This is a genomic window from Formosimonas limnophila, assembly GCF_014652675.1.
GTDB classification, from domain to species: Bacteria; Pseudomonadota; Gammaproteobacteria; order Burkholderiales; family Burkholderiaceae; genus Hydromonas; species Hydromonas limnophila.
On the sequence record NZ_BMZG01000003.1, the window covers coordinates 1 to 56714 of the forward strand.

Below are 56714 nucleotides of genomic sequence, written 5' to 3' on the forward strand. Positions count from 1 at the left end.
ACAACTTGTTCCGACCGCATTCAGCACTGGGCGGCATACCGCCAGCATTGTTTGCAAAAGCTTTTTTAACACAATATGCCGCTTGAAGTTTCTAACTTAAACTGAATACACTTGCGGGAGGACGTCAGCCAAAACAATAACTCAGATCAGGAAGAAAAACGAGGGTATCGCTCAGTAAAGAATCATTTTTAAAAAACTTGTCTACAGCTCTTAGTGATGCGCGGCGAAAAATATTCGATTCTTTAACAAGCCACGGTTTTTTAGAGCAGCATCAATAGAAAATCAAGTCGTCACAGTCTATAATGCAAATTCTGCAACTATTCTTAAGCAGAAAATCTGATTGCCTTATATAATTTTTCAGCCCTAATAACGGATGATTTTTATGAAAATAGCTGTGATTATCCCCGCATACAACGAGTCCGTGACGATTCAAGCTGTTTTGCAAGAGTTTTATGACGAACTACCGATGGCCCAACTAGTGGTCATCAACAATAACTCTTCTGATGATACTGCAGAATTGGCTTGCAAAAAAATAGCCGAACTTAATGCTGCAGGGCAAGTAATTACTGAAATTAGACAAGGTAAGGCAATGGCTGTCAGGCGTGCTTTTAAAGAAATTGAGGCAGATGTATATGTGATGGTTGATGCAGACTGTACATATCCAGCACGCCATGTCCATGCATTAATTTCGCCAATTATCAATGGCACGGCAGACATGGTAGTCGGCGATCGTCACTCTGAGGGGCACTACGCTAAAGAGAATAAGCGCTCCTTTCATGGTTTTGGTAATAATCTAGTTAAATTGTTGGTTAATAGATTATTTAATTCGAAACTTAACGATATTATGAGCGGTTATCGTGCTTTTAGTCGGGAGTTTGTTAAAAACTACCCAATTATGGTAGATGGTTTTCAGATTGAAACTGAAGTGACGTTACATGCATTGGATAAGCGTTTTGCAATTTCTGAGGTGAATATTGACTACAAAGATAGACCTGAAGGTAGCTTTTCTAAATTAAATACTTTTTCTGATGGTTTCCGTGTGCTCGCAACAATTTTTCAAATTTTCCGGCATTATAAACCCTTTGTATTCTTTAGTTTTTTATCTTTTCTTTTTGTTGTGGCGAGTTTAATGGCTTCTATTCCTGTGTTTGAAGATTGGCTGAAGTATCAGCATATTTATCATGTGCCATTGGCCATTTTATCTGCAGGTTTGGGTATAGTAGCAATGCTATTGGTAGGTGTTGGTTTGATATTAGATGCAATTAGTCACCACCAAAAGTTTGATTTTGAGCATAAGCTTATCAATGATTAAGTGGCTGTGGAATTCTCAATTTGCTATGTTTGCCTGTGTGGGTGCCGTTGGTTTTGTGGTTGACTACGTCGTCTTTTATTCGCTCTCTCTTTATGTTTCATATGTTCATGTAGTGCGGATTGTGGCATTTGGTGTGGCTTGTTTAGTGACGTGGTGGCTAAATGCCCGATTTACGTTTAAACAAAACAATACGTCAGTTAAAATTGTTACCTTACCTACGTATTTTCTAGCACAGTCTTTGGGCATGTTGATTAACTTTTCGACATTTTCAACACTTTTGTTTCTTATAAAAGTAAATGAGACGTCTATTTTTATTTCATTTATTGTCGGTTCACTTGTTGCAATGCTCTTTAATTTTTTCTTTGCCAAACATATTGCGTTTAAAAAAGTGATTAAAAATGACCACTTATTTTGAGCTTGTTAGCTTTTGACTCTTTCGAACACTACAAATTTACTTTAATCAAACTAACTGTAAATAACGCGGTTAAATCTTACACCTAAGGCCATCAACAAATTGGATTGCCATGATAATCAACATAATCAATACAACTATTTTTATCAGTATCAATCTCATTTTTTTGACTATTTTTTTATTTAGCTGTTATGGGTTGGGAATAATCATTTCAAAAAGAAGTTCTGTTTTATTTGGATTTGATGATATTTTTGCTCGTTGCTTAACAATTTCGTTAGGGATGGGTATTTTTATTGTGATTTGTCAATTATTAAGCATTTTGGGGTTGTTCAATGTACATTATCTTTTGCTGGTGATTTTTTTTGGATTGCTTATATGTGTCTTTTCATCGAAAGATAAGGCGAGTCATTTGTTAGCATCAATTGCAAAGCTCCTTCGTCAATTAAAAAGAGATGGTTTAATATTGAGCATTATCGTTTTGATGTTCGTACTATTGTTTATTAGCAGCCAATTCCCACCTTATAGATGGGATGAGGTCATGTACCACTTACCACATGCTAAAGAGTGGGCAAAGACTGGCTCGCTCACTATTAACCCTTGGATACGCTACCCGTATTTTCCATATAATTTTAACTTATTGTACGCGGCCAGCCTTGTTTTTGACAATGATATTCTGCCTCATCTCATTCATGCAAGTGCAGCAGGATTAACTATTATCGGCATTTATCGCTTAGGTTTTGCTTTCTTTGATAAATACACCGCACTTTTAGCAACTCTAATTTTTATATTTTCACTTAATAGACTTTACGCGAATGCTTATGTTGAGCTTGGCTTAACTATGTTCATTTTTTTTGGCTTTGTTTCTGTCTATTTTGGTTATCGGAAAAACCATATCATACTTATGTATATTGGTGCTTTTTTAATCGGTATTGCAGTAGGAATAAAATATCAAGCCGTGATTTATTTGCCGCTTCTAGCATTTCTATTTTTTGCATCCAAACTTTACACTAGACCTAAGCAGTTGATTTTTTGTGTACTTTTGTTTTCATTGCCTTGCGCTTATTGGTATGTACGCAACTACATTTTGGCAGGCAATCCTATTGAACCCTTAGCAGGATCCATTTTTGGTTATCACTCTTGGAACGCTACAGACATGGAAAATCAAATGGCTGACATTAGAAAGGTTACTGGATGGCCTAATGTTGCTTTGTGGCCAGCGTTGTTATTTTTAGTATTCTGCTCTAAACCGTTACAGGTTCCCATTAAAGCCATGAGTATATTTTGCATTTATGCCTGTGTAAGCTGGTATTTTACGTCACACTATGCTCGATATTTGATCCCAGCATTCCCTTTTTTGAGTATATTCTCAGCAAACTCCATATACAGTTTGTTGAAAAACAGCCGTCAACGCTTGAATATCAGGTACCAATTATGGTTAGATAACAAAGCAGAAAAAATAAAACAACTGACATCAGTTGTTATTTTATTGATGACATTGTTGTATTGTGGTCATCTTTTAAAAAACATACCTGGAACACAACAAGCACGTGATAGTTTTTTAAAAAATCGTATACATTCATATGAGATAGGTCTTTTCTTAAAAAAGCATCCTGAATATAGGTCAGTACAAATAGGTTTAGAGTCAGATGTGTATTATTTGCCACGGGGTACACTCGGAGAAGTATTTGGTCCATATCGCTACCAAGATTTTTTAAAACTCAGTACTCCAGAGCTTTCTAATAAAATAAAAGCATTACATGCAAACTCATTAATTTTATCGAACAAAAGAAACAGCCAATCAATTACTTCTCGATCTGATTTTAAAGATTATTTTAAGTTACTTTTAGATACGGGAGATGCTCAGCTGTATTTAGTTAAATGATGTCGACGTCCTCATGCAAGTAGAACGAACTTAGATAATGTGTATTAATCGTACATTGGCTCTTGGGGGGCAGGGGCGGCCTACCAGCTGAAAATGTAATATGAGTCAAACACATACCCTAATCATAGGCGCAGGCGCAGCAGGCATGATGGCTGCTGCTGTTGCTGGGCAGCGCGGCGCGTCAGTTTTGTTGATTGACCATTCATCTAAAATCGGTGAAAAAATCCGCATTTCGGGCGGTGGGCGCTGTAATTTCACGAATGTCGCGCTCGATGGTGGTGATGCGTCGAAGTATTTTATTTCACAGAATCCGCGTTTTGTGCGGCCTGCGTTGGCGCATTACACGGCCAAAGACTTCGTGCAGTTATTAAAAATGCATCGGGTGACGTTTCACGAGAAGCACAAAGGACAGTTGTTTTGCGATGATTCGGCTAATGATGTGATTGACGTGCTGCGTGCCGAGTGTGCGGCGGGCAAGGTTGAGTGGCGTACAAATTGCGCGGTGAAAAACATTCGATTGCTTAATGAAGACAGCGGCGCGCGCTTTGAGGTGGACACATCGACGGCGGGTGTGTGGCGTTGTCAGAACCTTATCATCGCGACGGGCGGTTTGAGCGTTCCTGCGATTGGCGCGACGGGTTTTGGCTATGAAGTGGCTAGGCAGTTTGGGCATACGGTGACTGAATTATCGCCGGGGTTGGTGCCTTTGACGTTTGGAAACTGGGCGCAGGACGGCTGGAATGCTTTGGCTGGCGTGGCGTTGCCTGTGCGCGTGAGTGCGGGCGAGGGCAAAAAAGCCATGGCGTTTGATGAGGATTTTCTGATTAGCCACAAGGGTTTGACAGGGCCTGCGATTTTGCAGATTTCTAATTACTGGCAGCAAGGCGAGTCGATTCGTGTGAATTTGTGTCCCGACGTGGATTTAGAAAAAGCTTTACGCCAAGGCAAAGTGGGCAGTCGCATGCAGCTCGATACTGCACTGACGCAGCTCGCCCCAAATTTACCCAAGCGATTGCTTCAGCACAGCTTCGAGCAAGCAGCGTTCGCGCCGTATGCAAAGCACAAGTGGGCGGATGTCTCGGATAAAGTGTTGCGTGAATTGGCCGCGAGTTTAAATGCATGGACACTCAAACCGAGCGGCACAGAAGGTTATAAAAAAGCAGAAGTGACGCGCGGTGGCGTCGCAGTCAAAGAAATCAATAATCAAACTATGGAATCGCGCTTACAAAAAGGTTTGTATTTCATCGGTGAAGTCATGGATGTGACGGGCTGGCTGGGTGGATATAATTTTCAGTGGGCGTGGGCGTCAGGTATGGCAGCGGGGATGGCGGTATCTGATAAACTTTAGCGTTGATTTGTACCATAGTCCTGTAAAATTTGAATCCGCAGCAGCTAAAATTGCTGCTTAAACTGTCCGTTGAAATGAGGGCTGATCAGAGGCTTGAGAGCATGTTACTCGGTAGTTGCAGCAGCAGAACAAGGAAGAGCAGCATGCCAATTTTGATGGCTAAACTGGGGGATTTTCATGGGTTTCTCCAAGGGTTAAGGGGATTGTGTGGTTTTGGTAGATGATGGATGTGTGCGGTGCATGTGGGCGTGTGAAGTGTTGGTGAAGCGTGGGGCTTTAAATCTGCTAAAAACGAACGGGCGTGTGGGTAATAGTCTGGTAATGGTTGTTTTAATCATGGCGCATCTGCCCATCCTTTGGTAAAATGCCCGTCTATATGAACCGCAGGAGACAGATGTGCGCATAACATTTTTAGACTTTGAGCAATCCATTGCGGATTTAGAAGGAAAAATTGAAGAGCTGCGCTTGGTGCAGAGCGACTCAGCCGTCGATATCTCTGAAGAAATCAGCAGATTAAAGAAAAAAAGCGACGAGTTGACCAAAGATATCTATAGTAAACTCTCGTCATGGCAAGTTTCTCAAGTCGCGCGTCACCCGCAGCGACCTTATACACAAGATTACGTGAACGAAATTTTCACCGATTTTCATGAGTTGCATGGTGACCGCTCGTATGCGGACGACTTGTCGATTGTCGGTGGCTTGGCGCGTTTTGATGGGCAAGCATGTATGGTGATTGGTCACCAAAAAGGCCGTGATACCAAAGAGCGTTCACTGCGTAACTTTGGTATGCCGCGTCCTGAGGGCTATCGTAAGGCACTGCGATTGATGAAAGTGGCGGAGAAGTTCAAGTTGCCTGTGTTTACTTTTGTCGATACGCCCGGTGCATATCCTGGGATTGGTGCTGAGGAGCGTGGTCAGTCTGAAGCGATTGGTCGCAATTTATTTGAAATGGCTAAGCTCAATGTGCCGATTATCACCACCATCATTGGTGAAGGCGGTTCTGGCGGTGCTTTGGCGATTGCGGTGGCGGACTGCGTGATGATGTTGCAATACTCAACCTACTCTGTGATTTCGCCCGAAGGTTGTGCCTCGATTTTGTGGAAAAGCGCGGACAAAGCCTCTGAAGCCGCTGAGGCTTTGGGTTTGACTGCGCCGCGCATCAAGCAGCTCGGCTTGATTGATAAAATCGTCAGTGAACCGATTGGTGGCGCACACCGCGATCCGAAACACATGGCGCAAATGCTCAAACGCTCGTTGGCCGACGCATTGATTGAAGCACAAAGCGTGTCGATTAAAGAGTTGCTCGAATTACGCATGAACCGACTCATGGATTATGGCAAATACGCTGAAAAATAATGTCGTTGAAGCAACAGACAAACGCGGTGACTGCGATGGCAGCACCGCGTTTTTACTGCGTGCTGTGGCTGATGTGATGCCTAATGGCGTTCTGGCGGTGGCGGTCAGTGGTGGTTTGGACTCAATGAGTCTTTTGCATGCCGTCGCCTGTGTGGCGCGTGAACGGAACGTTGGTGTGATGGCTTTTCATGTTCATCATGGTTTGCAAAGTGTGGCGGATGAATGGGTGGTTTTGGTGCGAGATACTTGTGCGCAGTTGGGGATTTCGTTCGACTTCCGTTATTTAAACCCGCGAGAGCGGGCTTCGGCACAAAGTATTGAGGATTGGGCGCGGCGAGGGCGTTATGAGGCATTGGCCGAGATGGCTAAAGTGCATGGCGTGTCGCAGGTTTGGTTGGCGCAGCACGAAGATGACCAAATCGAAACGTATCTCTTGCAAAAAGCGCGTGGTGCGGGGGTGCGTGGTTTGTCTGCGATGCCTGCATACTTTGAAAAACACGGGGTGTTGTGGCGACGACCTTGGCTGAACGTGACACGTGCTTGCATCTCGACTTATGCCAGTGAGGCAGGATTCGTCTATGCTCATGACCCATCAAATGACGATGTGCGTTTTGCACGCAATGCCTTACGTGCGACTTTGCGAGATATGCCCCTCACAGATGAGCAACGATTAAGTATTTTAAATGAGATTGCCCATGCCCAAGCGCAGCATGCGCATGAATCAGACTGGGCAATGGTGGTTCTAAAGAGTCAAGCTGTACCACATCGAGCGGAGATTGGCGAGCTGTCTCGTATGCGTGCATTCGATTCGTTGCGATACACGCCTGAACAAATCGCACTGCTGCTGCGCCAATGGTTTGCACAGTTGGGCTTGTCTATGCCCAGTAAAGCGTCTTTGAGCGAGCTAATCAAACAACTCACCAATACGAGAGAAGACGTCCAGATGTGCTGGCGGCATCCAGAGGATGTGGGCTTTGCCAAGTTTCAAGGCCATTGGTTGGCTGCACGGTTGTTGCCAGAAGGGCAATGGTTTTTGACGGACGAATTGGCGCAATGGGTTCAAGCGAACGGCTATGAGTTGCGTACCCGAATTGGCGGTGAGCGTGCACGGTTAAGCCTGAGCCGACCGCATAAGTCATTGAAAGACTTGTATCTCATGAGTGGTGTTGCACCGATGTTGCGGACTCAATTGCCGCTGATTTATGATGGTGAGCGACTGGTGCATGTGGTGGGGGTTGGCGATGTGAGATAAAAAATCCCGCTTAAAAAGCGGGATTTTTTATGTGAACCTCAGACAGCTTGTAAATCAATAACCGCTGCGTGAACGCTGTGGACGGCTGTTGCCACCGTTACCGCCATTGCTGGTGCGTTGCTGACCATCGTGGCTGCGTGGACGTTGGCTGCTTGGGCTGCCATCGGTTTTGCGACCATAAAAGCCGCGCTCTGCAGTTGCTGCGCCATTGTGGCTTTCGCGGCGTTGTGGGCGTTCGTTTTTAGCCCATGCAGGTGCAGCAGCATCCGCGCGGCGTGTTTGACCTGGGAAGCCATCGCGCACCGGACGTGATTCATTGGTGCGTTCGCTGTGGCTGCGTGGATTGCCGATGCCACTGCGACTGCCGGTATTGCCACCGCCATTGCCGTAGCTGCGTTGTTCGCCACGATAGCCGCCACTTGCATTGGATGGGCCGTAGCCGCGGCTTGAGCCGTTGCGATTGCCACCACGTGGCTTACTGGCGCGAGCGTAGTCTTCGGGTTTGTTTTGTGGTTCTAAACCTTCGATGACTTTCGGGATGAATTTTTGTTTGGTGTAAAACTCGACTTCACGCAAACGGCGACCATCAGAGAACTGAGCAAAGGTAATCGCTGTACCATTGCGACCCGCACGACCTGTACGACCAATGCGATGCACGTAGTCCTCGGCTTTCATTGGTAAACCGAAGTTGAATACGTGGGTGATCGTCGGAACGTCAATCCCACGAGCCGCAACGTCAGTGGCCACGAGAATTTTGGTGCGACCTTTGCGCAGGGCATCCAAACGGCGGTTACGCACGTTTTGTGGCATACCACCGTGCAGTGCTGCGGCGAGATAGCCTTGTTTTTCAAGCTCAGCGGCCAGACGTTCTGCATCGATTTGCGTGTTGGAAAAAATCACCGCTTGGTCGAGCGATTCGTCTTTGAGCCAGTGCGCGAGCAATTGGTTTTGGTGATGCGAGTTGTCAACCCAGTGCAGATGCTGGGTGATGTTGGTGTGTTTTTCGGTTGCGCTGTCGATGGTAACGCGCTGAGGATTGCTCATGAGGTCAGCTGCCAAGCGTGTTTCACGTGGGGTGAATGTGGCTGAGAACATGAGGGTTTGTTCGCGGTTGCTGCATTTGCCAGCGATGGCTTGAATTTCTTCTGAAAAACCAAAGTCAAGCATGCGATCCGCTTCATCGAGTGTGAGTAATTCAACTTGTGACAAATCAATCGCGCCTGATTGCGCTAAATCGAGCAAACGACCTGGGGTGGCGACGATGAGTTGTGCGCCATTGATGTTTTTGCGTTGAACGTAGTATGATGCGCCGCCCGTGACCGTGGCAATACGCACACCTTTAGCGCCTTTAACGAGGTTGATGGCATCGTTGGCGACTTGTTGGGCGAGTTCACGTGTGGGGCACAGAACGAGTGTCCAAGGTGCGGTCGGTGATTGCTTGATTTGCTCGGCTTTCTTTTGGAAAACGAGTTCGAGCATTGGTAGGAGGAATGCTGCAGTTTTGCCGCTGCCTGTTTGACTACTGACAATCCAGTCGCCGCCTTCGAGTGCTTTTGGCACGAGTGCTGCTTGGACTGGCGTGGCGTCAGAAAACCCGAGTTGTTCGAGCGCGACTAATAATTGGGGGTTCAACCCCATTTTAACGAATGATGTGGTCATGATGTACCTAATGGTGGATGAGCGGTTGGCTCATCGTTTAAAAAAGACAACGCGGGTTTAAAAACCTACGTGGTCATCGAGACCATCAAGCAATTGTAATGACAACACATTAAAGCGATGAAATATGACTGGCTGCATGTATCGAGCCAGTGGGAAGAAAAAAATCATTTGAAAGGGGCTGATGTTGCTTGCGCCCTGAAAAGAGTCAACGACTGATTTCTAATTATTGTTGATGGCAGACCGCGATTATAACTGGGTTTTGTCATAAATGCCCGATTTATTTCTGTGAATCAACGTAAACCGTACATAAATTGTTGTGCAATGCGGCTTTTTAACCACGGCTGTGCATTAATGACCGAAAAAGCCAAGCTGCGGACGTGTGACAAACCAAAGTCAACGGTGAAGCCCCTTGCCATGCCATCGGTGATGGCGGTGGTGAGACGGCGGTCATGTTGTCGATGGTGACTCAGACTGATTAAAGCCTGTGCGGTACTGCTGGCATTGTTAAGTCGATGGTTTAATTCGTACGCATCACGCAGCCCGAGATTGAACCCTTGCCCCGCAACGGGGTGTAGCGTTTGTGCTGCATTGCCGATGCTGCATTGATAAGGGCTGTTGTGGTGGTTTTGGCGCAAACCGAGTGCGAACGCATGGCGAGATTCTGCGTGAATGATTGACCCCGTGAGATGAGCGATTTGCTGATTGATTTGAGTGAGAAATGCCGCTTCGTCAAGGGATTGAGTATGCCGCGCTTCTTGGGTGGGTAAACACCACACCAAATTGAAGTGAAGTCCGTCGGCACTGGTGGGCAATAAAGCACAAGGGCCATTCGGTGTGAAACGTTCCCACGCCCATGCGGGTTTTGGCTTGGCCAGTTGGACATTGCTGACGATGGCGGATTGTCGATAATCACGGACGCGATGTGTTGCGTTTGGCTCAAACAAACCGCCTTCGGCGTGAACGGCATACGGCGCGTTGATGCTGTGAGTCAGTTGAGAAGCGTCAGAAAGCTGCAACTGAATGTGCTCGTTGACCTGAGTGCAGGCAAGCACCTGAATGGGGCGAACCATCTGAATCTGCGGGTGCTGAGCAACCAGTGCATTGAGCTGCGCCAACAAATCTGCATAGCGCACCACAACCCCGAGCTGCGGTACTTGTTCGATATGGCGGTGTAGTTGAGTATGCCCCCAAGCGCCTTGCTCGCTAATGTGGATGTGGTGAATTGGGGCGTGTGTGAGTCGTGATAAAGGCAATCCAAGCGACTCCAACAGAGCAACGCTGCCCTGTGATAGTGCCAAGCTGCGTTTGTCGGTGTGTGTTGGCGGGTATGGTTGTTTGTCCAAGACCAAAACAGGTGCATTGGCACGTGCACGCATGATTGCAAACGCTAAGCCAACGGGACCTGCGCCAATGATGACGGGGATGTTTTCGGTGAGCGACATGTCAACCTTTCATGAGATGCTCAATGTCTGCGACGGTGACAGGCACATCTCGAGTGGTGAGCTCGCACCCGCTGTCGGTGACTATCGCGTCGTCTTCAATGCGGATGCCAATATTCCAGTATTGTTCAGGAATGTGTTTGGCAGGGCGTATGTAAAGCCCTGGTTCAATCGTCAAGACCATACCTGATTGTAGTGTGCGCCAAATCGGTTGTTGGCTTTCGGTTTGCCCCTCGCTGTAAGCGCCCACATCATGAACGTCCAAGCCAATCCAGTGGCTGGTTCGGTGCATGTAAAACTCGCGGTAGGCGCCACTTGCAATGACGTCTTCACGTGTGCCGACCTGCTGTTTATCGAGCAGTTTCAAATCGAGCATGCCGTCAACCAATACCTCAAGTGCCGCATCGTGTGGTGCCATGAAGTTGGCACCAGCACGAGTGGCGGCGATGGCCGCATTCTGTGCGGTCAATACCACTTCGTACACAGCTTTTTGTGCAGTCGAAAAACGACCTTTCACAGGAAAGGTTCGTGTGATGTCTCCTGCATAAAAACCGTATTCTGCACCAGCGTCAATCAGGCACAGGTCGCCATCGTTCAATACCGAATGACCCGCACGATAGTGCAGCACACAGGCATTTGCACCTGCAGCGACAATGCTGCTGTAAGCGGCATGTTGTGCTCCGTCTTTGGCAAAACTGTAGAGGATTTCAGCTTCTAAATCTGTTTCACGTAAACCTGCACGGCAGGCTTGCATGGCACGCACATGGCCTTGAGCAGAAATGCGGCCTGCTGCGTGTAGCCATGCTGTTTCAGTGGCGTCTTTAACCAAGCGTGCCTCATGAATCAGTGCATCGATGTCGTGCCATTGCGTTGGTGCTGTTGCGCCACTTCGTGTAGCTGCCCGTGATTGATTTAAGGCTTGCGTAATGATGGCATCTAATGGTGTGTTTTGTGCTAGTGGGGCGAAGATGCGGGTTTGATGATTGAGTAAGGTTGGCAGGATTTGATTGAGCTGATCGATGGCATGACACGCATCCATGGCGAATACTTTTTGAGCCGCTTCAGGACCATAGCGATAACCATCCCATATTTCTCGTTCAATGTTTTTTTCACGGCAAAATAAAATACTTTGCGTTTTACTTGCTGTGACAGACAGAACCAATACAGCCTCAGGCTCACAAAAACCTGTCAAATAATAAAACGAACTCGCAGGGCGAAAATCGTGGTGTGCATCACCATTGCGCAGCGTCTCAGCTGCGGTTGGAATAATTGCCACACCGCCACCCGCTGCACTGATTTTCTTAATTAATTCATCGCGACGGTTTATAAATGGCTGAGGGTTGAATGCTTGTAGGTGTAAGGGCGTTGTGTGCATGGTTGGCTATTTCTGAGATGTGTTTAGGTTCGACATTGCAGCTCGTTTTGTACTTTTTTCGGCAGGGATAGGCAGACCAAATTGTAAGATGCCCTCAGCCAATCTTTGACCATATCATCTGATACCGTATCATCAAGGGTGATGGTGTTCCAATGTTTTTTGTTCATATGGTAGCCAGGTGTTACGGTTGTGTATTGTGCGCGTAGGTCAATTGCGAGATTGGGTTCACATTTTAGGTTCATTGATAAAGGTTCGCCTTGCCATGCCAATAAACCAAACATTTTTCCCGCTACTTTGTAAACGAGCACTTCTGGACCAAATGGCATATCCTCAATCGCTGCTGGCATGGAAAGAAAAAATGCACGCCAATCTTCGATGCCCATAGTGTTATTTTTTGTCATCACTGCGCTCCTCATCGTCAAGTATGGTGCGTCCTTGTTTATCGAGTTTGTCAAACTGATCAGAGTTGACAGCCCACCACAAACCGTAAATCACAAAAAATATCAGAATCACGCTCAATGGAATGAGCAAAAATAAAATATCCATGCGATGTTTAATCCAAAAATTTAATTGGTCGCAGCACGCGCAACGCATTGCCCACCACAATCAGTGAGCTAACTGCCATGCCAATACTTGCAGCGAGTGGTGTCACATTGTTTGTGACCGCAAGCGGTATGGCAATCGCGTTGTATAAAACGGCCCATGCGAGATTTTGCCACATCAGGCGGCGCGTGCGTTGAGTAATAACATGCATGGCGTAGACGTCGTTTAAATTACCTGATTGGACGATGAAGTCGGCCTGCATTTGTGTGAGGCTACTGCCATGTCCCATGGCGATGGCGATGTCGGCTTGTTGCAGTACGGGAGCGTCGTTGATGCCGTCCCCTGTCATGGCGACGATGTGGCCTTGCTTTTGAAGATTTTTGATGCGGACAAGCTTGTCAAGTGGCGTACTGTTGGCGTAGATGACTTCAATTCCAATGCTTTTTGCGAAAGGCTGCACCACGTCGCTTTTATCGCCGCTGATGAGAATGACGTCATTGCTTTTTTGTAGTGCTTGTATCAATGGTTTGGCGTGCAAACGTGTTTGATCAGATAAAATAAACCATGCAATCGGTGCGCCGTCATCAAGGGCGAGTAGTGCGACACTGCGTCCACTCGCTTGTGGAATGTCAGACACATCTGCACTGGCAAACTGCGGTTTTCCCAGTCGATAACGATGCCCATTAATCGTACCCGTAACACCTTGTCCCACATGCAGCACCATTTCCGAGACGTCATCGACTCGTTCGGGGATTTGCTTGGCTTGCAGTGCTTTACGCAGTGCAAGAGCTATGGGGTGCCTTGATGCGTTCTCTAATGTGGCTGCGATTTGAAGTGCTTCGTCATCACTCCAATCGTCTTGTGTGGCGGCCTCTGTGAGCACGATGCGTTCTAAGGTTTGGACATCCTCGGTCAGAGTGCCGGTTTTATCAAAAGCATAGGTGGTGACTTTGGATAGCTTTTCTAAAGCCTCTGGCTTGATGGCCAGTACATGATGTCGGGCTAATGCACTGGCTGCCGCAGTCATGACCGTCGGGATGGCCAATGCCAAAGCGCAAGGGCAGGTGATGATGAGTATTGAGATGACAACGGGTAGTACACGTGAGGCATCGACCAAATACCAATATTCGGCAGCAATTACACACACAGCGACCAGTCCGTATAAAAAGTAGCGTGATACTTGCTCTGCGACTTGCATTAGCTCAGGCTTGTGCATCGCTGATTGCTGAGCCAGTCTCTCTATAGCGTCCAATTCGCTCGCGCCACGTTCTGCTGTCACCCGTGCATAGACGCCCTGTTCGACATTGGTTGAGCCTGCCAACAGCGTGTCGCCCTCGGATTTATTGATGGGGGCGGATTCACCTGTCAACAATGCTTGTGAGCAGGCTGTGCGACCCTCAATTACCACTGAGTCTGCAGGCACGGTTTCGCCACTGGCGATGAACACCACATCACCGACGTAAAGTTCATGTGCGGGTATGAGTGCGACGCTTTTGTCCTGTGGGTAGTTACGGATTTTTTCGGCGAATCGCTGAGTGTGCGTGAGTACTTCGGTTAAGTAGGCTGAGGCTTTTGTGAGTGCTTTGAGTTGAATGTAGCGCGATAGTAACAACAGCGTGACAAACATGGTGATGGAGTCAAAGTAGACGTGCCCCGACTGTGTTAATGTCGCATAAACGCTGGCGATGAATGCGGCTATCAGCGCAAAAGACACCGGGGTGTCCATGCCCAGTCGCTTTAAGCGAAGCTCCGCCCATGCTCCTTTAAATATCGGTGTGGCGCAGAAAAACATGACGGGCAGGGTCATCACGAGATTCGCCCATTTGAGTAAACTGATGATTTGCCCATCCATTTCGTGTTCGCTGTTGGTATAAAACGGGTACATGTACATCATGCTTTGCATCAACATGAGTAGAGCGACCAGCAGGCGAAGCAGTTCACGCTTAATTTGTTTTTTTTCTGATTCTGAAGTCTGTGACTGTTGTTCTGGGTAAGCGTGATAACCGAGTTTTTCGATGCGCTCAATCAAAGATTGCGCGGATGTTCTGCTCGGATCAATTTGGATGAAAGCACGGCGCAGCGTATAGTTCGCGGAAATGCTGTGAATGCCATCAACGGTTTTTAAGTCCTGCTCAATCAAATCCGTACAGGCCACGCAGGCGACACCTGCCAAGCGCAAACGGATGTCCAGCAAACGGTTTTCAGAAAGAGTTTGGCTCATGGGTACTTATTCGTTGTTGTTGACGAGGAAATTGGATAAGCGCACAAAATCTGCTACGGACAACTCTTCGGCACGAGCGGTTGGCTTAATATCGCAAGCTTCTAACTGGACCAAACTGACAACGCCTGATAACGTGTTGCGCAGCATTTTTCGCCGTTGTGAGAAAGCTTGAGCCACCAATTTTGATAAATGGGCTTCGTCTGTTGCTTGTAGTTGAGACACAGGTCGTGGGTACATGCGCACCACAGCTGATGTGACTTTGGGTGCTGGAATAAATGCATGTGGCGGCACGTCGAATAAATGCTCCATCTCGTATCGGTATTGCAGCATGACTGATAGGCGTCCATAGGCTTTTTCAGAAGGGGCAGCCACCATGCGCTCAATGACTTCTTTTTGCAGCATAAAGACTTGCACATCGATGTTGGGTGTGAAATCAGCCAAATGAAAAAGCAGTGGGCTGGAAATGTTGTAGGGTAAATTGCCAACGACTTTGCGTGGTTTTTTTTCGGGGTCAACGCTAAGGAAGTCAAATTTCAAAGCGTCTTGGCTGTGGATGGTGAGCTGTGTGTTTGAAAATTGGTTTTGCAAACGTGTGACTAAGTCTCTATCCAGCTCCACCGCGTGCATGTGGCTGATGCGTTCGAGCAGCGGCTCAGTTAATGCTGCCAAACCTGGACCGATTTCAATCAAACAATCACCATCGCGCGGATCAATCGCGTTGACGATGTTGGCGATGACGCCGCCGTCTTGTAAAAAGTTTTGACCGAAACGCTTGCGCGCGATGTGTTGACTCATAAAGGCTTTCGTTCAAGAAACACGAGCTAAAGCGGTGTTTCTCTAAAAGTTTGTTTGAATAGTAATGCGTAAAATATGATGCTTACCCAAGCAATGGCTCGTTAGCGAGTTTTTCAAAAATTGGGCGACTTGTTTTTACATCTTTGTAGAGTTTTTCTGGCTAATCATCATGTCGTGTGCGGCTTGGATGGCCGCAAACATGCTGCCTGCATCAGCAACATATTGACCTGCCAAATCCAGTGCTGTTCCGTGATCGACTGATGTGCGAATAATGGGCAAGCCCAAAGTAATATTGATGCCATGACCGAAGCTTGCGTACTTGAGCACGGGCAAGCCTTGGTCATGATACATTGCTAAAACTGCATCGGCATCATTCAAATAGCGTGGTTGAAACAGGGTGTCGGCAGGATATGGTCCTCTTACATCATAGCCGGCTTGGACAAACGATGCCAATACAGGCACTATCACATCAATTTCCTCACGTCCCATGTGCCCACCTTCCCCCGCATGAGGGTTCAGCCCTGTGACCAACAATCTTGGTTTCGCAATACCAAATTTATGAGTCAGGTCTTTTAATATAACCTCGATGGTGGTGCGCAGAGAGCCTGCCGTGATGGCGGCGGGCACCTCGGCCAATGGTAAATGTGTGGTTGCCAGTGCCACACGCAAACCGCCACCTGCCAGCATCATGACGACTTGTTTTGTATTGGTTTGTGCGGCCAGATATTCGGTGTGTCCCATGAATTTTTCGTGCACATTGGGGGATTCATTAATGATGCTTTTTTGCACAGGCGCTGTCACCATCGCGGCATAGTCACCTCTTTGAATGCCAGCGATGGCTTCATCGAGTAGCTGCAGTACATACGGGGCATTTGCAACGTTGAGCACACCAGCTTGCACGGGTTGGTGCAGTGGCACATGGCACACACGAAATGTAGGGGCATCTAAAGGCGAGGAAGAAGGGGCAGGATTCTCTGTGAAGAACATGGTGAGCCCCATGTCAGCGGCTGTCTGGCGCAACACTGAAATATCAGAGATGAACAACAAAGGCGCGTCATCTGTATGGCCTGCCTGATGCCATTGAAGTGCTGCTCGTAAGGATACTTCTACCCCGATTCCTGCTGGCTCACCTGTAGTGATGGCGATATGAGGGGGGGCGGATATTTTGTTGTGTGTCATGCGGCTATTTTACCATCAAGCGGGTTCCTCAGCGAAAGCCATCATGGTTTTGAGATAAAAAAACCGCCATACACAAATGGCGGTTTGATGGGCATATGTCTGTTGAGACTTGTGATACGTCGTTTGTTCGTTATTTGATGACAATCGATGATTTGTTGCGTTCAAGCGTCTCTTTAATCCAAGCATCTTGCGCGCTATCAATTTTGCTTTGTTTGATGAGTTCACGAACGTATTTGCGGCGAGCAATGGCGTCAACTGGTTTGTCTTTGCGCTCGGTCACGTTGAATAGATACAGGCCGTTACTGGTTTTTACAACGTTGCCAGCGCTACCCAAAGTTTGAGTTTGCAATGCCTTGAGAATCGCAGGGTTCATGCTCTCATCTGTTAAAAAAGTCTCATAAGGCTTTTCGCTGCCTTTTCGCTCGGTCATAGCTGCTGCAACAGTGGCAAAGTCTTCGCCTTTGTTCAAACGGGCTTTAGCGGCATTGATTTTTGCTTGAGATTTTGGACCAACACCGTCAATGTATAAGTGACTGGCCACAGCGACGGGCTGGGTCTCTGGTGCGCCTTCGAGCATTTTGTCGATTTCGGCTTCACTAACTTGGATTTTGTTGTCGACTTCGCGTTCGAGCAGACGGGCAACAGTCATTTCGTATCTCATGTCTCGTACGAAGCCATCCCAGCCTTTTTGACCATCGATGCTGATAATGCGGGCTTTAAATGCCTCTGTGTTTTGAGCACCATTGCTTTTTGCGACGGCTTCAATTTGCTTGTCTAAGTCGTTTTGGCTCAAGGTGATACCCGTGATTTTTGCTTGATTCATTAAGACGCGGTCTTGTAACACTTCGTTGAGTGCTGCTGCTTGAAATTCTGCTGCTGTTGGCTTTTTGCTGTTTTTTAATTCGGCAGGTGCTTTGGGGTCTGCTTTGACTTGTTTTGCTTCCAAGTCCCAGATGCGGGCGTTAAGAGCTGCTTTGTCGCTAACTTCACGCTGTGTGACGGGTTCACCCGAAACGACGGCAACCACCTTGTCAACGGCCACTTGCGCGAAAGCGAAAGTTGGTGTGATTAATGCAACCAGTAAAAGACGTTTTAACAATTGGCTCATGTTTTGATTCCTTTAATTTAAATGTAGGTGGTTCACCCGTCTAACGTACTCTAAACCATTAATACGCAGGTGCTGATTTCGTTGACCGATTTCGAGCATGAGCACCGACTGTAAAAACATTTTGTGCAGTCATTATGGACTATCGGTCATTCTGCCTGGGCTGCGTTGTGCTTGGTTCGTCTATAAATCGGGCGGGCTGGTAGCCTGTGATGTTTTCATTTAGCAAATCAGTTGGGTTGTTGCCCAATCCCGCAAAACCTTTTAATTCAAGCTGCATGTAGTATGAATTGTTGTAGCGACCATTACCATTCACAGAGCGTTTCACAACAGCGCTCCATACCCAGCAGTCTTTGGCGTATTCCCAGCCAACGATTGCATCAGACAGCTTATGCGCTTGTAAATCATAATTGACTTTCGCGACACCGTAGAGATTCGGCGAAATCCATTTGACAGGCCATTGGGCTGATGCGTACACCGTGTGTGTTGGCACATCAGTGATCTGGTTGCGTCTATAGCCGGCGTTGATGACCTTACGCGCTTCAGGTTGCCAGCGAATGGCTGCGTCAGTGCGCACCAATCGATTGCTGTCAAAGTTATACTGGCCAGAGGCATCCATCCAAATGTTTTTAGCCATTTTGCCAGATGTGGAGACGAGCAGGTCTGATTGTCGTTGCGTATTGATTTGACCGTTGGGTAAAGTGACGCGTTGATCTGTGAAGTAATGGCGCTGTGCCACGGTGGCTTGAAACAACTCCTCACCCGTTGAGTCAGACAACACGCGGCTTGTGATGCCGCTGGTTAATTGATTGGCCTCGGAGATACGGTCACGGCCTGTGAAAATATTTTCACCATAAATACGTGACATGTCAAAATCGGCCAAAGCAGAATCAAAGTTCCAAATTTGACTTTGATCTTTGTATGGGACACGCAAATAATACAGACGCGGTTCTAAGGTTTGTATGGCGGATTGTCCCAACCACTTCAAACCCTCGCGTTCAAAAATTAAGCCAGAATCAAGGCTGATGATGGGTAGGACACGACTTGCTGTTTTATCGTAACTGTTTGTTGGTACATAGCTTAAGTCGTATTTGGTGGCATATATCCCGACTTTGGGCGTGATGAACCAACCTGCTCGACGCATCTCGTAGCGTAAACTTGGGTAGACCACATGTCGCCACCCTTGTGCGCGCGAGACTTGGTCACGGTGTGTGAAGCGAGTGCTTTCAGCATCCAATGAGGCAACCAACGAGCCCCAACGCTCAGAGCCTGTTAAGGACAGCTGAGGCTTGAAGTCGTAAGGGGTGTCAACGCTGTTGCTCGCGTTTTGTAGTACCTGATTGGTCTTGTAACGCACTTTAGCCTGCCAACGGCCTAAGTTGTATTGCAACGCGTACTCACTGCTTAAAACCCGTTCAAACGAGTCCAGTCCGCGGGTGTCAAAGTCGTCAATATAGTCGTTGTCGGACGCTTTTTGTGCATCAATGCTGGCTATCCACCATCCTTTGCCGAGCTGTCCTGTGCTGACGTGTGTTGCGCGCCAGTAGTAGCGATCCTCACCATTGTACTTTTTGTCATCCAATACATAATTGCCGTATAGCGAACCTGCGCCGTATTTCTTGGCTTGATAGCGATATTCTGCACCCAGTTTTGCGCCACGGTCGGTCATGACACCCGGGTAAACGGTTAAGTCATAATTGGGCGCGAGGTTGAAATAATAAGGGACAGTTAAATCAGCACCTGTGCTGGTGCTCACGCCTAAGCTGGGTACTAAGAAACCAGAGCGGCGCGCATTACCCAGAGGAAATTGAATGTAGGGCGTTGCCAGAATCGGTACTTTTTTGAACATCAAAACAGATGAAGCGCCTTCGCCAATGTCTTTGTCCTGATCAATCAACATGGCCTTGCTTTTGAGATACCAGTCTGGATTGTTACCCACACAGGTGGTGTAGTAGGCTTCGCGCATGAGAGCGCGTCTGCTGGACAAGACATCCAGTGATTCTGCTGTGCCGCGACCATTGGTCGAGGCGATGTTGTATTGAGCGGGAGAGGCGCGTCCTGTCTCGGTTGAAAGGTTAAAGTTGATTTTATCGCCTTTGACCAAATCCCCATTTTTGTTGCGAAGGACTGCATTGCCTGTGGAAGTGACGTCCTCCGATGAGTAGACGTACTCGATTTGGTCACCCTGCAAACGCATTTCGTCGCGTACGACGCAAGACTTACCTCTGAGCGTGATGATGTCGTTCATCACGCCACGCAGTGTGTCTGATTGTGCGACGGTGGTGCCGATGGTTTGTTTTCTCAACTCGGCCGCATCCATATCTGAACAGTAAGGCAGGTTGTTTGCTTGCTCATTGGGGAATTGAATCTTTGATGTGGCTTTATCCTGAGAGGTAGATTGGCTTGCGGCTGATGTGGTTGTTTGTGAAGATGTTTTGGGATCTTGCTTGGCTGTGTCAATGCTCACCTGTGCATAAGCATCCATTGCGCCTACCACACCAAATAACAACACGAGCGCGCGCCGAACGCCGCGAACGAGTGGTTTGAGTGGGAATGTAAAAGAATGAGTGTCAGTCATGTAGCCATTGATTTTGAGCCATCATATCCTTGATATTCCAGTGATATGGCGGTTTTATTCGGGTAAAATGCCAGCTTTGCCATGTTTGGCTGTACTCTGTGCATACAATTCGTGGCATTGTACCTGATTCTGTTGTGTGGGTTATCACAAACCTTGTGTGAAACGCTGACTCTCTTATTTGTTAAATTGACCTTAAAACCCTATTAAAACCATGAGCCAAAATTCTTTACCCAATGACGATCGTGTCACCCTCATGCGTGACTGGTTACGCACTTTGCCTGCTGACTTGGCGATTGAGCATGACAGCTTATCTGTCGCGTCTGCTGATGCGAGCTTTCGCCGATATTTCCGTGTGCAAACGGTTCATGAGCCACTGATTGTGATGGACGCTCCGCCGTCGCATGAGGACTGCAAGCCTTTTATCCATGTCGCTCAGTTGTTTGGGCAGGCGGGTGTGAGTGTGCCGCGCATTCTCGCACAGGATTTACATTTGGGGTTTTTGTTGCTCTCTGATTTGGGCAATACAACGTATTTGTCTGCGTTGCAAAGTGACCCAGATTCTGCCAAGTCGTTGTATCAGGACGCCCTGTCCGCGTTGATCAAAATCCAAAAAAACAGTACGCCGAATGATTTGCCTGTCTACGACCGTGAGCGCTTGCTCAACGAAATGCTGTTGTTTCCCCAATGGTATCTCGGTGTGCATCACCAATACACGTTGAGCGACGCGCAAACAGCGCAACTCACGCAGGTATTTAATGTGCTGCTGGACAATAGTTTGGCACAAACCCAAGTTTGGGTGCATCGAGATTACCACTGTCGCAATCTGATGGTGGTCGCGCAGGGCAACCCTGGGATTCTGGACTTTCAGGACGCGGTGTATGGCCCGATGACTTATGATTTGGTGTCTTTGTTGCGTGATGCTTATATTGAGTGGGATGAGGCGCAGCAAATTGACTGGTTGGCTCGTTACTGGGAGGCGGCGCGTTCGGCTGGGTTGAGTGTGCCAAAAGAATTCGATGTCTTTTATCGGGATTTTGAGTTTATGGGGTTGCAGCGTCACCTCAAAGTCTTGGGGATTTTTGCTCGTCTGTATCACCGTGACGGCAAATCAGGTTATCTCAAAGATCTGCCCTTGGTGCTCAAATACACCCGTCAAGTCGCGGCACGTTACCGAGAATTTGGCCACTTACTCAAATTGCTTGATGAGGTGGCTGCACAAAATGGCAGCGAAACCACTCAAGTCGGTTACACGTTTTAAGTAAATGCGGAAAAAGTAAAAACCTACTTTTCCGTGCTTAAGTTTAGAAATTTTTTCAGGGAAACTCTGAAAAATTTTGTAACAAAATCAATGAAATGGGCGAAATGGGGTTTTTAGGAAATACAAATTTTTTGTTGGGTTTTCTAAATTTAGACTTGTTCCGCACTTCCTTAATCTTTTAGAGGTTCACTATGTTACAAGTCGCCATGATATTTGCCGCAGGACGCGGTGAGCGCATGCGCCCACTCACAGACACCACCCCTAAGCCTTTGCTTCAAGTGGCGGGTAAGTCATTAATCGTTTGGCAAATTGAAGCGATTGCTCGTGCAGGTATTAAGCACATTGTCATTAATCACGCTTGGTTGGGCGCCAATATTGAGCGCGAGTTGGGTGATGGCGCGGCACTCGGTGTGACGTTACATTACTCTGCGGAAGGGAAGGCTCTCGAGACGGCGGGTGGTATTGTTAAGGCTTTGCCATTGTTGCAGCCTCACAGTGAATCGCCTATTTTTTTGGCAGTCAGTGGCGATATTTACACTGATTACAATTACGCAGGTTTGCACGCGAAAGCGTCAGAAATGGCACGCGCTGAGTCGCCGCAGATGCATTTGGTGATGGTGGACAATCCTAATTTTCACCCGAATGGTGATTTTGTGCTCTCCGAAGGACGGTTGTCCCCACAACACTCATCGGGTCAATCACTCACCTTTGGTAACATTGGCTTGTATGACATGCGTCAATTTGCCCATTTGCCGTTGGGCGAAAAAATTCCCATGAGCCCTTATTACCGCCATTCGATAGAGCATGGTTTGGCTTCGGGCGAGTATTTCACAGGTGTATGGGAGAACGTCGGTACACCTGAGCAGCTGAGTGAGTTGAATGAGCGATTGGCAAAATACGCTTGAAATCAAACAAAACACCACCGTTTGATGTGTTGCGCAAACATTGCACACAAAAGCACTGTAGAATGGGGCTGTCAGTATTTTCGATTAACCCATACACAAGGAGTCAATCATGGGCATTTTAGATTCAATCAAAGACCTCGCGAACAAAGCGGTGGATGCTGTACAAGATGCGGCAGCAGACGCTAAGCAAACTTATGACGAGCACGGCGGTATTTCTGGCATCGTTGATAAAGCGGGTGAAGAACTCTCTGAACTCGGTGATAAAGTGGCAGACGTTGCCAGCGACGCCGCTGAAAAAGTGAAAACCACTGCCTCAGCCGCTGTGGACTCAGCCCAGGAACTTGCTGCCAAAGCGGGTGAAGAGCTGTCTGAGTTGGCACAAAATGCTAAAGATGCAGCCTCAGAAGCCATTGACAAAGTCAAAGGTGATGACGAAGCGCCAAAAGCGTAAGCATTGCTGCATCATTTGAAAAACCGCTCATTTAGATGAGCGGTTTTTTATTGTCAGATGATTCTCTCAAAAAAATGATTCTTTCCACTCACCATAGGTTATTTCTTTAACTTGGCTGGGTATAGGAGCGTCCCACAGCATCTTAGGTTCAGCAGAGATTATTTTTGATGTCTGTTTAAAGTGCAAAGGTTTTTTAATTGTTGTGTCAAACTTCAAAATTGATTCAACAGATACTTTTGCATGAAAACTCTTCATTTTTTTGTCCCAGTTTTCTGTAGAAAAGCCTTTTAACTCAGATAGGAAGGTCTTTATGAGTTGCTCGGATGTTATATCGTATTCATATTGTGTCTCTATGGTCAATATGTTGCCACTTACGGTTACTTTGTTTGGTAGGAGGATATTGGTTTCATCTCGTGTTGTTATCGTAATTACACTGTTTCCTCCTCGTTCTCTTGTATTTTTATCTAGCTTTGAAATAATGCAACCTTGCATATCCCAGTCTAAACGATCTTTTTTTCGTAAATATTCCTTAGCAGCTCTTTTTCTTTTTGGGACATACCCTTAGAAATAGAGTCAACAAAACCTATGTCAATACTGCCATAAGAACAGCCATCGTTATCAAAGTAGACAGTTGTACTAAATGGAATAAATGTTGGATCACCTGGTTTGTTTGGCTGGATATGTAAAATTTTGCTCATCATGGAGCCATTGTCGGAAGATAAGATTGCAACCATATATTTTGACTGTCGCTCTTTTCCATCTATAACCTCACGCTCAGTTACAACAGAACTGATTCTTGATTTAAATGGCTGCGGTGATTGATTTGTTCCGTTTAAGTCTTTGGCATATACTGCTGCAGTAAGAGCTGCGCCAGAAAACAAAAGAAATGATGCGATTTTAAGGATGTTTTGTACTTTCATTTTATTCACTTTTAGTTGGTCACTTAAGCCTATTTTAACCAAATAAACTGTAATGAGATTTGCTCAGGTACTATGTTATCAAACAATTTAAACCATGTTTCCATTATCGGCGCAGGTCCTGCGGGATTGATGGCGGCGGATGTGTTGTCTGCAGCAGGTGTTCGTGTGTCTGTGTTTGAGGCCAAACCTTCTGTGGGACGTAAGTTTTTGATGGCGGGTAAAGGGGGCTTGAATATCACCCACAGTGAGAACCTCAATGACTTCATTGGCCGATATGATCAGTCTGAGTGGCTTGCGCCGATGCTGCGTGCGTTTGATGCAGAAGCGATTCGACAGTGGATGGCTGGTTTGGGCGTTGCGTCGTTCATCGGAACGTCTGGGCGGGTGTTTCCCACTGAGATGAAGGCGGCGCCACTGTTGCGTCATTGGTTGGCTGAGTTGAAAAAAAGAGGTGTTCGGGTGCATTGCCGTCATTATTGGCAGGGGTTTTCTGCTAATGGGGCTTCTCGTTTTGCGACTGGGAATGGTGTGATTGAGGTGGCGGCTGATGCGACAATTTTGGCGCTCGGTGGCGGAAGTTGGCCGAGTTTGGGTTCTGATGCGTCGTGGGTGAGTCGGCTGGCGGCGCATGGTGTCTCTGTCAATCCTTTGTTGCCATCAAATGGTGGCTTTGATGTGGCGTGGTCTGAGTTCATAAAAAAACTGGCTGGCTCACCTGTAAAAAACATTGTTGGCTGGGTTGAAGATCAAAATGGTCACCAAATGGGTACAAGTCAATCTGAGCTAATGCTCACCGATTATGGCGTCGAGGGTGGTTTGATTTATGCTTTGTCGCGTCCTTTGCGTACGCAATTGTTGGCAAATGGCGTGGCACATTTGTATTTGGATTTGTTGCCCAATGTGACGATAGAAGAGCTGACCCCAAAACTGACGCCAGTCGGTAAAGAAACGCTCAGCAATGTCTGGCGCAAGGCGGGTTTGGATGGCGTCAAAGCCGCGTTGGTTCGAGAAGTGTTGCCAAAGTCTAACTGGGTCAATGCGGCACAAGTGGCAAAATGTGCCAAAAGTTATGTGTTGCCCCTCATCGCCATGCAGCCGATGGAAACTGCCATCAGCACTGCGGGCGGTGTGACGCGTGACTCTGTTGATGAGCGACTCATGTTACACGCGCTGCCGAATGTGTATTGTTGTGGGGAAATGCTTGATTGGGATGCACCGACAGGTGGGTACTTATTAAGTGCCTGCTTTGCCTCTGGGCGCTGGGCTGCTGAAGGGGTTTTGACTGCGTTTAAATAATCGCGTCCATTGAGCGGATCCTAAAATTTGTGGTGGCAATGAAAAAAGCCTGTCTGATGATCAGACAGGCTTTTTGACGAGTGCAATTTAGACTGGTGCTAAATCATCAACGAGTGGTGTAGCCACCATTGGCGAAAATCGTTTGCCCCGTCATCCACCAGCCGTCGGTGACCAAGAACTTCACAATCGGAGCGATGTCCTCGATGTCGGTGAGCCCCTTTTTCGAGTAGCCAGACAGCGCTGCGGCGCTGGCGTGGTAAGCGGATGATTCTTTTGACTCTTGGCCATAGAAGAATGGTGTATCCATCGGGCCTGGGCCAATCGCGTTGACAGAAATGCCGCGTGCGCCGAACTCTTTTGATGCAGCGCGAGTGTAGTGCTCTACTGGGGCTTTGCTGCCTGGGTAGATGGCGTACGAGTCGGTATAAGCTGCGAGCAGTGAACTGACGATGGTGACGAGTTTGCCACCGTCGTTGAGTTTTTTGCCTGCTTCTTGGATGAAGAAGAATGCGGCTTTAGAGTTTACAGCGAATATTTTGTCGTAATCTTCTTCGGTGACATCCACAATGGGCTTTTTGATGACCATGCCCGTGGTGTTCACGGCGATGTCGATACCGCCAAACGCTGCGATGCCCGCGTCGAATAATCGGGTGACATTGGCTGTCTCTGTTAAATCACCTTGTACGGCGATGGCGTCGGCACCCAATGCTTTGACAGCAGCGACGGTTTCGTCGGCGGCCGCTTTCGTGGCATCACTGTTGTAATGCACCACAATGGCTTTTGCACCACCTGCCGCCAAGTCACGAGCAATTAAACCGCCCAAGTTTTTTGCGCCGCCGCCGATGAGTACGACTTTTCCTGATAATGTATGTCCCGCCATGTTGACTCCTTAAGGGTAGGTTGACTGAATGAATGGTTCAGACGAAGTGCCTGTGTGTGGCATCTTATGCGCTTTATATTGGTAGATAAATCCGTATAATGATAATAAACTGTTTAATAAATACCAACAATCGGAAGGCTCAACATGGATCAAATCGACACGCTCAAGCTGTTTGTGCGTTTGTCTCAGACATTGAGTTTTAGCCAAACCGCCGAGGACTTCGGGTTACCACGTGCAACGGTGTCCAATGCGATCGCGCAGTTAGAAGCTCGTTTGGGTGTACGGCTTTTGCACAGAACCACACGAAAAGCTCAGTTGAGTCAGGACGGGCTGGTGCTGCTGTCGCGCTGTGATGCACTTTTATCAGAGTTTGATGAAATACACCGATTGTTTAAGACGGAGCAGGACTCGGTGGCGGGACGGCTGAGGGTGGATGTGCCCAGTCGGATTGGGCGACGGGTGATCGCGCCTGCTTTGCCAGCGTTTTTGAATCAATATCCCCAAATTGAGTTGGAGCTTGGGTCAACCGACCGTAAAGTCGACTTGGTGCAAGAAGGCATTGATTGCGCGGTTCGTGTCGGACATTTGGATGACAGCAGTTTGGTGGCGCGTTCATTTGGTGCTCTGCCTGTGATTAATTGCGCGAGTCCTGATTACTTGGCTCGTTACGGGACACCACGACACCCTGATCAATTGGCAGAACACTGGATGATTCGTTACGGAGTTGGCTCTGGGTGGGTTTTGCCATGGGACTATGTGAATGAACAAGGTTTGACTCAACTGGCCAATATCAAGGGGCGAGTGACGGTGAATAATGCCGAAACTTATATTGCCTGCGCGCTTGAAGGGCTTGGGCTGATTCAAGTGCCACATTATGATGTTGCCCATCATTTGGCATCAGGTGCGCTGGTTCAGGTTTTGCCTCAGTACCGTGCAGAAGCGTTGCCGATTCATTTGTTGTACCCGCACCGTCGGCATTTGTCGCCTCGTGTTCAGGTCTTTATGGATTGGATGAATTCGCTGATGCGTGGGTTTGTGGTTGATTCTATATAGTGTGTTTAATATCTACTATCTATGGGTGATGGCATTTTTTGTCTGAGGCTTTGCGTTATAATCGGGCGTTTCATCGCTGCCTATATTGTGTGAGCAGCGTTTATTTTTCATTGAAAGTATTGATCATGGCTCTTGTTCATCCTCAGTTTGACCCTGTGGCATTTAATCTGTTTGGTTGGCCCGTTCATTGGTATGGTCTGACTTATTTGGCGGCGTTTGCCATGTTTTTATTGGTGGGCAAATACCGTGCTCGAAAGATGCCATTATTGGGTTTTAAACCCATTGAGTTGGATGATATTTTGTTTTACGGTGTGATTGGTGTGATTGTGGGGGGTCGTTTGGGTTATGTGTTGTTTTATAAACTCGACGATTACTTGGCCAATCCGCTGGATATTTTGAAAGTATGGCAAGGTGGGATGTCGTTCCACGGTGGTTTTTTGGGTGTTTTGGTCGCCATGCGGTGGTATGGACGCAAAACGCACCGAAATTTTTGGGAAGTGACGGATTTCATTGCGCCGATGGTGCCGCTGGGTTTGGCCGCAGGTCGTTGGGGCAACTTTATGAATGGCGAGTTATGGGGGCGTGTGTCGGACAAGGCTTATTCATGGTTGATGGTGTTTCCTCAAGCGAATGGCGCCGATGAGAAATTGCTGTTGACGCAGCCTGATTTGTTAAATAACCCGACGATTGCTGCTGTGTGGCAAGCCTTGGGTGGCTTACCGCGTCATCCATCGCAAATTTATCAATTATTGGGCGAAGGGATTTTGCTCTTTATTGTGTTGTGGCTGTATTCACGCAAAATGCGACCGATGGGTGCTGTTTCTGCGGTGTTTGTGATGGGGTATGGCTTGATGCGCTTCTTGGCGGAGTTTGCGCGCGAGCCCGATGACTTTTTGGGCTTATTGTCGGGCAATTTATCGATGGGGCAATGGTTGTCTTTGCCGATGATTGCTTTTGGGATTGGTTTGATGGTTTGGTCGTATAAGAAAGAAGCAGTTTGATTGATGCGTGATAATTAATAAGACGAGCATGGCTCGTCTTATTTTTGACCTATTGACAGGAAAACAAACATGAGGGGCTGAGAGATGTCCTTCTTGAACAACGAAGTAGCCATCATGTACAAAAAACACCCACTGATTTATAAAAACCGAGTCAGAAACGTATGTGTGTGCTGAAGTGAGTCGCCTTTATTGGCTTTTACCAAAAACACCCAAACCAATGCCTGCCAGAATAAACGCTGACCCAGAGGTTCTATTAAAACGCAGCATGTTTTTTGGACTAGCGAGAAAACCGGACAACCACGTGCCACCCGTGGCATAAACCAGCATCCATGACAATTCAATCAAAGCAAAAATCGTCAGTAAGGTGGCCGCTTGTGGCAGCAAGGCCGCTTTTGCATCAATAAACTGTGGGAAAAAAGCCAAGCCAAACAAAATGGCTTTCGGATTTGATAATGCTACGGCAAAGCCCGTTGAAATCCGTTGTGTCAATGATGGCAGTGTTTTGGGCTGTGCTGGTGCGGAGTCAGTGGGTTGCGTCATTGGCTCGTCAGTGATTTTCTCCATCCACATTTTGATGCCCAAATAAATCAAATAGGCGGCACCCAGCCATTTCACAATGGTAAAAAGCGTTTGTGAGGCTTTGAGTAATGCGCCCAAACCTGTCATCGAAATGCACAATATCAAAAGCACACCTGCCACAGCCCCAAGCATGGTGGGTAAGGCATGTCGCCAACCGTAGCGGATGCCTTGGGTCATGGCGAGCAGCATGTTTGGCCCAGGTGTGCCCGAAATGACGAACACAGCGGCGATGTAAGTGAGCAGCAAACTAAGCGAAATCATAAAAAGTCCTGAGAGTCATATGGTGAATACAAAAATACTATTCCAGTATTGTGAATCATTTGGGCATTTTATGGGTTTTGGGTGAGTTTGTGCGCAATTTGGCTCAGCCAATGTTGATATAGATTCTGCTCGATGTCGTGTAAGTCATCCAATAGGGTGCGCCAGTTAGGGTCGAATACATCGAGTTGTGTCGTCATGTTGTCTAAATGCCCTTCTTCCTCTGCCAGAATTGATTTGACATGCACACGGCTGCCCGTAGCTTCGAGCGCTTTCTGATAAGTGGTGTACAGCATCATCGCTCGTACTTCGATGAGGTATGTGACGAGCAGATAGCAGCCGTGTTTAAGTGCTCGTCCTGTTTTGCCTGAGTTGACCAGATATCGGGCGCAGCTCATGTCCAATTTGTGCAGATAACGATAAGAGGCTCGCGGTGCGAGTGTGTGCTCGGGTGCATAGTCTGGGCTGAGTTGATCCAGTTTGCTGATTTGTTTTTTGAGGAAGTAGGCGTGGCGTGCTTCTTCAAATGCGTGTTGTAATGTGATGAGATCAACATGGATGGGGTGGACGTAGGCGGCAATTTTTCGCGCACCGACAGATTCCATCATCGATAGGCTGTTTAGCCAACGTGCGTGTAGTGCATTGTCGGCAATGATTGTTGGCAGCAGTTTGGCCAAATGGGGGCAGTGCGTATCAAAGTTTTGCATAAAATTCCATTAGATAATGGGTAAATCGGCATGGCTGTCGCTTTCTAAAAACTCGCGAATCGCTTGATAAATATGCTGCAATTGCTCATGTGTGATGCAGTAGGGTGGAATGAGGTACAAAACATTGCCCATGGGGCGAAGCAGAATACCGCGTGCCAAAAAATAATGATAAATTCGGTCTCGCTCGTAGCTTAAATAACCATTGCCGCCAACCGTTTTGATGGTCATGGCGATGATGGTACCGCAGGTGCGCACGTTGTCGATGCGCTCGTTTTGTCGAATTTCCTGAGCAAATCGTTGATGAGCCGTCTCAATATAAGCACGGCGAGTCGTCGACTCATCGGATAGCAATAATTTCAAACTGGCCAGCGCAGCGGCGCAAGCAATTGGGTTGGCGGTGTACGAGTGACCATGATAAAACGCATGTGTCACGTCATCAGTATAAAACGCATCAAACACGTCAGCGCTACACGCAGTGATTGCGAGCGGTAGTGTGCCGCCCGTGATACCTTTTGATAAGCAAATCATATCGGGTGATTCGGTGAGTTGCTCACAAGCAAACAAAGTCCCCGTGCGACCGAAACCCGTCATGACTTCATCTGCAATCACAAACGCACCGTGCTCATGAGTGGCTTTGAATAAAGCACTCAGTGCATGAGCGTTGTGCATTTGCATGCCTGCAGCACCTTGTACCAGTGGCTCGATAATCAGTGCTGCGACGTCCTGTGTCGCTAATATTTTTGTCAAAGCGGCTAAACTGACCGCGGCATTGTCCGAAGTGGGGACAGGAATGAACACCACTTGGAATAATTTGTCATCAAATGGTGCGGTAAATAAGCCGCGGCTGCTCGCTGCCATAGCGCCGAAAGTGTCGCCATGGTAACTGCCTTCTAAGGCGACAATGGTTTTTCGGACTGCTCCACGATTGTGAAACACCTGTAGTGCCATTTTGATGGCGATTTCGGTCGCGCAGGAGCCATTGTCTGAGTAAAACACTTTACTCATTGTCCCTGGTAAAAGTGGTAAAAGTTGCTCTGCATAAGCCACCGCTGGTTCATGGGTCAATCCTGCGAACATACAATGTGCCAATGTATTGGCTTGCTGATAAATCGCATCGGCAATTACGGGATGGGCGTGTCCGTGCAGATTCACCCACCACGATGACACTGCATCAATATAGCTTTTGCCCTCTTCGTCAAACAGCAATGCGCCTTGACCGCGCGTGATGCCGATGGCATTCGGGCGCAGCTTCATTGGGGTGTATGGATGCCAGATGGTGGCGGTGTCTCGTTGTTTTAGCGAAGTGTTTATCATTGGTTTAGCAAAAGAAAAGTGTCGGTTAAATAATCAGTCATGGTTCACATCGTTTAGCGCTCTGAACGTCGCTGCCATGGGCGCAGTGCAGGGTTTAGCTCAGCGCTGATTTGCTGAGAGACTTTTGCAATGCTTTTTGCGTCGAGTGATGTGAATAATGGCACGCGAGCCAATATAGGCAAACCTGAGTAAGCGGCAATAAATGTCTCACTTGACTCAAGTGCGTTGCCATTGATGATCAAACCAATCACCGTCACCTGACGTGCTTTTAGCGACTCAATCGCTGACAACGTGTGATTGATTGAACCAAGGTAATGTTGTACCACCAGCACAGTTGGCCAACCGTGATGGGCGAGTAAATCGGCCACGGTGTCATTGGCTGTGACGGGTGACATCACACCACCTGCTGTCTCAATCAACAGTGGTGTCTCTGTGCTATTGGGTGCTTTCAGCGATGCAATGTCGATATGAATGCCTTCGATCTGAGCTGCTATATGCGGCGATGCGGCGGTTTTTAGGCGAAATGCCTCTGGAAAAACACGGCTGTTTGATTGGCTTAACAACCGTTGTACTATCATGCTGTCGGAGTTGTCGAGCTCGCCCGCCTGAATCGGTTTCCAGTAGTCGCACTGTAATGCTTGTGTCAAGGCAGCAGCGCTGACAGTTTTTCCAATCCCTGTGTGAATGCCTGTAATGGCCAGTGGTGTCATGTCGTTTGCAATGCTTTGTGTAAAGTGTGAAACAATAAATCCAACTCGTCTTCGGTATTAAATGAATGCAAGCAGATACGCAGTCGCTCGGTGCCTTCGGCAACTGTCGGTGACAGAATCGGCCGCACATCCAATTCGTGAGATTGTAAATATTCAGCGATTTGCCGCGCGTGCCTGACATGACCGACAATGAGCCCCTGAATCGGTGTCGTGCTATCTAACCAGCTCGTGCCGAATACAGACCAGTCCCCCTCAGATATCCGAGAGCGAAATGAGTCAATCACGCCATGTAGTCGCTTGCGTGAAGTGACATCATCACGCAATAAATCATAAGCACGGCTAATTGCAGCATAACTCGCAGGAGGTAGAGCTGTGCTGTAAATGAAAGGACGCGAGAAATTAATGAGCACATCAATCAAATCACGAGAGCCGAGCACCGCTGCGCCATGACAACCCATGGCTTTGCCGTAGGTGTGGATGCGCACGTCAATCTCTTGCTGCAATCCTAAGTGCTGCACCAAGCCTTCGCCGCGTGCGCCAATCACACCTGTACCATGCGCTTCATCGACGATGAGGCACGCACTATGCTGTTTGGTTAGCTGGACGATTTCTCTTAACGGCGCCACATCGCCATCCATGGAGTAAACGGATTCAACCACCACCGCAATCACTTTATCCGCATGCATGGCGAGCAAGTTGGCCAAGTGCGCCACATCGTTGTGGCGAAATTTATACACATGCCGAGACAGAGACAGACGCATGCCGTCGATCAAGCTGGCATGACACAACTCATCGTATAAAAATACGGTGTGGCGGTCACTGATGGCTGCCAGTGTGCCGATATTTGCATCAAACCCAGAGTTAAAAATCAAGGCAGCGGGTGCATCATGAAACGCTGCGATGCGTGACTCCAGCATATTGATGGTTTTCGTCTGGCCAGACAGCAAACGAGAACCTGTTGCGCCGTGGCGACCTTCAGGAAAGTTTGTGAGCAGCACATCCGCGCGACGCGCCCAGCCCAAATAATCGTTTGAGCAAAAGTCGATGGATACGGGTTCACGCAGCTGGCGACGCTGACTGGTTAAGTCACGTTGCGTTAATCTTTTGGCCCAAAGACGCGAGAGTTTTGATGAGAGGTGCATGAAACGATTGTAGCGCAGCCATTGTGTTTTTGGATAGCCCACATTTGACTGCGTTATTTGTGATTTTCTTGTTATTTAGATACAGTTGGCCGAAATTGGTTGCTGCTTGCACGAAAGGGTTGTTTTGCGGTATTCTAACCGCTCGATTAACTCGAAATCTACTTCAATGTCAGACGACTCCCCCTTACGCGAAACCAGATCCAAAACCTTATTTGAACGCTTTTCTGCTTTATTTGATAGCGAGCCAGAAACCCGCGAGCAACTCCTCGAAATTTTACACGGCGCACGTGAGCGCGATTTACTTGATGATGATGCGCTGTCTATGATTGAAGGCGCATTACAAGTTGCAAGCCTGAAAGCACGCGACATCATGGTGCCTCGTGCACAGATGGACGTGGTGGATATCGAGGAGACACCTGACGAATTCATCCCGTTTGTCATCGAAACCAGCCACTCTCGCTTTCCTGTCGTCGAAGGTGGCCGAGACAAAGTCATCGGTATTTTGCTGGCCAAAGACCTATTGCGTTACTATGTAGACAAAGACTTTGATGTGCGTGATAACTTACGCTCGGCAGTGTTCATCCCTGAGTCCAAACCGTTGAATATTTTATTGCGCGAGTTTCGCGAGTCACGTAACCACATGGCGATTGTCGTTGACGAATACGGCGGTGTCTCTGGCTTGATTACCATCGAAGACGTGCTCGAGCAAATCGTCGGTGACATCGAGGACGAGCATGATTGGGATGAAGAAGCTGACAACATCATTGCAGACAGAGCAGGGCGCTATCGCGTCCGCGCATTGACTGAAGTTGAGCAATTCAACGAGTTCTTTCATGTTCAACTATCAGACGAGGATGCTGACACCGTGGGCGGTCTTGTGACTTCAAAACTTTCGCGTATGCCACGTCGTGGCGATAAAGTGTTGGTTGAAAATTTCGAGATGGAAGTCTTGCGTGCTGACGCGCGGCAAGTCCATGTCCTGATGGTGCGCCAATTAACTGAGGAAGAGTTGGCTTTGCTCAGTGAAGAAGCACAGAAAGTTGAAGATTAAGTTCGACTTGTTCAATTTAAAGCAAAAATCGGTGTCGAGAGACGCCGATTTTTTGTGTCGAAAAACTTGATCATCAGAGGCAAGGTTTGAATAAAAACACATAGACTTTATCTGCGCGGTGTTTTCGGTTGAGAGTAAACAAATACAACTCACATAGAGTTCACACACAGCATTTACATTACCTTGATCTTTAAATTACAGGAGGATTAGATGCCGTTTACATTCGCTCATCCCGCAGCAATTTTACCGTTTCGTCACTGGTTTGGCTCTTCAGATGGCGCGTTGTCTGCCTTGGTGATTGGTAGTGTGATTCCGGATATTCCCTACTTTTTTCTTTTTTTACCCAGTGCTGATTTGACACACTCGTGGCTGGGCTTATTTAAATGGTGTCTACCGCTGGCGTTGGTGGTTTGGCTTTTTTGGCGGTGGTTGGTTGTGCCATTGTTGGTTGATGCATTGCCGAGCTTTGTTGGACAACGCTTGCGTTTGATGCCAGTGGTTTGGCCAAAATCTATAGGCGCTTGGTTATTGGCTTTATGTGCAGTGTGTTTGGGTGCAGCGACCCATCTGCTGTGGGATGGGTTCACGCATCGCTTGGGTTTTGTGGTGCAGATGTTTCCAGAAATGGAGCGTGAGGTATTTGCTTGGCAGGGTTATACGTTGACGGTTTATCGACTGCTGCAGCATCTTAGTTCATTGGTTGGGGTGTCTGTATTGCTATTTTTTTGCGTGCGTTGGTTGCATTCGACACCGCCTGAGGGTTCTTATCAGCCTCGTGATTTTGCTTGGTTACTTACTGTGCTTGTTGCTTTACTGTTAATGGGCGTGATACGTGTTTGTTGGTTTTCGGGGACGTTTATTGCGGAGAAATTATTGTTCTTAAATGTGGTTTGGATGATTCGCTGGGGATTAGTGGTGGCTTTGGCGTATGTACTCTTTTGGCATGGTCGTCGGTATTGGCACGCTGCACATAAATAATGTGAAACCCCGCAAAATGCGGGGTTTCTTTTTGACTGATCTAGCCTTTGATGCATACCACTTGCTTTAATGTGTGTACCACTTCGACCAAGTCGGTTTGGTTCGCCATCACGATATCAATGTCTTTGTACGCGGCGGGAATCTCATCGACCACGCCTTCGTCTTTTCGACATTCGATGCCTGCGGTTTGTTCTGCCAAATCGTGCGTGGAGAATTTCTTCTTCGCCGCACTTCGGGAGAATTGACGACCTGCGCCATGTGAGCAGGAGCAGAATGACTGCTCGTTGCCCAAGCCACGCACGATGTAGGATTTCGCTCCCATCGAACCTGGGATGATGCCGAGCTGTCCTTCGTGTGCGGCGATAGCGCCTTTTCGGGTGATGAATAAATCTTGCCCAAAATGCGTTTCTTCCGACACGTAGTTGTGGTGGCAGTTAATCGCTTCCGAGGTCACCGTGAACGGTGGCACGTGCGGTTTGAGCGCCGCAATTACTGCTTCCATCATCACCGCACGATTCACCAAGGCATAATCCTGCGCCCAGTACATAGCTTCGACGTAGTCGTCAAACAGTGTTGAGCCTTCCGAAAAATAGCACAAGTCACGATCTGTCGGTAGGTTTAACTGATGACGGCGCATGTCCGCTTGAGCCGCGTTGATGAAGTATCGACCAATGATGTTGCCAGTGCCACGCGAGCCTGAGTGCAGCATAATCCAAACTTGCTCAGCTTCATCAATGCAAATCTCGATGAAGTGATTGCCGCCGCCAAGCGTGCCGACTTGGCATAGCCAATGGCGCTGCCAGTCTTTGGTCATTTTGGTCAAACCTGTGTGTTTGGCCATAATGGCATCGAGTGGTGGCGATAGTTTGCGCGCAGCTTTTTCGACGGCCGCACCTTTGACTTTGCTGAATTCGTGTTGATTAAAGCCAACTGGCACGGCTTTTTCAATCGCTGAGCGAATTGCTTTTAGGTTATCGGGTAAATCACGAGCGTTCAGAGACAAGCGCACCGCATTCATCCCACAACCAATATCCACGCCGACAGCCGCTGGAATAATTGCACCGCTGGTCGGGATCACCGATCCAACAGTCGCACCAATCCCGACGTGAACGTCAGGCATGGCCGCGACGTGTGGGCCGACGATGGGTAAATCAGCCGCGTTGAGCAACTGGTTAAGCGCTTTGGAGTCAACGTCAGTTGTCCATACTTTGACTGGCACACGCGCTTTGGTTAATTCAATTTGAATGGCCATAAGCATTCTCACTTTGTTTGTGAATGCGTTTTTTACAATTTTGTAAAAGGTTCGTTAAAAAACGAGGGCTGCTTGTATTGCAGGGTATAAAAATGATTTGAAATCACGCAGTTGTTATTGTTTTAGCGAATATCAAAGAAGTGAAACTTGTACTGTGCAACCAGAGTGTTTACGGGATGATAAAGCCGCTTGTTTTTAGTTATCTTGGAGCGGTAAGATGGCTCGCATTGTTTATGATATTCTTAAAATGGGCAAGAGAGATTTTGTTTTTAGGCAGGAAATGGCAATAAACCCTCAAAAATCGTTGTAAAAAAACAACGATTTTTGAGGGTTTGTGTTTGGTGGACACTTAAATCTGACCTGTTCAAAACAACTGTGTGTATTGCAAAAATAATTTTTCGAGCCAAATGCGTGTGTTTAGTGGATGTTCTGCCGCGCGTTGTTCTTTGAGCAGTTGTTGTTGCCAGTGGTGCAGTTTGGTAATGAGTTTTTCTGCAGGGGCTTGTTCAGACAAACGCGTCAGGGCTGGTTTGTGTTTTTTGAAATATCTGGCGTCACCTGCTTGCTGTGCGATGCAGCTTAAGTCGTGAACCCATCGTTGTAACCAAGTGATGACAACGCCCATGTCAATGCTCAGTGGCTCACCTGATAACTGGGCTTTGGCGGCGTCTTTGATGTGTTTGTCAAATTGCTCAGCCAGTTTAAGGGCGTTGCTTTGGGCGCCTTTGGCCAATTTGCTGGCAAATTGCTCTTGTAACGTAAAGTAATTGGTCGTGTTTAAATTAGCCACACGCATGACCGCGCCGTTTTCTGCGTGGAGTTTATCAGCCCAATCGTTTTGAGAAGCGATGGTTGTATTCAAGTAGTCCATCGCGCTGGAGAGCTCAGGTGCTGGTGCTGTCAGGCGTTGGCAGCGGCTGATGATGGTCGGCAGGAGTTGCTTGACATCGTGGGTGAGTAGAAAAAACAAGGTGTGTGAAGGCGGCTCTTCGAGCGTTTTGAGCAGCGCATTTGCCGCGTTGGCATTGAGCGTATGTGCGGGATAAATGAGTACGACGCGCAGACCACCCCGGTGACTGGTTTGGTTGACCATGCTTGCTAAATCACGCACTTGGTCGATGGTGATGTGTTTGCTCGGTTTTTCGGGGCGTGTTTCTTCGATCTCATTGGTCACATCCCAAATGGTCGGGCGCAGAATGCGGTAGTCTGGGTGGCTGGATGCTTGAATGAGCGAGCAACCCGCACAGTGACCACAGGCTTCAAATGAGCTATTGGGGGTTTCACAAAGCACACTGGCGGCGAAACTGTGTAGGAGTGATTCGCCACCTGTGTCTTCGGGGCTGACAATGAGATACGCGTGGCTGCGATGGGTTTGTTCATGCCACTTCTGGAATGTGGCTTTGTGCCATGGCAGTACAGCTGGAATGGCTTGGCTCATACTAAAGTGATTCCCAATCTGGCGTGAACAGCGTCAATGATTTGTTGCTGTGTGTTTGCAAGTGTTTGACTGCTGTCGATAATCGCGATGCGTTGTGGTGCTGCTTTGGCGCGAGCGAGGTAAGCATTGCGCGTTTTGGTGAAAAAATCAGTCGATTCTTTTTCAAACTTGTCCAACTGTGCGCGCCCCTGAGCCAAGCGTGCTTGTGCGACTTCGAGTGGCACGTCGAATAACAGCGTCAAATCGGGTTGCACATCGTGCTGTACCCAACGCTCGAGTTGTTCAATTTTATCAAATGCGACGCCGCGGCCACCGCCTTGATAAGCGTATGTAGCGTCAGTAAAACGGTCTGAAACCACCACGTCACCCGCTTGCAATGCGGGCAGAATCACGCGAGCCAAATGCTCGCGACGACTGGCGAACATGATAAGCGTCTCTGTTTCTAAATCCATTGGTTCATGCAGCACCATCTCGCGTAGCTTCTCGCCCAGCGGTGTGCCTCCTGGTTCGCGTGTCAAAACGACTGTTTTACCGATGTTTTGGAGTGCTTGTGTGAGCCAGTCAAGGTGTGATGATTTTCCTGCGCCATCAACGCCCTCAACAGTGATGAATGTGCCTGTCATGTTATTTTTTCAGTTGGTATTTTTGGACTGCGGCATTGTGTTCTGCCAGTGTTTTAGTAAACTCGCTGGAGCCATCCCCGCGTGCGACAAAATAAAGCACGTCACTCAACGCTGGGTTTAATGCGGCGTTAATCGAGGCGGTACTGGCTGTGGCAATCGGGGTTGGCGTTAACCCATCTCGTGTGTAAGTGTTAAATGGGGTGTCGCGTTGTAGATCAGCTTTGGTGATGTTGCCTTTAAAGTTCTCTCCCATGCCATAAATCACAGAGGGGTCTGTTTGTAGGCGCATGGGGATTTTAAGCCGATTGACGAATACTGCCGAAACCATGGCGCGGTCGCTGGCTGTGCCCGTTTCTTTTTCAATGATTGATGCCATGATGAGCGCCTCGTAAGGGGTTTGGTACGGTAGATTCGGTGCACGCTTTTCCCACTCGGCGTTGAGTTTTCTGAGCAATAATTCATGAGCGCGTTTGAGGACGGCGGTTTCTGGCTCGCCTTTGCTGTACTGATACGTGTCTGGGAATATCATGCCTTCAATAGAGGGCGCGTTAATATTGAGTGCTTGGGCGGCTTGCGCCACATCAAAGTTCTGTGCGTCGTGCGTTAAGTCGGCTTTGGCCAAAACAGCCTTAATTTCTCGCCATGTCACCCCTTCTGGAATGCGCACGCGGGTTGGAATCACTTCACCACGAACCAATTTGCCAAAAATATTGGATAAGCTGGTGTTTGGTGAAATTTCGTACTCGCCCGCTTTGAATTTTTTGCCATTGCCCGTTAGGAAAGCGAGTAGCTGAATCTCGGCTGCGCTGATGGAGCCGCCGTTTTTTTCAGCGATGTTTGAGAGTTGTTCGGCCACGACTGAAGCACCTTCGCCTTCTTTGATGGTCAGTGTGGGTTTGGTTTTGTTTGATTCGCCAAGGTCGCTGTAGAGTCGTAAGGTAAACCATGAGGTTAGCACCAGCAAAGCGACGAGCAATGGGCGAACAAGACGGAGGAATTTCATTGTTGTGTGAGAATGAGGTTACAATTACCCGTATTCTAATAGACTTACAGGACAATAGGGCATGAGTCATACACAATTTACCAAAATCGAATTACAAAACGGCGTATACGTCTCCTTGGCCAACTATGGCGTGATTCGTGCGACAGGTGCTGATGCCAAGTCGTTTTTACATGCGCAATTGACGCAGGATGTACAAAATTTATCCGACGCAGAGACAAAGTTGGCGGGATATTGCTCTGCCAAAGGTCGTTTATACGCCATCTTTCAAATGTATATCCAAGGCGAGGATGTGTACCTCATCACGCATCGTTCTGTTTTAGAAATAGTCATCAAGCGTTTGCGCATGTTTGTTTTGCGTGCAAAAGTGGTGTTGGACGACGTGTCAGACAGTCTGCCCATCATCGGATTTTGTGCGCCCAGTGCATTGAGTGCTGGAACGAAATTGGTCGATGGCGATGTGGTTCGATTGGGGCTTTTGCCTGCTGTGATTGACGGCGTGCGCTATGCGCGCGAGCTGCGTGTTGGTGTGGCTGGTGTGGTGAATGATGCTTTGGCTGCTGATGTCAATGCGTGGGAATGGTTGGAGATTATGGCGGGTGTGCCGCATGTTCAGGCTGCAAACTCGGAGGCTTTTGTACCGCAGATGGTTAATCTGGACAGAATTGGTGGTGTGAACTTTAAAAAAGGTTGCTACCCAGGTCAAGAGATTGTGGCGCGCAGTCACTATTTGGGTAAACTCAAGCGTCGTATGCAAAGCGCGGTTTTGGAATGGACGGATGATCAGCCTCAGCTAACGATTGGTACAGATGTTTATTCGAGCCAAGACGCTACTCAGCCTGCTGGTCAAATCGTTGCTGTTGCAGCCAACCCTATTTCGCCCAACACGTCACACGTATTGTATGAGGTGAGTCTGCCGATGGTTGAGGGCGATGCAACTTTATCGGCTCAAGGTGTTCACGCCATTTGGCAAAAAGCTGCATTGCCTTATGCTTTATCTGATGCGTGACAACCCCATAAATCCTCAAAAAACGAAAGTGTTGTAAACCCGCCAATAATAGATTCTCTGAAATGAGTTCTAAAAATCTACATCCAGACATCGTGCTCAAATCAAGTTGAGCGGTTAAAAAACTGTTTTCCTTGACGCGTTTTATTACAGTATTTCGGAAAAAAATACTGTAATAAAACGCAAACAAGTCCGCCTCACGCCGCTTGGCAGCCCAGAGGTATGGTGTCAATATCAAGCCGTCTCTGGGAGGTCAGCCATTTGGCCGAATGCTACAGAGTCCAGCCGCCCGATAATGTATAAATTCACCATTCACGCAAACTGCAAAAAATGCGGGGGATTTTTACACATAGCGAGGACCATTAACTATGCAACACAAAAGATCTAAAAAGATGCTCACAGCCGCGACTCTTGCTTTGGGTTTGACCCTGTCAGGTTGCCTCACCATGGGCAACATGGAGGGCGGATTTACCGAAAAAGTGCGCCGAGAAAACAAGCCAGTCCTAACCGACACCCTTGTTGCATTCGCTATGCCCGATATGCAAACCGCCCAAGTAACGAGCCAACAGCATCTGCTATTGGTCGGCCGTAAGAATGGTTACTTGCTCACCAAAGGTCATGAGTTGGTCCTCAAAGTGGCTGAAGGTTTCGGCACAGATAACGACCCAATGCCAATCAACTTTCCATCGCCACATATGCAGCCTGCCGTCTGTATATAGACGGTGATGCTGCGTGGGGTTGCGTCGAGTTCCGCTACACAGCCACTACACAAACCAATGCGGATATGAAACCAGCGCGGTGTCACAACTCGGCTTTACACCACTGACTGATGAGTTGAATAGTACCCACTCGCCTGTTTATAAGCTACGAATCCCAATTGATGCGGCAGAGAAAGACGAATTGGATTTATTCAAAATTAAATTGCCCGAATTTCAGCAAACACGTCAGTTAACATTCTATGAGCCCGACAGCAATTCGTACAGCGGACGCCCGAAAATTAGTAGGGTTTTGCTCGCGCCTATTGCGCTGGCAGCTGACGTAGTCACATCGCCATTAAAGGCGATTGGACTCGGCTTCTTGGCTTACGCATTTAAAGACGGATTTTAAATGGTAGGTATTATAAATTCCAATGGGGCGGCCACAGACTCCCTTTTTATATGCCATATTAGCGGTGATTTTTAAAGAGATTGGTGAAGGCTTTTTGACGAATTTAACCACGCAGGCCATCGGGCGTGATTTAGTCCTTATACCTTGCAGAAAAATATCAATGAGCACACCAACGGGCGAGTCACGTCACCTAATTTTATCGAGTTGAATGTGATGGCGCGTTGCACTCGGGCTTGATTCTGCAAGGTGGTTTGTGCAAATCCCAGCTGTTCAAGTTCACAGAGCACAGGTATAATGGCAGGCTGCGTTGAAAGAAGCCTTTGCCTCATTAAAGTGCTATTTTTCGTCCCCAGTATATAAACCTGTCACGGCGAGAAACCCATGAAAAAAGTGTACATCAAAACCTTCGGCTGTCAGATGAATGAATATGACACCGACAAAATGCACGACGTGCTGCGCGATAAAAACGGTTATACCAAAACCGATAACATTGACGACGCAGACATCGTTTTGCTCAACACCTGCTCCATTCGTGAAAAAGCCCAAGAAAAAGTCTTTTCGGACTTGGGTCGTATTCGCAAATTGAAAGCCAAAAATCCCAATTTGCTCATCGGTGTTGGCGGTTGCGTGGCCTCTCAAGAAGGCAAGAATATCGTCGCTCGTGCGCCTTATGTTGACCTCGTGTTTGGCCCTCAGACCTTGCATCGTTTACCAGAGCTGTTGAGTAAACGCGCCAGCACAGGTCGATCACAGGTGGACATCGAGTTTGTCGAAATCGAAAAGTTCGATCATTTGCCGCCACCACGCGTTGAAAAAGCGACGGCTTACGTCTCGATTATGGAAGGATGCTCGAAATACTGTAGCTTCTGCATCGTGCCTTACACCCGTGGTGAAGAGGTTTCGCGTCCGTTCGATGATGTGCTGACAGAGATTGCTGATTTGGCTGATCAAGGGGTCAAAGAAGTTAATTTGCTCGGTCAAAACGTCAATGGCTACCTTGGTGAAATGGGAAATACCTCAGAAAAAGCCGATTTTGCGATGCTCCTCGAAACCATGGCGCACATCCCTGGGATTGAGCGCATTCGCTACACCACGAGTCATCCGAATGATTTTAGTGATCGCTTAATCGCTGTCTATGACAAAGTCCCACAGCTGGTCAATCACCTTCATTTGCCTGTGCAAGCAGGCTCTGACCGCATACTCACTGCGATGAAGCGCAACTACACAGCGGAAAGATACCTCGATATCATCGCCAGAATGCGAGCGATTCGTCCCAACCTGGCGGTGTCATCTGACTTTATTATCGGGTTTCCTGGTGAAACGGATGAGGACTTTGAAGACACCATGCGTTTGATTGACAAGGTGAAGTTTGATATTAGTTTCTCATTCATCTACAGTGCGCGTCCAGGTACGCCTGCGGCAAGTTTGGTGGATGACACGCCTTATGAAGTCAAACAGGCCCGTTTGCAACGTGTGCAGCATGAAATCGGTACTTATGCCAAATCGGTTGCCAGTGGGATGATTGGTACAACAGAGCAGGTACTTGTTGAAGGCTTGTCTTCTCGTGATCCATCTGAGCTGTTTGGTCGCACAGAGAACAACCGCATTGTGAACTTCAAAGCACCGACTGGTCAGCGTGCTCGACTGGTGGGGCAAATGATTGATGTCGAAATTACCGATAGTTTCACCAATTCATTGCGTGGGCATGTGGTGACAAGTGATGAGGCGATTGCGTTGTTAAAACCCATGCCGTACAGTGGTTTCATCACCATTCCCATCAGTATGCAGCCCTCGTCATAGAAGATTTTAGTGAACGTTCGTGCGGTTGATACACATGTTTTGAACAGAGTTGTCAGTTAAAATGACAACTCTTTTCTTTTTTGTCGCGAGGTTTCACAGTGTCGTCTACTCCCTATCAAGATAACCCAACTCCTATTCCCATTCACGAAGCCATGCCGCATCGCAAGGTACTGCGCTCGTGGCTGGAGTCACTGATGCAGCGCAGCACGCCTCGCGCTTTGGTGTTGTTGGTGGTTGATTATGTGTTGTTCTTTGCACTTGTCTCGGCTGCTGTGGCTGCGCCGCATTGGGCACTGCGTTTGTTGGCTGGGTTGGTTGCAGGCTTTTGGATTGGTCGTTTGTTCATCCTTGGCCACGATGCCTGCCATCAGAGTTACACGCCAAGCCGTACGCTGAATCGTGTTTTGGGGCGGATTGCGTTTTTACCTTCGTTGTCGGCTTATAGTTTGTGGGAAGTTGGACACAATGTGATTCACCACGGTTTCACTAACCTCAAAGGCGCAGATTTTGTCTGGGTGCCGAAAACCAAGGCTGAGTATGATGCCATGAGTCTACCTCGCCGCATACTGGAGCGCGTTTATCGCAGTGGTTGGGGCACATCGTTGTATTACATGATTGAAATTTGGTGGAACAAAATGTTCTTTCCGAACAAAGCCAATAAACCTAGCAATCGTCCCGCATTCCTTTGGGACAATGTTTTAGTATCGGTGTTTGCCGTGGTTTGGATTGCCGCTATTGTGGTGTGTGCACCGATGGTTGATGTGCCGATTTGGTCTGCATTAATCACGGCGTTTGTCGTGCCATTTATCTTTTGGAATGGCATGATTGGCTGGGCGGTTTACGTGCACCATACCCATGAGCGTATTGCATGGTATGACGACAAAAAGTCATGGGCTGCGGCGCAACCTTTTGTGACCACCACTGTGCATTTGACGTTTAAACGACACTTCGGCTCGATGATGCACCACATCATGGAGCACACGGCGCACCACTTGGATATGACCATTCCACTGTACAAGCTGAAAGAAGCGCAGAGTCGATTGGAGCATCTCTTGCCACAGCGCATTGTGGTTCAACCTTTCTCTTGGACGTGGTACTTCAAAACAGCTAAACAGTGCAAATTATATGATTATGAAACACGTCGTTGGACAGACTTTAAGGGAGCGCCGACGACAGAAGCGGCCATTGTCAAAGCTTAGCTGCGATGATGTGGTTGTGTGCGCTATAAGAAGAAAAGGCAGCGATGACGCTGCCTTTTGAAATGCTCTTTCATGAGACTTTGCGGGGTTTGAATCCACAGAGTTCGAACCGTCTGCACGGCAATCGCTGAATCTATTTTTACACATTACTAGCCAAACGCTGAAGTATTATTTATTGAAATTCAGCACCTATCTTTAGGTAGAAAAAAGAGTCCTTAAATTTTATTTTGCTTAATGAGGCTTTGGTAAATTGCTTGTATTTTTTGCTCTCCTTTACGCAGAGCTTCTGCTGAGGTGTGTACAGAATAGCGTCCTTGAACCAAGTTGTAAGCATGGCGCTGGGCACTGCCAAATAACACCGCTGAAGTGCTCTCGGGCGCGCTGGACAGTTGAATCGGATGCCCCGTGTCTTCCTCAAAAATCAGCAACGTATTGGCAAAATAGGTTTGACCATCGACCACCACGCTGCCTTTTTGTACATAACACCATGCCACGTTGTGGTGCGCTGGTGTGATAAATGACCACTCTGCATGTGTGGACAGATCGACATAAAAATAGTTCATATCGGTTGGTGTGTTCACATGTCCTTGTGCTGTTTGATACTGCCCAGTCAGCACACGCGTGTTATCGGCGTGTTCGATACGCTCAGGCGGTAAATATTGCCCTTCGGATGGCTCTTCTTCCACGCCCGCAGGCAAGGCCACCCAAAGCTGAAAGCCTTGGGCGTGCTCGCTGCCCGTGGGTTTACCTTTGTGCCACACGCCGCTACCAGCCTTCATCCACTCAATGCCGCCTGCCTTGACAATACCTTTTTGTCCCGACGTGTCTTCGTAATCCACATCGGCATCCAATTGGTGCGTCAGTGTGGCAATACCCGAATGTGGGTGAAAGCCAAAACCAAAGTCGCTGTGTAAAGGCGTATCCAAATAATCCAAAAAAATGAAAGGTTTGAGTTGCTGCCCTAAATCACTGGGGCTAAATACGCGGGTTATCGGGCCATGGCGATGACCTTGATGAGCGGCGGTGACTGTTCTGTATTTTGACATCATGCATTACTTTTTTATTATAAGAAAAAAATCATCATTCTTCACTTATCTATAATCAATCGCCGAACCGCTGCAATCGGTTCAAGATTTTTTGAACGGTGGGATTGAAGTTCATGGCTTATGAGGCTCATCGACAACAAACGCTGTGATGAGCTCATCCATCAGATTTTTTGATTAGCGCAAATTGCCCTTGGCTTGCAATTCAAAAATATTACCAGCTTCTGCTGCTGCAAAGAATGCACCGCTGGCAGGGTTTGTCCAGTTGCCCAACATGCCTGTAATCAATGGCATAGAGGAAATGACCAATGCACCTGCTTTGTTTAATTCATGTTCGGCATAGCGTTCACCCAATTGAGTGTTACCCCCTGAAGCATCGAGCAACGCCGCTACTTTAAAGCCTTCAGCGATAGCAGATAATGCTGGCGGCACTAAACAAACCTCGGTGGTTAAACCTGCCATAATCAGATATTTCTTACCTGTTGCGCGCACAGCATTAGCAAAGTTTGCATCGTCCCATGCATTAATTACGCCGTCGCGCTTGATTCGAGCTGCATAAGCCTCAGGTGCAATTTCTTCGAATTCAGGTAACAAGCGGCCTTGTGCTTGATCTTCCATGCTGCTGGTCATGACGATTGGCATGTTTGCGCCTTTGGCAAAGCGCAGTAGTAAATTGGCCCAAACCTTGATTTGTTCGCGTTGTTCGGGCGCGAGCGCACCAGCCCAATTGATGGTGCCGACTTGGTGGTCAACCAAAATTAGCGCGCTGTTTTCTACTGTAAATCCATTCATAGTTTTCTCCGGTGGTCGTTTAAAAGTGGTTTTGTGTGACTGTTTGAGTCAGGTTAAGTAAAGTCAAAACACAATAGTCACACAATAGTCATTATATTGTTGCTAAAATGGTTTTTCAATCTTGAATCAACAATCCTTTGTTGCCATAAAAGCATTAATTTTGAAAGGTTTGCCATGAAAAGTCATCAATACTTACAAGACATGGCCACATTTGTTTCTGTGGCGCGTCACAAGAGTTTTACTCTAGCAGCTCAAGAGTTAGATGTGCCCCCATCATCAGTTTCGCGACAAATCGCCCAAATGGAACAGCGGCTAAAGCTCAAGTTGTTTCATCGAACTTCTCGCAGTGTCAGCCTAACCCCCGTTGGCGTTGATTATTTTGCCCAAGCCCAAAGCGTGATTGATGCGGCTCAAAGCGTGTATGCGCAGGTACAAGGGCAAACACAGCAGGCCAAGGGTCGTATTCGGTTGTCTGCATCAATCACGGTTGCGCATGACTACGTGATGCCATTTATCTTTGTGTTTGCGCGAAAGTACCCTGAGATTAACATTGAATTAGAAGCGTCGCAGCGTTATGTTGATATTCTAGCTGAGGGATATGATGTTGTGTTGCGTTTGTCTAGTAAATCTCTAGCCGATTCAGATCTCATTGCCCAGCCGCTTTTAACGTTCAGCCATGGTTTATATGCAGCGCCAGACTATGTGGCACAAACTGGCGAGATAAACGAGCAAAATGTATCTCAAAAAATACAGAGACAACGCTGTCTCGTCATGGATGCGCGTCAAACTGATTGGCGATTGACTTGTCAGAATGATCCAAGCAGAATTCTTAAAGTTCCTATCGAGATTTGTCATGTGTTTGGCAGCATGCATATGTTGCACGAAGCCGCTTTGCATGGTCTTGGTATTGCCTGCTTGAGCAACAATGTTCAAACTGCACAGGAGGTGATTGAAAAGCGTTTGATTCGGCTTTTGCCTGAATGGCACACGCCGCCAACAACGCTTTATGCAACAATTGCCACGCGTGCTCAGCCACAACGGGTACGCATTTTTCTTGATGAACTGCGGGCATATTTTAGGCTTTAATTGAGCAGGCAGCACTTTATATATCATGTTTGTTAGATGCTCCTATCGAGAACTTGTGAAAAGAAAAAGGCCGCATAAAGCGGCCTTGATAGAGCTTCATTAAGCAAAATTGGGACAGGAATAGGGCGAGAAAATACTAAAATCCCTAACGCTATTTAGTCTTACTTTTTAGGAAATGCTATGTCGCGCGTACCGTCAAAGTCGAGAATGTTGATGCAAGCTTTTGGGCCAGCGCAGCTGTCGGCATGTAAGTCGTTACCGTGGACACGAACGAAGGCCTCTTGACCTGTTTTCACTTTCTTGCCGTTTGCATCAATATGTACCCATTTGCCTTGCACGGCGACGCCCCAGTAATCACGCGAGTGAGTGTGCGCTGGGATTACCACGCCTGGTTGAATACGGAAAGCGTAGACGGCCGTGCTATCTTCTTCTTTACCCCACAAAACGGCCATATCGACGCCTTTGACGCCAGCGGGTTGCCAGTCGACTTGATCAAATCGATGAACATCGCCAGCAAAGCTGGTCAACGAGGCGCAGAGTAGGACTGCAGTGGTGATTTTTTTGAGCATGATTTTTCCTTTGGTTGTGTTAAAAAAATTGAAGTGTCATTACTTGTAGTAATCTGAGTTGAAAACGACCTTGCCTTTACGAAGTCGCATGATTGATGCGCCCTCGATCTCAAAGCCTTTACCTTCGGAGGTGCCCGTCATTTGCCAACGGATCGCCAATTTTTGATTTCCTTCTTTGACCGCATCTAGTGCTATAAACTTTAAATCGGGCGTGTCTGTTACAGCCTTACGGATAAACCGTTCGAGTTCATTCAGGCCTTTGGTTTGAGTGCCTAAGTTCAAGTCTCGGTAAACCACATCGGCATCATAAAACTCAGAAATGGCAGCATAGTTTCTTTGATTCCACACTTCAAAATAGGCGTCAGCAAAAGCCTTTGCATTCGGGTACGCTTGCAATGGTTTGGCTGTTGCTATTGAACTCATCATTGAAACAGTAATGCCAATCGCTAAGCTTATTAATTTCTTAAACATGGTTTTTCCTTTCAAAAATTAACAGAACGTCGAGAGATTAAACTTGATGATAGAAAAATGCCGCACTGGTGCCACCTTGCAGAGCAACTGCAATGCGAATATTCAGATGCGCCATGGCTTCTAAATAACGTGCGCTGGTGATGTCGCCAGTATCCACTGGTGCAAATCCACATTCTTTGGTTAAGGAGATGATTTTGCCTTTGGCGGCAGCGTCGTTGCCTGCCAAAAATGCGGTAATACTGTGCCCTGCGCGGTTGTGGCTTTCTTTTTGCATCACATCGGCAAAAATAGTGTTAAAAGCTTTGATAACGAACGATTGTGGCAGAGCGCGTTGAATCTCCTCGCCTGCGCTGTTTTCCTGACCTAGTAGAAGCGGTGACCAATCAGGGTTGAGTGGGTTGGTACTGTCAATCACAATTTTGTTCGCTAATTCTGAGGTGAGCGATTTTAGTATCTCTAAAGCTGCTTGGTAAGGAATGGCTAAGACCAAAACTTCGACCTTTGCCGCCGTTTGTGCAAAGCTGGCAGTCTCAAAACCAATTGATGAGTTCGATACGTCCGCTGGGTTGCGCACACCAATGGTCACAGTGTGTCCTGTGTCACTGAAGAGTTGTGCTAATTTTTTACCGACAGAGCCGAAGCCCAAGATGCCTATTTTCATGACGAGTCCTTAAATATTTAAAATAAAGTGCAGTGATGAACTTTTTTGCTCACACTGTCGTTTTATCTATGCATAGATAGATAATCGGGTTGAAAAATTGACGCAATCTGGTTGCGCCACTTCTTGCAGAGTGCAAATCAGTGCACTCCACCAAGTTTTAATGCCTGCTTTTTCAAGCGAAGCAATATCTGCTAAGGATGCACATGCATGCAGCCATGCTTCATCGAATGCCCAATAACTTGGTCAGAGACTGAGCGGTTCCTTGCAGACGCATCGGCTGGTTCATCAATCTCGTGGTGAGTAGCGCGCCTTCTAAACTGGCCAAGATCATCGGAGCCAGCTGAGAAATAGGCACAAGTGGACGAAATGCATTAGCCGCAACCGCACGCTCAAGCAATGCATTTAACCATTGTTCTACTTGGATGAAAAAGGCCGTCACAGCTTGCCGCATTGCTTCTGACAGTGTCTGCACATCGCTGGCAAACATGCCTGCCAAACACCACTGTTCACTTGACTCACTTGTTTGTTCAAAAATTTGCACGAACTGGTTAAATTGCGCTAAATAGCCGATGGGTTGACTGTCAATGTCATGCAAAGCGACCATCATCGACTCAGTGTACTGGTGAATCAGCGCAACGCCCAAATCGTCTTTGTTTGGGAAATGATAATGAATACTGGCCGTCTTGATGCCCACAATTTCGGCTAAGTCTCGATAGCTAAACGCATTAAATCCACGTGTCTGCGCCAAAACTCTGGCTGTGCTGAGCAGTTTGGCGCGATTATCGGTTGCAGAAATAGGGGAGCTTATGCTGGAATTCATGAGTCTATTTTACCTACTAAAAGATAGGTTGTCAATTTCTTTGTATTGCGATTGCTCGATGGGTAATCAGCTATGAAATCAGAGTCAGTTGTCTTGAGGGTGAAGGTTCTTTGAGGCGCACACCAATGCCCAATAAACGGATGGCTTGATCGTGCTTGGCCAGTAGGGCTTTGAGTTGGTTGGCAAATTGAATCTTGTTGGCAGTCAGGGTATTTTGCTCGATTGATTTGACTTTGAAGTTAGAAAGTCTCAGCTTGACATAGGATTTTTGAATCAATGCGGTCGATTGCGCACGTTCAATTCGTTGTTGCAAGTCGTTGTACAATGCGTGCAAGTGAGGTAGACAGTCTTCGTAGGTGGTGATGTCATGCAAAAATGTTGTTTCAACACTGATGGATTTTCGATGGCCGCCAATGTTGACAGAGCGATTGTCGATGCCGCGCGACAAGTTGTACAACGAGACGCCCATTTTTCCGAACTGCTCGCGCAAAAAAGGCAGTTCGCGGGCGCGTAGGTCTGCGCAGTTCTGCAAACCGAGTTTGTGCATCTTTTCGGCGGTACGTGGCCCCACACCAAAAAGCCGCTCAACGGGCAAATCTTGGATAAATTGGTCAATTTGATGCGGGCGAATCACAAATAAGCCATCGGGCTTGTCCCAATAACTGGCGATTTTGGCGAGAAACTTATTGGGCGCGACACCCGCAGAGACGACCAAACCAAGCTCTTCACGGACGCGTTGACGAATCTCTTGGGCAATGCGCGTTGCACTGCCTTCGTGGTGCGGCGAGTCCGTGACATCGAGGTAAGCTTCGTCAAGCGATAGTGGTTCAACCAAGCTGGTGTACTGACGATAAATGCCAAAAATCTGCTTTGACGCGGCCCGATAGCGCGTAAAGTCTGGGTGAATGATGGTGAGCTGTGGGCATAGCTTGAGTGCCTGCCGTGTCGGCATAGCCGAACGCACACCAAAGGCGCGAGCTTCGTAGTTGCACGTCGCGACCACACCGCGTCGGTCGGCTGGACCGCCGACGGCAATGGGCTGTCCCACGTAGTCGGGATTATCACGCATTTCAACTGCAGCATAAAAACAGTCAGCGTCAAGGTGGATGATTTTGCGTGGGTTCATAAAACAAAGCCCCTCTCATTCGGAGAGGGGACTGTTTGCTTGGCGATGATTATTGAGCCACACCGCTGCGGTTCATGGCTGAAACGACAGCCAGCAATGAGGCGGTGACAATGTTTTCATGTATACCAACGCCGTAGGCGGGTGCATAGTCGGCATGAGCGACTTGAACATAGCAGGCCGCTTGAGCATCTTCACCGGTTTGGTCGGAGTGAATATCGTGTTCCGAGTAGTGAGCGACAGAGAACTTGCTGCCCAGCTTTTGGTTCAAAGCGTGTACAAAAGCGGACAAAGGACCGTTGCCATTGCCTTCAATCAACACAGCTTCACCATTAACTTTCAATTGCGCACGCAAAGTCTCGACGCCCGTGTGGTGACTGATGGTGTGGTTGATGTATTCGATGGGGCTGGTTTTATTAAGGAACTCTTCACAGAACACCTCATAAATTTGTTCACTGGACAACTCTTTGCCTGTTTCGTCAGCCAAAACTTGAACCGCACGAGCCACATCCACTTGCAAAATACGCGGCAAGGTCAAGCCGTAGTCACGTTCGAGCAAGTACGCCATGCCGCCTTTACCCGACTGAGCATTGACGCGGATGACCGCTTCGTATGAGCGGCCCAAGTCAGCAGGGTCAATTGGTAAATAAGGCACTTCCCAAGCGATGGTCTTGCCATTGGCTGCGGTTTCTCGGTCTTTTTGGCGGGTTAGGCCTTTTTTGATGGCGTCTTGGTGAGAGCCTGAGAATGCGGTAAACACCAGCTCCCCTGCCCAAGGATGGCGTGCGCCAACAGGCAGTTGTGTGCATTCTTCGGCGATTCGGATGACTTCGTTGATGTTTGAGTAGTCCACGCCTGGGTGAATGCCTTGTGACCACAGATTAATCGCGAGATTGACGAGGCAGACATTGCCTGTACGCTCGCCATTGCCAAACAAACAGCCTTCGACGCGGTCTGCACCAGCAAGTATGGCCAACTCAGCACAGGCCGTGCCTGTACCGCGGTCATTGTGCGGATGAACGCTGATGATGGCGGCGTTGCGGTTTTTCAGGTTGGTGTGCATCCATTCGATTTGATCCGCGAACACATTGGGCGTGGCCACTTCGATGGTGGTTGGGAGATTTAAAATCACTTTGTTGTCTGGTGTCGCGCCCCATTCGTCCATAACCGCTTCGCAAATTTGCTTGGCAAACGGCAACTCAGTCATGCTAAAAGTTTCTGGTGAATACTCCAAACGCCAGTTGGTCTGGGCGTAAACGTCTGTGGGTAAAGTGGCGAGGGCCGCCTTGATGTCTTTAATGCCATTGACAGCAATTTCAATGGTTTCTTCAGGAGTTTTGTTGTATACCACTTCACGAAACAGAGGGCTGGTTGCGTTGTAGACGTGGACGATCGCATTTTTTGCACCCAGCATGGACTCGACAGTGCGATTAATCAAATCCGTACGCGCTTGTGTGAGTCCTTGAATCGTTACATCATCAGGGATGCGGTTTTCTTCGATGAGCTTGCGTACGAAGTCAAACTCGATTTGCGAGGCTGATGGAAAGCCGACTTCGATTTCTTTGTAGCCGAGCTGAACGAGCAGTTCAAACATCCTTACTTTCTTGTCGATGTCCATCGGGTCAATCAGCGATTGATTACCATCACGCAAGTCAGTTGAGAGCCAGATGGGTGGTTTGGTCAAGATGTTGTTTGGCCAGCTTCGATTGGGTAAATCGATTTGTGGGTATGGACGGTATTTTTTGGATGGGTCCATAGTTTGGAAGGTCGTGTTCATCGCAGGTTTCCTGATTCTGATTAAGAGAGTATTTTAGCAAAATTGACAATAAAAAACCTCGGCATCGCATTTGCTGCAAGTTGCCGAGGTTTTTTGAAAACGGGAGAAGTTAGTTTTTTGTATGAACTTTCACGCGCGCAAACGTCGGCTGCCGGCTTAGTAGCAAAGCAGTCAGTGGCAACAGTAGCGCGAGGACGATAAAGGTGGTGTTCATGTAAGTGACTTTAAATCATAAAGGGACGCGCCGTCAAGCATTATGGCCAATAAATTAAATACTAACCATCGCCACCGTTGGTGAAACTGTAGCTCAAAGCGGTTGACTTAAAACACAATCTGCCGTTTTTAGCTCGTAATCTGCACACCTTTCCAAAAGGCGACGCGATCTTTGACTGCTTCCGAACCTGCTTTTGGTTTTGGGTAATACCAAGCGGCGTTTTCGCTTGCTTTGCCGTTCACGTGCAGCGTGTAGTAGTGGGCAAGGCTTTTCCACGGGCAAGTGCTTTGATGGCTGCTGGAAATGATGTGCTCACGGTTAAGGGCTGACAGCGGAAAATAATGGTTGCCTTCAACCAAAACAGAGTCATCTGATTCAGCAATGATGGTGTCGTTCCAAATGGCTTTCGTAAGATTCCCTTTTGTTTGATGTGGCCCTAGTCTAGCGTAAATAGTAAGTCGTGCGTAGTTTTTTGATGCGGGCGATGTAGTTTTGGGTTTCTGCTGGCATTTTTGACAGTTTAAAGCGCTCGTAGGTGCTACCTTTATTTTTTGGCTTTATGTATTGATCGACGTTACCCAAGCCCCAATTGTAAGCGGCCAGCGTGAGTTCTAAGTTCTTGTTATAACGGTTGTAAAGTTGATCAAGGTATTCAGCTGCGGCCTTGGCTGAATGCTCTGGGTGGGTGCGATCTTTGAGCCCCAAGTCACGTGCTGTCGGACTCATGAATTGAAAAAGTCCTTTCGCGCCTGCGTGGCTGGTGGCGTTGGGGTCGCCTGCTGACTCTTGGTGCATGACTGCTGAGAGTAGACCTTTGGGCAAGTTGTTTTGTTTTTCTAATTTTTCGAGCTCAAGTTTGTCTCGCCAGTCATAAATCTTCTCGGCTACGGTGTCATCGCCTGATTGATAGCCAAGCTCCTTGAGAATTGGCCACATCATCAAGGCGCAGGCGATGATAGTGACCAGTATCAACACGCGTTGAATAAATTTCTTGGGTGTTTGGGTGGTGATTTTGCTCATGGGCGCAAGAATAGCACAGTGATTGCGATTGTTGATTATCTAGTGCAAGAAAATTTCGATAAAAAAAGCCATCGATTTCGATGGCTTTTTTGTGTCATGAGACCTGAAACAATTAAAAAATTATTTGATTTTTGTTTCTTTGTAAATGACGTGTTTGCGTGCCACTGGATCAAATTTTTTGATTTCCATTTTTTCTGGCATGTTGCGTTTGTTCTTGTCAGTGGTATAGAAGTGACCAGTACCTGCTGTTGATTCGAGTTTGATTTTATCGCGCATGTTGCTGCTCCTTAGATTGTGCCGTTGGCACGCAAGTCTGCGAGGACTGCGTCAATGCCGTTTTTGTCGATGGTGCGCAATGCAGCGTTAGAAACACGCAGACGCACGAAACGGTTTTCTGATTCTACCCAAAAACGACGATTGTGCAGATTAGGCAAAAAGCGACGGCGGGTTTTGTTGTGGGCGTGAGAAACATTGTTTCCCGACATTGGGCGTTTACCCGTTACTTGACATACACGTGCCATGATGGCTCCTTAATTTGCTGAAGATTCAAACCATGGTGGCTTTTGTTTTACCCTTTTTTCAAGGGGGTTAGCGCGGTTTGAACGCTCTTTGAACAAAAACCAGTTAAATTTTTTGTACCTAAACCGAAGATTTTACGCGAAAAATCTCGCTGATGCAAGGTTTTATAAGAGCCGCTTGCTGTGAATTTGGTGTTTTGGCACATTGGTGCTGATTTTTGTGCATTTTTTAAGAGAAATACGATCCGATTTAGGGGTTAAAAGTCTCCCCAAACGGCGTTAAGTGCTGCAATAGCGGCTAAGCCAGCAGACTCTGTGCGCAATACGCGCGGGCCGAGTACGGTGTTGGTGAAGGCTGAGACTTGTGCATGTGCGAGCTCCTTGTCATCAAAGCCGCCTTCTGGGCCGATGAGCAGCGTGATTTCTTGGTTTTCTGACGGTGTGGATAGGGTTTTAAATGGAACAGCACCGTTGGGATGCAGCATCAGTTTGAGGCTGGGCTGGGATTTTTGTGTGTCGAGGAATCTGGTCAGAGGCTGTGGCGCGTCCAATTGAGGTAGGACATTGCGGCCACATTGCGCACAGGCTGCGACTATGATGCGCTGCCAGTGCTCTACTTTTTTTGTGGCACGCTCTGGGGTGAGTTTGATTTGGCTTTTGGCTGAAAATAATGGTGTGATGCGGGTGACGCCGAGTTCCACGGCTTTTTCGATGGTCCAGTCCATTTTGTCGCCAACAGAGAGGCACTGAGCAAGTGTAATGGATAGCGGAGGCTCAACAGAAATGGCGTCAATGGCGGTGAGGATGGCGTGGGCTGATTTTTTTTCGATTTGAGTCAGTTGTGCGTGGGCTTGGTTGCCGACGCCATCAAACAGTCTGATTTCATGGCTTTCACGTAGGCGAAGAACATTGACTGCATGATGGAAAATGTCATTGGGCAGCTCGAACGGGTGGTGCATTGCTGGCAGCGGTGCTGCGTAGTAAAAACGAAAACTCATGATTTGGCTTTCTTAAAAATTGCATCAATTGTAGCGTAAGTCGTGACTATCATTAGCGCATTAAGTTCACGTACAATGGTGTTTTATATTATTGGAGTCTTATATGACGATGTCGATTTCCCCCACCTCTGAGATTGTTGAGGAAATTAAAGCGGGGCGTATGGTGATTTTGGTGGACGAAGAGGATCGTGAGAATGAAGGTGATGTGATTCTTGCGGCTGATTTTGTGACGCCTGAAGCGATTAACTTTATGGCCAAGCATTGCCGTGGTCTCGTTTGTTTGACGTTGACGCAAGCGCGCTGTGATGCACTGGGACTCAATATGATGGTCAGCGACGGTGGTAACGGGACGCAATTTGGTACGAATTTTACAGTGTCTATTGAAGCGAAAGAGGGGGTGACGACAGGTATTTCGGCGGCTGATCGTGCTTTGACGATCAAGGTTGCCGCTGGAGAGCAATACACCGCTGCCGATATTGTTCAACCAGGGCATGTGTTCCCTGTGCGTGCTGTGGAGGGTGGTGTTTTGGTTCGTGCTGGTCACACTGAAGCGGGTTGTGATTTGGCCGCTTTGGCTGGATTGACGCCTGCGTCGGTCATTTGCGAAATCATGAAAGATGATGGCGAGATGGCACGTTTGCCCGACTTGATGGTGTTTGCCCAAGAGCACGGCTTGAAAATAGGTACCATTACTGACCTCATCGCTTATCGAAGTCAAAAAGAAACGTTGATTCAGCGCGTTGGTGAGCGTGAGATGCAAACTGCTCAGGGGTTGTTTCATGCGATTGCATATAAAGAGTCATGCAGTGACAATGTTCATCTCGTTTTAACCAAAGGTGATGTTGCCAATACGGAGGTGGTGCCTGTCCGTGTGCATGAGCCGTTATCGGTGCTTGATGTGTTGGATGTGGCGAAAACCACACATTCTGTGTCTCTTGACGCGGCACTCAAGCACATTGAACAGGAAGGCGTTGGTGTGGCTGTTTTGCTTAATTGCCAAGAGTCTTCTGCGCGCTTAACGGCGCAATTTTCTCGATTGAATGCGCAAGAGCGTGGTGAAAAGCTGGCCAAAAAAGCGCCAACGGAGTTGCTTTTGTACGGTATTGGTGCGCAAATTCTAAAAGACGTTGGTGTGCAAAAAATGATGCTGCTTGGTAGTCCTCGCAAAATGCCATCCATGGGTGGTTTCGGCTTGGAGGTGGTTGGTTTTAGTGGTGTATGAGTGAATCCCCTGTGTT

General features: G+C 47.7%; 56 protein-coding genes. 21 read left to right on the plus strand and 35 right to left on the minus strand.

The features are described from left to right. Positions 1-382 precede the first annotated feature (382 nt). From IE082_RS02860 to tilS, 6 genes are all read left to right on the plus strand, one after another. Positions 383-1312, plus strand: coding sequence for a glycosyltransferase (locus IE082_RS02860; RefSeq protein ID WP_229809684.1), 930 nt, complete (start codon positions 383-385; stop codon positions 1310-1312). Next, a complete protein-coding gene (locus IE082_RS02865) occupies positions 1305-1727 on the plus strand; it encodes a GtrA family protein (RefSeq protein ID WP_189491260.1) in 423 nt (140 codons plus the stop codon). The genes IE082_RS02860 and IE082_RS02865 overlap by 8 nt, the downstream gene beginning before the upstream one ends. Before the next feature lie 109 nt (positions 1728-1836). After that, the gene (locus IE082_RS02870; RefSeq protein WP_189491263.1) at positions 1837-3606 is read left to right on the plus strand and encodes an ArnT family glycosyltransferase; all 1770 of its coding nucleotides are present in this window, start codon (positions 1837-1839) and stop codon (positions 3604-3606) included. Positions 3607-3706: 100 nt separating this feature from the next. Further along, entirely contained in the window at positions 3707-4954 is a 1248-nt protein-coding gene (locus IE082_RS02875; RefSeq protein ID WP_189491266.1) for a BaiN/RdsA family NAD(P)/FAD-dependent oxidoreductase, read from the plus strand. A gap of 396 nt (positions 4955-5350) precedes the next feature. Beyond that, positions 5351-6310: an acetyl-CoA carboxylase carboxyltransferase subunit alpha gene (locus tag IE082_RS02880; RefSeq protein WP_189491269.1), complete on the plus strand. Its 960-nt coding sequence runs from the start codon at positions 5351-5353 to the stop codon at positions 6308-6310. After that, complete coding sequence (gene tilS, locus IE082_RS02885) at positions 6288-7562, plus strand: tRNA lysidine(34) synthetase TilS (protein WP_189491271.1); 1275 nt, start codon at positions 6288-6290, stop codon at positions 7560-7562. Before IE082_RS02880 ends, tilS begins: the two co-directional genes overlap by 23 nt. A 54-nt stretch (positions 7563-7616) precedes the next feature. Here the strand turns inward: tilS and IE082_RS02890 are convergent, their stop codons facing one another. The 10 genes from IE082_RS02890 to IE082_RS02935 form a co-directional block, all read right to left on the minus strand. Continuing rightward, positions 7617-9221, minus strand: coding sequence for a DEAD/DEAH box helicase (locus tag IE082_RS02890; protein WP_189491273.1), 1605 nt, complete (start codon positions 9219-9221; stop codon positions 7617-7619). A 290-nt stretch (positions 9222-9511) separates the two neighbouring features. Further along, positions 9512-10663: an FAD-dependent monooxygenase gene (locus tag IE082_RS02895; RefSeq protein WP_189491274.1), complete on the minus strand. Its 1152-nt coding sequence runs from the start codon at positions 10661-10663 to the stop codon at positions 9512-9514. Between the two features lies 1 nt (position 10664). Next, positions 10665-12035, minus strand: coding sequence for an aminopeptidase P N-terminal domain-containing protein (locus IE082_RS02900; protein WP_189491276.1), 1371 nt, complete (start codon positions 12033-12035; stop codon positions 10665-10667). 23 nt (positions 12036-12058) lie between these two features. Continuing rightward, positions 12059-12436: an MmcQ/YjbR family DNA-binding protein gene (locus IE082_RS02905; protein ID WP_229809685.1), complete on the minus strand. Its 378-nt coding sequence runs from the start codon at positions 12434-12436 to the stop codon at positions 12059-12061. Continuing rightward, positions 12423-12581, minus strand: a complete 159-nt coding sequence (gene ccoS, locus IE082_RS02910) for a cbb3-type cytochrome oxidase assembly protein CcoS (RefSeq protein ID WP_189491278.1) — start codon at positions 12579-12581, stop codon at positions 12423-12425. Before ccoS ends, IE082_RS02905 begins: the two co-directional genes overlap by 14 nt. A 7-nt stretch (positions 12582-12588) precedes the next feature. Continuing rightward, complete coding sequence (locus IE082_RS02915; RefSeq protein WP_189491280.1) at positions 12589-14799, minus strand: heavy metal translocating P-type ATPase; 2211 nt, start codon at positions 14797-14799, stop codon at positions 12589-12591. Between the two features lie 6 nt (positions 14800-14805). After that, the gene (gene rsmA / locus IE082_RS02920; protein WP_189491284.1) at positions 14806-15594 is read right to left on the minus strand and encodes a 16S rRNA (adenine(1518)-N(6)/adenine(1519)-N(6))-dimethyltransferase RsmA; all 789 of its coding nucleotides are present in this window, start codon (positions 15592-15594) and stop codon (positions 14806-14808) included. 135 nt (positions 15595-15729) lie between these two features. Then, entirely contained in the window at positions 15730-16773 is a 1044-nt protein-coding gene (pdxA, locus tag IE082_RS02925; RefSeq protein ID WP_189491287.1) for a 4-hydroxythreonine-4-phosphate dehydrogenase PdxA, read from the minus strand. Positions 16774-16903: 130 nt separating this feature from the next. Then, positions 16904-17881, minus strand: a complete 978-nt coding sequence (locus IE082_RS02930; RefSeq protein WP_189491290.1) for a peptidyl-prolyl cis-trans isomerase — start codon at positions 17879-17881, stop codon at positions 16904-16906. Between the two features lie 139 nt (positions 17882-18020). Next, on the minus strand, positions 18021-20456 hold the full coding sequence (locus tag IE082_RS02935) for an LPS-assembly protein LptD (protein WP_189491293.1): 2436 nt from the start codon (positions 20454-20456) through the stop codon (positions 18021-18023). Between the two features lie 211 nt (positions 20457-20667). Between IE082_RS02935 and IE082_RS02940 the strand changes: the two genes are divergently transcribed. The 3 genes from IE082_RS02940 (at position 20668) to IE082_RS02950 (ending at position 23070) form a co-directional block, all read left to right on the plus strand. Continuing rightward, the gene (locus IE082_RS02940) at positions 20668-21714 is read left to right on the plus strand and encodes an aminoglycoside phosphotransferase family protein (RefSeq protein WP_189491296.1); all 1047 of its coding nucleotides are present in this window, start codon (positions 20668-20670) and stop codon (positions 21712-21714) included. A 191-nt stretch (positions 21715-21905) separates the two neighbouring features. Then, the gene (gene murU / locus IE082_RS02945; protein WP_189491299.1) at positions 21906-22619 is read left to right on the plus strand and encodes an N-acetylmuramate alpha-1-phosphate uridylyltransferase MurU; all 714 of its coding nucleotides are present in this window, start codon (positions 21906-21908) and stop codon (positions 22617-22619) included. 109 nt (positions 22620-22728) lie between these two features. Beyond that, positions 22729-23070, plus strand: a complete 342-nt coding sequence (locus IE082_RS02950) for a hypothetical protein (RefSeq protein ID WP_189491303.1) — start codon at positions 22729-22731, stop codon at positions 23068-23070. Between the two features lie 66 nt (positions 23071-23136). On the opposite strand, the gene IE082_RS02955 is transcribed toward IE082_RS02950, so the two are convergent. Next, complete coding sequence (locus tag IE082_RS02955) at positions 23137-23562, minus strand: hypothetical protein (RefSeq protein ID WP_189491306.1); 426 nt, start codon at positions 23560-23562, stop codon at positions 23137-23139. A gap of 8 nt (positions 23563-23570) precedes the next feature. Further along, positions 23571-23990: a hypothetical protein gene (locus IE082_RS02960; RefSeq protein WP_189491309.1), complete on the minus strand. Its 420-nt coding sequence runs from the start codon at positions 23988-23990 to the stop codon at positions 23571-23573. 72 nt (positions 23991-24062) lie between these two features. On the opposite strand from IE082_RS02960, the gene IE082_RS02965 reads away from it, so the two are divergent. Next, positions 24063-25286, plus strand: a complete 1224-nt coding sequence (locus IE082_RS02965) for a TIGR03862 family flavoprotein (protein WP_189491312.1) — start codon at positions 24063-24065, stop codon at positions 25284-25286. A 106-nt stretch (positions 25287-25392) separates the two neighbouring features. Here IE082_RS02965 and IE082_RS02970 read toward each other — a convergent pair whose 3' ends face one another. Continuing rightward, positions 25393-26166 (minus strand): SDR family oxidoreductase, encoded by a 774-nt coding sequence (locus IE082_RS02970; protein ID WP_189491314.1) that lies wholly within the window; start codon positions 26164-26166, stop codon positions 25393-25395. 144 nt (positions 26167-26310) lie between these two features. Here IE082_RS02970 and IE082_RS02975 point away from each other — a divergent pair, with 144 nt between their 5' ends. Both IE082_RS02975 and lgt read left to right on the plus strand, forming a co-directional pair. Further along, positions 26311-27219, plus strand: a complete 909-nt coding sequence (locus IE082_RS02975; RefSeq protein ID WP_189491317.1) for a LysR family transcriptional regulator — start codon at positions 26311-26313, stop codon at positions 27217-27219. 125 nt (positions 27220-27344) lie between these two features. After that, on the plus strand, positions 27345-28220 hold the full coding sequence (gene lgt / locus IE082_RS02980; protein WP_189491320.1) for a prolipoprotein diacylglyceryl transferase: 876 nt from the start codon (positions 27345-27347) through the stop codon (positions 28218-28220). Between the two features lie 186 nt (positions 28221-28406). Here lgt and IE082_RS02985 read toward each other — a convergent pair whose 3' ends face one another. The 5 genes from IE082_RS02985 to IE082_RS03005 form a co-directional block, all read right to left on the minus strand. After that, positions 28407-29060: a LysE family translocator gene (locus tag IE082_RS02985; protein WP_189491332.1), complete on the minus strand. Its 654-nt coding sequence runs from the start codon at positions 29058-29060 to the stop codon at positions 28407-28409. Positions 29061-29128: 68 nt separating this feature from the next. Next, the gene (locus IE082_RS02990; protein WP_229809686.1) at positions 29129-29764 is read right to left on the minus strand and encodes a hypothetical protein; all 636 of its coding nucleotides are present in this window, start codon (positions 29762-29764) and stop codon (positions 29129-29131) included. A gap of 9 nt (positions 29765-29773) precedes the next feature. After that, complete coding sequence (locus IE082_RS02995) at positions 29774-31078, minus strand: adenosylmethionine--8-amino-7-oxononanoate transaminase (RefSeq protein WP_189491335.1); 1305 nt, start codon at positions 31076-31078, stop codon at positions 29774-29776. Positions 31079-31131: 53 nt separating this feature from the next. Next, on the minus strand, positions 31132-31788 hold the full coding sequence (gene bioD / locus IE082_RS03000) for a dethiobiotin synthase (protein ID WP_189491338.1): 657 nt from the start codon (positions 31786-31788) through the stop codon (positions 31132-31134). Continuing rightward, entirely contained in the window at positions 31785-32930 is a 1146-nt protein-coding gene (locus tag IE082_RS03005; RefSeq protein ID WP_189491341.1) for an aminotransferase class I/II-fold pyridoxal phosphate-dependent enzyme, read from the minus strand. Before IE082_RS03005 ends, bioD begins: the two co-directional genes overlap by 4 nt. A 166-nt stretch (positions 32931-33096) precedes the next feature. Between IE082_RS03005 and IE082_RS03010 the strand changes: the two genes are divergently transcribed. Together IE082_RS03010 and IE082_RS03015 are read left to right on the plus strand one after the other, a co-directional pair. Then, entirely contained in the window at positions 33097-33981 is an 885-nt protein-coding gene (locus IE082_RS03010; protein WP_189491354.1) for a CorC family transporter, read from the plus strand. Between the two features lie 210 nt (positions 33982-34191). Continuing rightward, entirely contained in the window at positions 34192-34959 is a 768-nt protein-coding gene (locus IE082_RS03015) for a DUF4184 family protein (RefSeq protein WP_189491357.1), read from the plus strand. A 40-nt stretch (positions 34960-34999) separates the two neighbouring features. On the opposite strand, the gene IE082_RS03020 is transcribed toward IE082_RS03015, so the two are convergent. From IE082_RS03020 to mltG, 4 genes are all read right to left on the minus strand, one after another. Beyond that, positions 35000-36211, minus strand: a complete 1212-nt coding sequence (locus IE082_RS03020) for an RtcB family protein (RefSeq protein ID WP_189491362.1) — start codon at positions 36209-36211, stop codon at positions 35000-35002. A gap of 364 nt (positions 36212-36575) precedes the next feature. Then, positions 36576-37649, minus strand: coding sequence for a DNA polymerase III subunit delta' (gene holB, locus IE082_RS03025; protein WP_189491367.1), 1074 nt, complete (start codon positions 37647-37649; stop codon positions 36576-36578). Next, positions 37646-38272 (minus strand): dTMP kinase, encoded by a 627-nt coding sequence (tmk, locus tag IE082_RS03030; RefSeq protein WP_189491370.1) that lies wholly within the window; start codon positions 38270-38272, stop codon positions 37646-37648. Before tmk ends, holB begins: the two co-directional genes overlap by 4 nt. Before the next feature lies 1 nt (position 38273). Beyond that, the gene (gene mltG, locus IE082_RS03035; RefSeq protein WP_189491373.1) at positions 38274-39275 is read right to left on the minus strand and encodes an endolytic transglycosylase MltG; all 1002 of its coding nucleotides are present in this window, start codon (positions 39273-39275) and stop codon (positions 38274-38276) included. A gap of 61 nt (positions 39276-39336) precedes the next feature. Here mltG and ygfZ point away from each other — a divergent pair, with 61 nt between their 5' ends. The 5 genes from ygfZ (at position 39337) to IE082_RS03060 (ending at position 44384) form a co-directional block, all read left to right on the plus strand. Beyond that, entirely contained in the window at positions 39337-40281 is a 945-nt protein-coding gene (gene ygfZ / locus IE082_RS03040) for a CAF17-like 4Fe-4S cluster assembly/insertion protein YgfZ (protein WP_189491376.1), read from the plus strand. Between the two features lie 365 nt (positions 40282-40646). Further along, positions 40647-40997, plus strand: a complete 351-nt coding sequence (locus IE082_RS03045) for a YidX family protein (protein ID WP_229809687.1) — start codon at positions 40647-40649, stop codon at positions 40995-40997. Positions 40998-41010: 13 nt separating this feature from the next. After that, complete coding sequence (locus IE082_RS03050) at positions 41011-41385, plus strand: hypothetical protein (RefSeq protein ID WP_189491408.1); 375 nt, start codon at positions 41011-41013, stop codon at positions 41383-41385. A 381-nt stretch (positions 41386-41766) separates the two neighbouring features. Further along, the gene (gene miaB, locus IE082_RS03055; protein ID WP_189491411.1) at positions 41767-43185 is read left to right on the plus strand and encodes a tRNA (N6-isopentenyl adenosine(37)-C2)-methylthiotransferase MiaB; all 1419 of its coding nucleotides are present in this window, start codon (positions 41767-41769) and stop codon (positions 43183-43185) included. A gap of 98 nt (positions 43186-43283) precedes the next feature. Next, the gene (locus tag IE082_RS03060; protein ID WP_229809688.1) at positions 43284-44384 is read left to right on the plus strand and encodes a fatty acid desaturase; all 1101 of its coding nucleotides are present in this window, start codon (positions 43284-43286) and stop codon (positions 44382-44384) included. A gap of 215 nt (positions 44385-44599) precedes the next feature. Here the strand turns inward: IE082_RS03060 and IE082_RS03065 are convergent, their stop codons facing one another. Together IE082_RS03065 and IE082_RS03070 are read right to left on the minus strand one after the other, a co-directional pair. Continuing rightward, positions 44600-45433, minus strand: a complete 834-nt coding sequence (locus IE082_RS03065; RefSeq protein ID WP_189491416.1) for a pirin family protein — start codon at positions 45431-45433, stop codon at positions 44600-44602. A gap of 171 nt (positions 45434-45604) precedes the next feature. Further along, positions 45605-46219 (minus strand): isochorismatase family protein, encoded by a 615-nt coding sequence (locus IE082_RS03070; RefSeq protein ID WP_189491419.1) that lies wholly within the window; start codon positions 46217-46219, stop codon positions 45605-45607. Between the two features lie 174 nt (positions 46220-46393). Between IE082_RS03070 and IE082_RS03075 the strand changes: the two genes are divergently transcribed. Further along, positions 46394-47305 carry a LysR family transcriptional regulator gene (locus IE082_RS03075; RefSeq protein ID WP_189491422.1) on the plus strand — a complete coding sequence of 304 codons (912 nt, stop codon included), beginning with the start codon at positions 46394-46396 and terminating at the stop codon, positions 47303-47305. A 161-nt stretch (positions 47306-47466) separates the two neighbouring features. Here the strand turns inward: IE082_RS03075 and IE082_RS03080 are convergent, their stop codons facing one another. The 11 genes from IE082_RS03080 to IE082_RS03130 all read right to left on the minus strand — a co-directional run bounded on the left by IE082_RS03080 (position 47467) and on the right by IE082_RS03130 (position 55476). Continuing rightward, complete coding sequence (locus IE082_RS03080; RefSeq protein WP_229809689.1) at positions 47467-47874, minus strand: cupin domain-containing protein; 408 nt, start codon at positions 47872-47874, stop codon at positions 47467-47469. Between the two features lie 39 nt (positions 47875-47913). Beyond that, positions 47914-48345, minus strand: a complete 432-nt coding sequence (locus IE082_RS03085) for a nuclear transport factor 2 family protein (protein ID WP_189491424.1) — start codon at positions 48343-48345, stop codon at positions 47914-47916. Positions 48346-48382: 37 nt separating this feature from the next. After that, complete coding sequence (locus IE082_RS03090) at positions 48383-49006, minus strand: NADPH-dependent F420 reductase (RefSeq protein WP_189491427.1); 624 nt, start codon at positions 49004-49006, stop codon at positions 48383-48385. Between the two features lie 220 nt (positions 49007-49226). Continuing rightward, positions 49227-49826: a TetR/AcrR family transcriptional regulator gene (locus IE082_RS03095; RefSeq protein ID WP_189491430.1), complete on the minus strand. Its 600-nt coding sequence runs from the start codon at positions 49824-49826 to the stop codon at positions 49227-49229. Between the two features lie 70 nt (positions 49827-49896). Next, positions 49897-50952: a DNA polymerase IV gene (dinB, locus tag IE082_RS03100; RefSeq protein ID WP_189491445.1), complete on the minus strand. Its 1056-nt coding sequence runs from the start codon at positions 50950-50952 to the stop codon at positions 49897-49899. Between the two features lie 49 nt (positions 50953-51001). Then, positions 51002-52726, minus strand: a complete 1725-nt coding sequence (gene leuA, locus IE082_RS03105) for a 2-isopropylmalate synthase (RefSeq protein ID WP_229809690.1) — start codon at positions 52724-52726, stop codon at positions 51002-51004. Between the two features lie 342 nt (positions 52727-53068). Further along, positions 53069-53392: a DUF427 domain-containing protein gene (locus tag IE082_RS03110; protein ID WP_189491922.1), complete on the minus strand. Its 324-nt coding sequence runs from the start codon at positions 53390-53392 to the stop codon at positions 53069-53071. Continuing rightward, positions 53382-53960, minus strand: a complete 579-nt coding sequence (locus tag IE082_RS03115) for a lytic transglycosylase domain-containing protein (RefSeq protein WP_189491448.1) — start codon at positions 53958-53960, stop codon at positions 53382-53384. The genes IE082_RS03110 and IE082_RS03115 overlap by 11 nt, the downstream gene beginning before the upstream one ends. Before the next feature lie 120 nt (positions 53961-54080). Further along, positions 54081-54236: a 50S ribosomal protein L33 gene (gene rpmG / locus IE082_RS03120; protein WP_114562497.1), complete on the minus strand. Its 156-nt coding sequence runs from the start codon at positions 54234-54236 to the stop codon at positions 54081-54083. Positions 54237-54247: 11 nt separating this feature from the next. Beyond that, positions 54248-54481 carry a 50S ribosomal protein L28 gene (rpmB, locus tag IE082_RS03125; RefSeq protein WP_189491451.1) on the minus strand — a complete coding sequence of 78 codons (234 nt, stop codon included), beginning with the start codon at positions 54479-54481 and terminating at the stop codon, positions 54248-54250. A gap of 254 nt (positions 54482-54735) precedes the next feature. Beyond that, positions 54736-55476: a 16S rRNA (uracil(1498)-N(3))-methyltransferase gene (locus IE082_RS03130; protein ID WP_189491454.1), complete on the minus strand. Its 741-nt coding sequence runs from the start codon at positions 55474-55476 to the stop codon at positions 54736-54738. A 109-nt stretch (positions 55477-55585) separates the two neighbouring features. Here IE082_RS03130 and ribBA point away from each other — a divergent pair, with 109 nt between their 5' ends. Beyond that, positions 55586-56698, plus strand: a complete 1113-nt coding sequence (ribBA, locus tag IE082_RS03135; protein ID WP_189491925.1) for a bifunctional 3,4-dihydroxy-2-butanone-4-phosphate synthase/GTP cyclohydrolase II — start codon at positions 55586-55588, stop codon at positions 56696-56698. Positions 56699-56714: the final 16 nt, after the last annotated feature.

What these genes read in the sequence shown, in the direction of transcription:
- mltG (WP_189491373.1), bottom strand. Translation starts at nt 39,275, where the DNA reads ATGAAATTCCTCCGTCTTGTTCGCCCATTGCTCGTCGCTTTGCTGGTG.
- IE082_RS02900 (WP_189491276.1), bottom strand. Translation starts at nt 12,035, where the DNA reads ATGCACACAACGCCCTTACACCTACAAGCATTCAACCCTCAGCCATTT.
- IE082_RS02950 (WP_189491303.1), top strand. Translation starts at nt 22,729, where the DNA reads ATGGGCATTTTAGATTCAATCAAAGACCTCGCGAACAAAGCGGTGGAT.
- IE082_RS02940 (WP_189491296.1), top strand. Translation starts at nt 20,668, where the DNA reads ATGAGCCAAAATTCTTTACCCAATGACGATCGTGTCACCCTCATGCGT.
- IE082_RS03085 (WP_189491424.1), bottom strand. Translation starts at nt 48,345, where the DNA reads ATGTTTAAGAAATTAATAAGCTTAGCGATTGGCATTACTGTTTCAATG.
- IE082_RS03010 (WP_189491354.1), top strand. Translation starts at nt 33,097, where the DNA reads ATGTCAGACGACTCCCCCTTACGCGAAACCAGATCCAAAACCTTATTT.
- IE082_RS02930 (WP_189491290.1), bottom strand. Translation starts at nt 17,881, where the DNA reads ATGAGCCAATTGTTAAAACGTCTTTTACTGGTTGCATTAATCACACCA.
- IE082_RS03045 (WP_229809687.1), top strand. Translation starts at nt 40,647, where the DNA reads ATGCAACACAAAAGATCTAAAAAGATGCTCACAGCCGCGACTCTTGCT.
- IE082_RS02915 (WP_189491280.1), bottom strand. Translation starts at nt 14,799, where the DNA reads ATGAGCCAAACTCTTTCTGAAAACCGTTTGCTGGACATCCGTTTGCGC.
- ribBA (WP_189491925.1), top strand. Translation starts at nt 55,586, where the DNA reads ATGTCGATTTCCCCCACCTCTGAGATTGTTGAGGAAATTAAAGCGGGG.
- IE082_RS02895 (WP_189491274.1), bottom strand. Translation starts at nt 10,663, where the DNA reads ATGTCGCTCACCGAAAACATCCCCGTCATCATTGGCGCAGGTCCCGTT.
- IE082_RS02865 (WP_189491260.1), top strand. Translation starts at nt 1,305, where the DNA reads ATGATTAAGTGGCTGTGGAATTCTCAATTTGCTATGTTTGCCTGTGTG.
- rpmG (WP_114562497.1), bottom strand. Translation starts at nt 54,236, where the DNA reads ATGCGCGATAAAATCAAACTCGAATCAACAGCAGGTACTGGTCACTTC.
- IE082_RS03070 (WP_189491419.1), bottom strand. Translation starts at nt 46,219, where the DNA reads ATGAATGGATTTACAGTAGAAAACAGCGCGCTAATTTTGGTTGACCAC.
- IE082_RS03015 (WP_189491357.1), top strand. Translation starts at nt 34,192, where the DNA reads ATGCCGTTTACATTCGCTCATCCCGCAGCAATTTTACCGTTTCGTCAC.
- murU (WP_189491299.1), top strand. Translation starts at nt 21,906, where the DNA reads ATGTTACAAGTCGCCATGATATTTGCCGCAGGACGCGGTGAGCGCATG.
- IE082_RS02955 (WP_189491306.1), bottom strand. Translation starts at nt 23,562, where the DNA reads ATGCAAGGTTGCATTATTTCAAAGCTAGATAAAAATACAAGAGAACGA.
- IE082_RS02860 (WP_229809684.1), top strand. Translation starts at nt 383, where the DNA reads ATGAAAATAGCTGTGATTATCCCCGCATACAACGAGTCCGTGACGATT.
- IE082_RS02875 (WP_189491266.1), top strand. Translation starts at nt 3,707, where the DNA reads ATGAGTCAAACACATACCCTAATCATAGGCGCAGGCGCAGCAGGCATG.
- lgt (WP_189491320.1), top strand. Translation starts at nt 27,345, where the DNA reads ATGGCTCTTGTTCATCCTCAGTTTGACCCTGTGGCATTTAATCTGTTT.
- rpmB (WP_189491451.1), bottom strand. Translation starts at nt 54,481, where the DNA reads ATGGCACGTGTATGTCAAGTAACGGGTAAACGCCCAATGTCGGGAAAC.
- IE082_RS02970 (WP_189491314.1), bottom strand. Translation starts at nt 26,166, where the DNA reads ATGGCGGGACATACATTATCAGGAAAAGTCGTACTCATCGGCGGCGGC.
- pdxA (WP_189491287.1), bottom strand. Translation starts at nt 16,773, where the DNA reads ATGACACACAACAAAATATCCGCCCCCCCTCATATCGCCATCACTACA.
- IE082_RS02890 (WP_189491273.1), bottom strand. Translation starts at nt 9,221, where the DNA reads ATGACCACATCATTCGTTAAAATGGGGTTGAACCCCCAATTATTAGTC.
- tilS (WP_189491271.1), top strand. Translation starts at nt 6,288, where the DNA reads ATGGCAAATACGCTGAAAAATAATGTCGTTGAAGCAACAGACAAACGC.
- IE082_RS03080 (WP_229809689.1), bottom strand. Translation starts at nt 47,874, where the DNA reads ATGCTCAAAAAAATCACCACTGCAGTCCTACTCTGCGCCTCGTTGACC.
- ccoS (WP_189491278.1), bottom strand. Translation starts at nt 12,581, where the DNA reads ATGGATATTTTATTTTTGCTCATTCCATTGAGCGTGATTCTGATATTT.
- IE082_RS03005 (WP_189491341.1), bottom strand. Translation starts at nt 32,930, where the DNA reads ATGCACCTCTCATCAAAACTCTCGCGTCTTTGGGCCAAAAGATTAACG.
- dinB (WP_189491445.1), bottom strand. Translation starts at nt 50,952, where the DNA reads ATGAACCCACGCAAAATCATCCACCTTGACGCTGACTGTTTTTATGCT.
- IE082_RS03090 (WP_189491427.1), bottom strand. Translation starts at nt 49,006, where the DNA reads ATGAAAATAGGCATCTTGGGCTTCGGCTCTGTCGGTAAAAAATTAGCA.
- ygfZ (WP_189491376.1), top strand. Translation starts at nt 39,337, where the DNA reads ATGAGTCATACACAATTTACCAAAATCGAATTACAAAACGGCGTATAC.
- IE082_RS02870 (WP_189491263.1), top strand. Translation starts at nt 1,837, where the DNA reads ATGATAATCAACATAATCAATACAACTATTTTTATCAGTATCAATCTC.
- rsmA (WP_189491284.1), bottom strand. Translation starts at nt 15,594, where the DNA reads ATGAGTCAACACATCGCGCGCAAGCGTTTCGGTCAAAACTTTTTACAA.
- IE082_RS03065 (WP_189491416.1), bottom strand. Translation starts at nt 45,433, where the DNA reads ATGATGTCAAAATACAGAACAGTCACCGCCGCTCATCAAGGTCATCGC.
- IE082_RS03020 (WP_189491362.1), bottom strand. Translation starts at nt 36,211, where the DNA reads ATGGCCATTCAAATTGAATTAACCAAAGCGCGTGTGCCAGTCAAAGTA.
- IE082_RS02985 (WP_189491332.1), bottom strand. Translation starts at nt 29,060, where the DNA reads ATGATTTCGCTTAGTTTGCTGCTCACTTACATCGCCGCTGTGTTCGTC.
- IE082_RS03130 (WP_189491454.1), bottom strand. Translation starts at nt 55,476, where the DNA reads ATGAGTTTTCGTTTTTACTACGCAGCACCGCTGCCAGCAATGCACCAC.
- tmk (WP_189491370.1), bottom strand. Translation starts at nt 38,272, where the DNA reads ATGACAGGCACATTCATCACTGTTGAGGGCGTTGATGGCGCAGGAAAA.
- holB (WP_189491367.1), bottom strand. Translation starts at nt 37,649, where the DNA reads ATGAGCCAAGCCATTCCAGCTGTACTGCCATGGCACAAAGCCACATTC.
- IE082_RS03075 (WP_189491422.1), top strand. Translation starts at nt 46,394, where the DNA reads ATGAAAAGTCATCAATACTTACAAGACATGGCCACATTTGTTTCTGTG.
- IE082_RS02905 (WP_229809685.1), bottom strand. Translation starts at nt 12,436, where the DNA reads ATGACAAAAAATAACACTATGGGCATCGAAGATTGGCGTGCATTTTTT.
- IE082_RS02935 (WP_189491293.1), bottom strand. Translation starts at nt 20,456, where the DNA reads ATGACTGACACTCATTCTTTTACATTCCCACTCAAACCACTCGTTCGC.
- miaB (WP_189491411.1), top strand. Translation starts at nt 41,767, where the DNA reads ATGAAAAAAGTGTACATCAAAACCTTCGGCTGTCAGATGAATGAATAT.
- IE082_RS02965 (WP_189491312.1), top strand. Translation starts at nt 24,063, where the DNA reads ATGTTATCAAACAATTTAAACCATGTTTCCATTATCGGCGCAGGTCCT.
- IE082_RS02960 (WP_189491309.1), bottom strand. Translation starts at nt 23,990, where the DNA reads ATGAAAGTACAAAACATCCTTAAAATCGCATCATTTCTTTTGTTTTCT.
- IE082_RS02995 (WP_189491335.1), bottom strand. Translation starts at nt 31,078, where the DNA reads ATGATAAACACTTCGCTAAAACAACGAGACACCGCCACCATCTGGCAT.
- bioD (WP_189491338.1), bottom strand. Translation starts at nt 31,788, where the DNA reads ATGACACCACTGGCCATTACAGGCATTCACACAGGGATTGGAAAAACT.
- IE082_RS02990 (WP_229809686.1), bottom strand. Translation starts at nt 29,764, where the DNA reads ATGCAAAACTTTGATACGCACTGCCCCCATTTGGCCAAACTGCTGCCA.
- IE082_RS02975 (WP_189491317.1), top strand. Translation starts at nt 26,311, where the DNA reads ATGGATCAAATCGACACGCTCAAGCTGTTTGTGCGTTTGTCTCAGACA.
- IE082_RS03095 (WP_189491430.1), bottom strand. Translation starts at nt 49,826, where the DNA reads ATGAATTCCAGCATAAGCTCCCCTATTTCTGCAACCGATAATCGCGCC.
- IE082_RS03115 (WP_189491448.1), bottom strand. Translation starts at nt 53,960, where the DNA reads ATGAGCAAAATCACCACCCAAACACCCAAGAAATTTATTCAACGCGTG.
- leuA (WP_229809690.1), bottom strand. Translation starts at nt 52,726, where the DNA reads ATGAACACGACCTTCCAAACTATGGACCCATCCAAAAAATACCGTCCA.